The organism is bacterium SCSIO 12643, from assembly GCA_024398135.1.
In the GTDB taxonomy this organism is placed as follows: domain Bacteria; phylum Bacteroidota; class Bacteroidia; order Flavobacteriales_G; family Salibacteraceae; genus CAJXZP01.
The window spans coordinates 4,036,999-4,094,669 of sequence record CP073750.1; the positions used below are offsets into that span (position 1 = coordinate 4,036,999).

The 57,671-nt window shown below is 35.1% G+C and carries 57 protein-coding genes and 1 pseudogene (2 of these 58 only partly in view); 28 read left to right on the plus strand and 30 right to left on the minus strand.

What is annotated here, in order from left to right:
* Both KFE94_17655 and KFE94_17660 read left to right on the plus strand, forming a co-directional pair.
* Window positions 1-243, plus strand: the final stretch of a protein-coding gene (locus KFE94_17655; protein ID UTW66451.1) for a histidine kinase. It extends 759 nt beyond the left edge of the window; 243 of the gene's 1,002 nt are visible here — the last part of the coding sequence; the start codon falls outside the window, past its left edge; the stop codon is at window positions 241-243.
* Window positions 240-929 (plus strand): response regulator transcription factor, encoded by a 690-nt coding sequence (locus KFE94_17660; GenBank protein UTW66452.1) that lies wholly within the window; start codon window positions 240-242, stop codon window positions 927-929. Before KFE94_17655 ends, KFE94_17660 begins: the two co-directional genes overlap by 4 nt.
* A gap of 58 nt (window positions 930-987) precedes the next feature.
* Here KFE94_17660 and KFE94_17665 read toward each other — a convergent pair whose 3' ends face one another.
* The 9 genes from KFE94_17665 to KFE94_17705 all read right to left on the minus strand — a co-directional run bounded on the left by KFE94_17665 (window position 988) and on the right by KFE94_17705 (window position 9,919).
* Entirely contained in the window at window positions 988-2,280 is a 1,293-nt protein-coding gene (locus tag KFE94_17665) for a hypothetical protein (protein ID UTW66453.1), read from the minus strand.
* A 121-nt stretch (window positions 2,281-2,401) separates the two neighbouring features.
* Window positions 2,402-3,082 (minus strand): response regulator transcription factor, encoded by a 681-nt coding sequence (locus tag KFE94_17670; GenBank protein UTW66454.1) that lies wholly within the window; start codon window positions 3,080-3,082, stop codon window positions 2,402-2,404.
* A gap of 1 nt (window position 3,083) precedes the next feature.
* Complete coding sequence (locus tag KFE94_17675; protein UTW66455.1) at window positions 3,084-4,130, minus strand: histidine kinase; 1,047 nt, start codon at window positions 4,128-4,130, stop codon at window positions 3,084-3,086.
* Between the two features lie 4 nt (window positions 4,131-4,134).
* Window positions 4,135-4,923: a DUF4249 domain-containing protein gene (locus KFE94_17680; protein UTW66456.1), complete on the minus strand. Its 789-nt coding sequence runs from the start codon at window positions 4,921-4,923 to the stop codon at window positions 4,135-4,137.
* 4 nt (window positions 4,924-4,927) lie between these two features.
* The gene (locus KFE94_17685) at window positions 4,928-7,291 is read right to left on the minus strand and encodes a TonB-dependent receptor (GenBank protein UTW66457.1); all 2,364 of its coding nucleotides are present in this window, start codon (window positions 7,289-7,291) and stop codon (window positions 4,928-4,930) included.
* Window positions 7,292-7,459: 168 nt separating this feature from the next.
* Window positions 7,460-7,930, minus strand: a complete 471-nt coding sequence (locus KFE94_17690) for a hypothetical protein (GenBank protein ID UTW66458.1) — start codon at window positions 7,928-7,930, stop codon at window positions 7,460-7,462.
* Entirely contained in the window at window positions 7,930-8,811 is an 882-nt protein-coding gene (locus KFE94_17695; protein ID UTW66459.1) for a FecR family protein, read from the minus strand. Before KFE94_17695 ends, KFE94_17690 begins: the two co-directional genes overlap by 1 nt.
* Window positions 8,812-9,297, minus strand: a complete 486-nt coding sequence (locus tag KFE94_17700) for a sigma-70 family RNA polymerase sigma factor (GenBank protein UTW66460.1) — start codon at window positions 9,295-9,297, stop codon at window positions 8,812-8,814.
* 76 nt (window positions 9,298-9,373) lie between these two features.
* Window positions 9,374-9,919, minus strand: coding sequence for a hypothetical protein (locus tag KFE94_17705; GenBank protein ID UTW66461.1), 546 nt, complete (start codon window positions 9,917-9,919; stop codon window positions 9,374-9,376).
* 168 nt (window positions 9,920-10,087) lie between these two features.
* On the opposite strand from KFE94_17705, the gene KFE94_17710 reads away from it, so the two are divergent.
* Window positions 10,088-10,432 carry a hypothetical protein gene (locus KFE94_17710; GenBank protein ID UTW66462.1) on the plus strand — a complete coding sequence of 115 codons (345 nt, stop codon included), beginning with the start codon at window positions 10,088-10,090 and terminating at the stop codon, window positions 10,430-10,432.
* Between the two features lies 1 nt (window position 10,433).
* Here KFE94_17710 and KFE94_17715 read toward each other — a convergent pair whose 3' ends face one another.
* From KFE94_17715 to KFE94_17745, 7 genes are all read right to left on the minus strand, one after another.
* Window positions 10,434-10,913 carry a hypothetical protein gene (locus KFE94_17715; protein ID UTW66463.1) on the minus strand — a complete coding sequence of 160 codons (480 nt, stop codon included), beginning with the start codon at window positions 10,911-10,913 and terminating at the stop codon, window positions 10,434-10,436.
* A gap of 64 nt (window positions 10,914-10,977) precedes the next feature.
* Complete coding sequence (locus tag KFE94_17720) at window positions 10,978-11,373, minus strand: TerB family tellurite resistance protein (GenBank protein UTW66464.1); 396 nt, start codon at window positions 11,371-11,373, stop codon at window positions 10,978-10,980.
* Between the two features lie 24 nt (window positions 11,374-11,397).
* Window positions 11,398-16,284, minus strand: coding sequence for a DNA repair ATPase (locus tag KFE94_17725; GenBank protein UTW66465.1), 4,887 nt, complete (start codon window positions 16,282-16,284; stop codon window positions 11,398-11,400).
* Window positions 16,285-16,404: 120 nt separating this feature from the next.
* Entirely contained in the window at window positions 16,405-18,540 is a 2,136-nt protein-coding gene (locus KFE94_17730; protein ID UTW68311.1) for a flotillin family protein, read from the minus strand.
* Window positions 18,541-18,577: 37 nt separating this feature from the next.
* Window positions 18,578-19,240, minus strand: a complete 663-nt coding sequence (locus KFE94_17735) for a DUF1449 family protein (GenBank protein ID UTW66466.1) — start codon at window positions 19,238-19,240, stop codon at window positions 18,578-18,580.
* Between the two features lie 58 nt (window positions 19,241-19,298).
* Window positions 19,299-20,006 (minus strand): PspA/IM30 family protein, encoded by a 708-nt coding sequence (locus KFE94_17740; protein ID UTW66467.1) that lies wholly within the window; start codon window positions 20,004-20,006, stop codon window positions 19,299-19,301.
* Window positions 20,007-20,018: 12 nt separating this feature from the next.
* Window positions 20,019-20,414, minus strand: a complete 396-nt coding sequence (locus KFE94_17745) for a molecular chaperone Tir (protein ID UTW66468.1) — start codon at window positions 20,412-20,414, stop codon at window positions 20,019-20,021.
* 219 nt (window positions 20,415-20,633) lie between these two features.
* Between KFE94_17745 and KFE94_17750 the strand changes: the two genes are divergently transcribed.
* From KFE94_17750 to KFE94_17770, 5 genes are all read left to right on the plus strand, one after another.
* Complete coding sequence (locus KFE94_17750; protein ID UTW66469.1) at window positions 20,634-21,293, plus strand: helix-turn-helix transcriptional regulator; 660 nt, start codon at window positions 20,634-20,636, stop codon at window positions 21,291-21,293.
* Window positions 21,290-21,979 carry a DUF1669 domain-containing protein gene (locus tag KFE94_17755; protein ID UTW66470.1) on the plus strand — a complete coding sequence of 230 codons (690 nt, stop codon included), beginning with the start codon at window positions 21,290-21,292 and terminating at the stop codon, window positions 21,977-21,979. Before KFE94_17750 ends, KFE94_17755 begins: the two co-directional genes overlap by 4 nt.
* Window positions 21,980-22,027: 48 nt before the next feature.
* Complete coding sequence (locus tag KFE94_17760) at window positions 22,028-24,811, plus strand: histidine kinase (GenBank protein UTW66471.1); 2,784 nt, start codon at window positions 22,028-22,030, stop codon at window positions 24,809-24,811.
* Between the two features lie 2 nt (window positions 24,812-24,813).
* Window positions 24,814-25,521 (plus strand): response regulator transcription factor, encoded by a 708-nt coding sequence (locus tag KFE94_17765; GenBank protein ID UTW66472.1) that lies wholly within the window; start codon window positions 24,814-24,816, stop codon window positions 25,519-25,521.
* 210 nt (window positions 25,522-25,731) lie between these two features.
* Window positions 25,732-27,264 (plus strand): T9SS type A sorting domain-containing protein, encoded by a 1,533-nt coding sequence (locus KFE94_17770; GenBank protein ID UTW66473.1) that lies wholly within the window; start codon window positions 25,732-25,734, stop codon window positions 27,262-27,264.
* 146 nt (window positions 27,265-27,410) lie between these two features.
* Here the strand turns inward: KFE94_17770 and KFE94_17775 are convergent, their stop codons facing one another.
* Both KFE94_17775 and KFE94_17780 read right to left on the minus strand, forming a co-directional pair.
* Window positions 27,411-27,935: a hypothetical protein gene (locus KFE94_17775; protein UTW66474.1), complete on the minus strand. Its 525-nt coding sequence runs from the start codon at window positions 27,933-27,935 to the stop codon at window positions 27,411-27,413.
* Between the two features lie 28 nt (window positions 27,936-27,963).
* Window positions 27,964-28,296 carry a hypothetical protein gene (locus KFE94_17780; protein UTW66475.1) on the minus strand — a complete coding sequence of 111 codons (333 nt, stop codon included), beginning with the start codon at window positions 28,294-28,296 and terminating at the stop codon, window positions 27,964-27,966.
* A gap of 132 nt (window positions 28,297-28,428) precedes the next feature.
* On the opposite strand from KFE94_17780, the gene KFE94_17785 reads away from it, so the two are divergent.
* From KFE94_17785 to KFE94_17810, 6 genes are all read left to right on the plus strand, one after another.
* Window positions 28,429-28,755, plus strand: coding sequence for a helix-turn-helix transcriptional regulator (locus KFE94_17785; GenBank protein ID UTW66476.1), 327 nt, complete (start codon window positions 28,429-28,431; stop codon window positions 28,753-28,755).
* A 210-nt stretch (window positions 28,756-28,965) separates the two neighbouring features.
* Window positions 28,966-29,286: a helix-turn-helix transcriptional regulator gene (locus KFE94_17790; GenBank protein UTW66477.1), complete on the plus strand. Its 321-nt coding sequence runs from the start codon at window positions 28,966-28,968 to the stop codon at window positions 29,284-29,286.
* A 238-nt stretch (window positions 29,287-29,524) separates the two neighbouring features.
* Window positions 29,525-30,214, plus strand: a complete 690-nt coding sequence (locus KFE94_17795) for a hypothetical protein (GenBank protein ID UTW66478.1) — start codon at window positions 29,525-29,527, stop codon at window positions 30,212-30,214.
* 9 nt (window positions 30,215-30,223) lie between these two features.
* Window positions 30,224-30,913 (plus strand): hypothetical protein, encoded by a 690-nt coding sequence (locus tag KFE94_17800; protein UTW66479.1) that lies wholly within the window; start codon window positions 30,224-30,226, stop codon window positions 30,911-30,913.
* Window positions 30,871-31,656 carry a hypothetical protein gene (locus tag KFE94_17805; GenBank protein UTW66480.1) on the plus strand — a complete coding sequence of 262 codons (786 nt, stop codon included), beginning with the start codon at window positions 30,871-30,873 and terminating at the stop codon, window positions 31,654-31,656. Before KFE94_17800 ends, KFE94_17805 begins: the two co-directional genes overlap by 43 nt.
* Window positions 31,646-32,323, plus strand: a complete 678-nt coding sequence (locus KFE94_17810; GenBank protein ID UTW66481.1) for a response regulator transcription factor — start codon at window positions 31,646-31,648, stop codon at window positions 32,321-32,323. The genes KFE94_17805 and KFE94_17810 overlap by 11 nt, the downstream gene beginning before the upstream one ends.
* Here KFE94_17810 and KFE94_17815 read toward each other — a convergent pair.
* Both KFE94_17815 and KFE94_17820 read right to left on the minus strand, forming a co-directional pair.
* On the minus strand, window positions 32,320-33,579 hold the full coding sequence (locus tag KFE94_17815) for a DUF2130 domain-containing protein (GenBank protein ID UTW66482.1): 1,260 nt from the start codon (window positions 33,577-33,579) through the stop codon (window positions 32,320-32,322). The two genes, KFE94_17810 and KFE94_17815, sit on opposite strands and share 4 nt — an antisense overlap.
* Window positions 33,580-33,749: 170 nt before the next feature.
* Window positions 33,750-34,403, minus strand: a complete 654-nt coding sequence (locus tag KFE94_17820) for a thioredoxin family protein (protein UTW66483.1) — start codon at window positions 34,401-34,403, stop codon at window positions 33,750-33,752.
* 142 nt (window positions 34,404-34,545) lie between these two features.
* Here KFE94_17820 and KFE94_17825 point away from each other — a divergent pair, with 142 nt between their 5' ends.
* Complete coding sequence (locus tag KFE94_17825; protein UTW66484.1) at window positions 34,546-35,106, plus strand: Crp/Fnr family transcriptional regulator; 561 nt, start codon at window positions 34,546-34,548, stop codon at window positions 35,104-35,106.
* Between the two features lie 51 nt (window positions 35,107-35,157).
* Here KFE94_17825 and KFE94_17830 read toward each other — a convergent pair whose 3' ends face one another.
* The 5 genes from KFE94_17830 to KFE94_17850 are packed head-to-tail and all read right to left on the minus strand — an operon-like array spanning window position 35,158 to window position 38,515.
* A complete protein-coding gene (locus KFE94_17830; GenBank protein ID UTW66485.1) occupies window positions 35,158-36,012 on the minus strand; it encodes a hypothetical protein in 855 nt (284 codons plus the stop codon).
* A gap of 22 nt (window positions 36,013-36,034) precedes the next feature.
* Window positions 36,035-36,592, minus strand: a complete 558-nt coding sequence (locus KFE94_17835; protein ID UTW66486.1) for a YceI family protein — start codon at window positions 36,590-36,592, stop codon at window positions 36,035-36,037.
* Between the two features lie 4 nt (window positions 36,593-36,596).
* Window positions 36,597-36,953, minus strand: coding sequence for a hypothetical protein (locus KFE94_17840; GenBank protein UTW66487.1), 357 nt, complete (start codon window positions 36,951-36,953; stop codon window positions 36,597-36,599).
* A 4-nt stretch (window positions 36,954-36,957) separates the two neighbouring features.
* Window positions 36,958-38,112: a hypothetical protein gene (locus tag KFE94_17845; protein UTW66488.1), complete on the minus strand. Its 1,155-nt coding sequence runs from the start codon at window positions 38,110-38,112 to the stop codon at window positions 36,958-36,960.
* A complete protein-coding gene (locus KFE94_17850) occupies window positions 38,105-38,515 on the minus strand; it encodes a hypothetical protein (protein ID UTW66489.1) in 411 nt (136 codons plus the stop codon). Before KFE94_17850 ends, KFE94_17845 begins: the two co-directional genes overlap by 8 nt.
* Window positions 38,516-38,630: 115 nt before the next feature.
* Between KFE94_17850 and KFE94_17855 the strand changes: the two genes are divergently transcribed.
* The 3 genes from KFE94_17855 (at window position 38,631) to KFE94_17865 (ending at window position 41,148) form a co-directional block, all read left to right on the plus strand.
* Window positions 38,631-38,876, plus strand: coding sequence for a hypothetical protein (locus KFE94_17855; GenBank protein UTW66490.1), 246 nt, complete (start codon window positions 38,631-38,633; stop codon window positions 38,874-38,876).
* A gap of 126 nt (window positions 38,877-39,002) precedes the next feature.
* Window positions 39,003-39,980: a sterol desaturase family protein gene (locus KFE94_17860; GenBank protein ID UTW66491.1), complete on the plus strand. Its 978-nt coding sequence runs from the start codon at window positions 39,003-39,005 to the stop codon at window positions 39,978-39,980.
* A complete protein-coding gene (locus KFE94_17865; protein ID UTW66492.1) occupies window positions 39,970-41,148 on the plus strand; it encodes an aromatic ring-hydroxylating dioxygenase subunit alpha in 1,179 nt (392 codons plus the stop codon). The genes KFE94_17860 and KFE94_17865 overlap by 11 nt, the downstream gene beginning before the upstream one ends.
* 47 nt (window positions 41,149-41,195) lie before the next feature.
* Here the strand turns inward: KFE94_17865 and KFE94_17870 are convergent, their stop codons facing one another.
* Window positions 41,196-41,660 carry a DNA starvation/stationary phase protection protein gene (locus tag KFE94_17870; protein ID UTW66493.1) on the minus strand — a complete coding sequence of 155 codons (465 nt, stop codon included), beginning with the start codon at window positions 41,658-41,660 and terminating at the stop codon, window positions 41,196-41,198.
* Window positions 41,661-41,941: 281 nt separating this feature from the next.
* Between KFE94_17870 and KFE94_17875 the strand changes: the two genes are divergently transcribed.
* Entirely contained in the window at window positions 41,942-43,363 is a 1,422-nt protein-coding gene (locus KFE94_17875; GenBank protein UTW66494.1) for a glycosyltransferase family 39 protein, read from the plus strand.
* A 4-nt stretch (window positions 43,364-43,367) separates the two neighbouring features.
* Here KFE94_17875 and KFE94_17880 read toward each other — a convergent pair whose 3' ends face one another.
* Window positions 43,368-44,216, minus strand: a complete 849-nt coding sequence (locus KFE94_17880) for a YitT family protein (protein ID UTW66495.1) — start codon at window positions 44,214-44,216, stop codon at window positions 43,368-43,370.
* 72 nt (window positions 44,217-44,288) lie between these two features.
* Between KFE94_17880 and KFE94_17885 the strand changes: the two genes are divergently transcribed.
* The gene (locus tag KFE94_17885) at window positions 44,289-45,182 is read left to right on the plus strand and encodes a B12-binding domain-containing radical SAM protein (protein UTW66496.1); all 894 of its coding nucleotides are present in this window, start codon (window positions 44,289-44,291) and stop codon (window positions 45,180-45,182) included.
* Between the two features lie 3 nt (window positions 45,183-45,185).
* On the opposite strand, the pseudogene KFE94_17890 reads toward KFE94_17885, so the two are convergent.
* The 3 genes and pseudogenes from KFE94_17890 to KFE94_17900 all read right to left on the minus strand — a co-directional run bounded on the left by KFE94_17890 (window position 45,186) and on the right by KFE94_17900 (window position 50,568).
* A pseudogene (locus KFE94_17890) lies at window positions 45,186-47,291 on the minus strand (RNA-binding transcriptional accessory protein).
* 21 nt (window positions 47,292-47,312) lie between these two features.
* Window positions 47,313-47,720 (minus strand): hypothetical protein, encoded by a 408-nt coding sequence (locus tag KFE94_17895; protein UTW66497.1) that lies wholly within the window; start codon window positions 47,718-47,720, stop codon window positions 47,313-47,315.
* 10 nt (window positions 47,721-47,730) lie between these two features.
* Window positions 47,731-50,568, minus strand: a complete 2,838-nt coding sequence (locus tag KFE94_17900) for a T9SS type A sorting domain-containing protein (GenBank protein ID UTW66498.1) — start codon at window positions 50,566-50,568, stop codon at window positions 47,731-47,733.
* A 318-nt stretch (window positions 50,569-50,886) separates the two neighbouring features.
* Here KFE94_17900 and KFE94_17905 point away from each other — a divergent pair, with 318 nt between their 5' ends.
* The 8 genes from KFE94_17905 to KFE94_17940 form a co-directional block, all read left to right on the plus strand.
* Window positions 50,887-51,138: a hypothetical protein gene (locus KFE94_17905; protein UTW66499.1), complete on the plus strand. Its 252-nt coding sequence runs from the start codon at window positions 50,887-50,889 to the stop codon at window positions 51,136-51,138.
* Window positions 51,139-51,150: 12 nt separating this feature from the next.
* A complete protein-coding gene (gene mutL, locus KFE94_17910) occupies window positions 51,151-52,977 on the plus strand; it encodes a DNA mismatch repair endonuclease MutL (GenBank protein ID UTW66500.1) in 1,827 nt (608 codons plus the stop codon).
* Window positions 52,977-53,810 (plus strand): rhomboid family intramembrane serine protease, encoded by an 834-nt coding sequence (locus KFE94_17915; protein ID UTW68312.1) that lies wholly within the window; start codon window positions 52,977-52,979, stop codon window positions 53,808-53,810. Before mutL ends, KFE94_17915 begins: the two co-directional genes overlap by 1 nt.
* Before the next feature lie 3 nt (window positions 53,811-53,813).
* A complete protein-coding gene (locus KFE94_17920; protein ID UTW66501.1) occupies window positions 53,814-54,668 on the plus strand; it encodes a rhomboid family intramembrane serine protease in 855 nt (284 codons plus the stop codon).
* On the plus strand, window positions 54,665-55,771 hold the full coding sequence (locus KFE94_17925) for an endonuclease/exonuclease/phosphatase family protein (protein ID UTW66502.1): 1,107 nt from the start codon (window positions 54,665-54,667) through the stop codon (window positions 55,769-55,771). The genes KFE94_17920 and KFE94_17925 overlap by 4 nt, the downstream gene beginning before the upstream one ends.
* A gap of 131 nt (window positions 55,772-55,902) precedes the next feature.
* Window positions 55,903-56,964 carry a branched-chain amino acid aminotransferase gene (locus KFE94_17930; GenBank protein ID UTW66503.1) on the plus strand — a complete coding sequence of 354 codons (1,062 nt, stop codon included), beginning with the start codon at window positions 55,903-55,905 and terminating at the stop codon, window positions 56,962-56,964.
* 213 nt (window positions 56,965-57,177) lie between these two features.
* Window positions 57,178-57,543, plus strand: a complete 366-nt coding sequence (locus KFE94_17935) for a BlaI/MecI/CopY family transcriptional regulator (protein ID UTW66504.1) — start codon at window positions 57,178-57,180, stop codon at window positions 57,541-57,543.
* On the plus strand, window positions 57,536-57,671 hold the 5' portion of the coding sequence (locus KFE94_17940; GenBank protein ID UTW66505.1) for a TonB family protein. The gene runs 1,118 nt beyond the window's last position; the window shows 136 of its 1,254 coding nt (coding positions 1-136); its start codon is at window positions 57,536-57,538; the stop codon falls past the right edge of the window. Before KFE94_17935 ends, KFE94_17940 begins: the two co-directional genes overlap by 8 nt.

Sequence of the window (57,671 nt, forward strand, 5' to 3'; positions counted from 1 at the left end):
TTTTCGAGTCAAACGGATTCTATTCAAATCAACATTAATCTTCGAACTGAAAATGGTACATTATTCTTTGATTGTGAGAATACTTATGATGAAGTCTCCAACACAGATAATCTATCAAAAGGAATTGGATTGAAAAACGTAAGAAGTCGTTTAAATCTGGTGTATCCGGACCGTCACCAACTCCAAATCGATCAAGATGAAAACAGATATCATGTATCTTTACAAATTCAAATAACAGAATGATTCGCTGTATCATCATAGAAGATCAGGAACCTGCTCAAAGAATTCTGAAAAGATACATTCAGGAAACTTCTTTTCTGGAGCTGGATCACGTATTCAATAATGGTATTACGGCTTTGGATTATTTGAAATCAAGTTCTGTAGATCTCATCTTCCTGGATATTCATTTACCTAAATTATCCGGGATAGACTTTCTGACCATTTTACCTATCGAAACACATGTGATTTTAACGACAGCTTTTCCTGATTATGCATTAAAAAGCTACGACTTTGACGTTACAGACTATTTATTGAAACCTTTTTCGTTTGACCGCTTTTCTAAAGCTGTTCTCAAAGTTCAAAAACTTCATACCCAAAAACCAACAACCCCGGAAGAGTCCAAACCTAACTCTACGCTGGTTAAGACCGGTTATGAGTACATCACTGTTTTATTTGATGATATTTTATATATCCAGTCGGATGGAGATTATACCCATGTATATCTTAAAAATCAAAAATTGATGACCTCCTACTCTCTTAAATACTGGCAAAACTTGCTTTCTTCCGATTTCTACCAAATTCATCGCTCATTCATCATCAACACCAGATATATCACTAAAATTTCGAGTGGTAAGGTATTTATTCAGGATACAGCTTTAGCCATTGGACGGGTGTATAAAAAAGGGTTTATTGAAACATACTGTTCTTAAACAATAAACCCACCGACTCTCAGAATAAGAGCCAGTGGGTCTACATACTAACTAAAAATTAATCTATTTCTGAAACAGTTTGCGCGCTTCCGATCTCTTTAAATAATTTGTTCAATACCTGAATACCAAAAATCTGCATGGTACCACCTTTCAAATATTCTCTGAGTTTATTCACAAAAATCTCATCTCCGATGTAATTGAAATACGCCTGAACATGTTCTCCGCCAAGTACCATTAAGAACTTTGCCAGGTATTCCAAATACGGCATCAGCTCAACTATCTGAACTTGTTTATCTACCGCAGGAATGGCACAGATTCTACATAAGCTTTCTCTGGACTCTTTATCCGCTTCTAAATCCAGCATTAGTACATCAACAAAACCCTGTACTGCTTTATGTGGTATTTCCTGCACGGGTATACTTGCTTCAAATGTTTGTTCTACACTCCAACGTTGATATAAATGTCCATCTGTTAAAGCTTTTTTAGACTTTCCTTTTATCCAATCTATTACAGCATTCACAATAGCTCCATAGCGTGTTTTTGCATTGGGTAAATATGGTTCAAAAAGGCCATAAATTTGAGTGATCATTTCCGGGTTCCAGGCATGTGGAACTACATCATTTTTATTGTAAACGGAATGTATATCTACATCACCATTCTCCATAAATGTTACAAAATTCGTATCTCCAGGAGTTGGTCCTGCATAGATATAAGACTCAATTTGAATCTCAGGATTTGAACTCCATAGATTTTGATGATCAGACAGAGCTTGTGCCAATACTGGGGAAATTGCACCGCCCAGACTATGTCCGGTAACCGAAACAGTTTTGATTGTAGGGGTTTCAGACAAATATTCTTTTAACCAATGATCTAGTTTGACCCCAATCATTTTTTTATCTCTCAGATTCCAGGTATTTTTTAACGCAATAGACGTACCTGTTGCGATATACCCTTTATCATGATGGGTATCTAAATTAAGCCTGTGGATAATTCCGTTGTTCCAAGGCACCAATGTTTCCGTTTCAACATCCTCCGTAAACCAATCATATCTATTAATAAAATTGGTTCCCGCCACTCCGATAATCAACTCTGTTTTTGCTTCATTTTCAAAAATCATTGTGGTATTTCGCGCTTCTTCTTCCGAGCTACCTAGAATCCACACCTTTAAGCAGGTCCAATTTCCAATCTTTTCGGAAATGGCTTTTTCCTGAAACGCCATATTCATTAATTTACAGCATTCAGTCTCCGTTTTATATCGGTTAAGTTTTACATGCTTTCCGGATTCGGCATCGGCTAAAAAAGCCATCGCCAACATCATTTTTTCTCGGGTTAATTGATTTGAATCATTCATAATAAAATTGTTAGTGAGTTTGATATTAATTACCCTACAATTTTAAAATCTGATTTGCCATGTTTCTAGGGTATAAATACGTAATTTTTATGATAAGTAATTTTACGCACCCACAAAATTATCAACTCATAACTAATGACTTAACTATTTTCCTATGGCGTTCACTCACCGGAATTTCATATTGATCAATTTTCAACTTATTTGTCGATATTTCACCCACTTTCCTCTTATTCACAATGAATGATCTATGCACCTTAATAAAGTGATCCGGCAATGTCGTTTCTAATGATTTCAAACTCATCAACGACATGATCTTGTTTCCATTACTTAAATAAAAACGTACATAGTCTTTGATATTTTGAACATATAAAATCTCATTAAAATAGATCTTAACCTGCTTGTATTCTGATTTCACATAAATATAGTCAGATTCATCGGATTGATATTTCAAATTAAAGTAGACTCTGGCTTTTTGTATTGCCCCTTCTACTTGTTCAAAATTGATAGGCTTCATTAAATAATCTAACGCATTTACCGAATAGCTTTTAACCGCATACTCGGCATATGCGGTTGTAAATATAATTCTGGTATCTTCAGGAATAGACTCAGCCAATTCCATCCCACTAATTTCGGGCATATTGATATCCAAAAAGATAATTTGAATATCGTTGTTATGCACAAATTCTAAAGCTTTAATAGGATTGAAAAAAACACCCCTTACAAACACATCTGAGATCGCAGATACATGTTCTTGGATCAATGCCTGCGCATACGGCTCATCATCTACAATAACACAATTCATCCTATACTTTAATTCTTAGTTCAACCATATACTGCTCATCCGTATCATTAATGCTGATATGATAATCATCCGCATCATAAATCAATTGCAATCGCTTTCTAACATTCGCTAGCCCTACTCCTCCTTTTTCTTTGTTTACACCTTTAGTATTATCCACATTTAAATACAAATCTTGTCCAACTTGATAAATGGCAACCTGAATATTGGCAATTCCATCATTGTTAACCCCATGCTTGAATGCATTTTCTACAAATGCAATAAATATCAGTGGTGGCAAATAAATATATTGATCGATATCATCCTCAATATCCAGGACAATCTTACTTTTTTCATTTAGCCTAATTTTCATTAAGCCTATATATTCTCTCATAAAATCTAATTCGTGTTTTAAATACACTTTAGGATTATCAGAATCATACAACACATACCTCATGATTTGGGATAGTTGTAAAACGGTCTTTCGAGCTTTTTCCTGATCTATTTGAATTAAGGCATAAATGTTATTCAACGTATTGAAAAACAAATGCGGATTCACCTGGTTTTTAAGAAAAGCCAATTCTGCTTCAATTCTGTCCTGTTCTATTTTTTTTCTTTCTTCCTCGCGTTTATAGTGCTGTGAAGCAAAAGAGCTAATAACACCAAGTATTACTGCAAATACAGCAATCATGGTAGGAACATCTTCCTTATCGTCCTCCTCTTCATAATCTTCATGCTCTTCAAAATACTTATCAAGTTTTTTGAAGGTTTGATCAAAATCAATGGCATGTGATATGGATAAATTAACAACATAAACACTCCCAATAACAATAAATAAGGTCAATATATACGCTCCCACTTTTTTCCTAAATAACAATCTGGGAATCAGCAAGTACACATTGAGATAATAAATCCCACTTGCTACTAAAATTGATAAGAATAGTTTGATATGGAATTCATGCGGAATCTTTGTGAAAGGGACTGGTAGAGATAAATCTACCAATACAAAAACACCCATCCATACCATTACATGTAAGATGACCTTAAACACTTTCTGTTTTAATATTCCCATAAACTTATGGTACAGTTACCAATTGAAAACTTGAATTTCCACAGCCGAAATAGCCTAACGCATTATTGGACCAATTTGTTGTTGGATTAGCTGGGGCAGCTCCTCCTCCAAACCCACCATCTCCAATAGCGTTGTCCAAAGTATTAAAATATTCATAGTAACTTTTGTGGATAGATCTTAGCTCAACCACTATTGTGTCTCCCGATTCATTTAGATTAGTTAATGTTTCAGTAATCACTTGTCCATCAAATCCCAAATCACTTCGATATACGCTATTATCACCTGTCAAAGCATCAGAAAATGAATTCACTCTATAAAAATTCTCAATATTAGGTGGATCCTGAAAACTTACTTTGATCACGCTTTGCTCTGCACCTCCTTCAAACGGATCAGATTCTACCTCAAAAGTAACATTTTCTATAGCGGTTTGATCCGGAATAACACCTTGCGCCACAAACGTTTTACCCCCAACATCCACTCTTAATGTGTAAACCATATTCGAAAGCCCATTAAATTGACTCAGACGATACATACCCAGTTGCTCATATTGCAGTGTATAAGCGTTTTGATTTTCATCAGTAAGCGTGACGACCGCATTCTCAATGATTTTGGGAGGTGTGGTATCAAAGTAATTTGTAGTTTGTGTCACTCTAACCTCAAAATCATTCACCCCACCCAAGAGTATCGCCTCAATTACATATTGGGGATTGCTCTCATTTAAGTTTACATTGATCACCTTTTCGCATGAAACACTACCTAGTAGTATTAACATGAATATTATATTTCTTTTCATTTCTTTAAAACTTAAAATTATATGTCACCGAAGGAACAATCGAGAATAATGCGGTTTGCACTGCTTCAGACTGAAGCGGGTTATTTTCGTTTTGTCTAAATGTTATGGTATATGCATTTTGTCTTCCATAAACGTTGTAAATTGAAAAATTCCAACTGGATTGTACCTTCTTTGCTACTTTTATTGTTTCTCCGGTTTTAGGGTCTTTATGCGATTTGTATTTATCTCCGTCTATGGTTAGCCCAATATCCATCCTGTGGTAATCTGGCATTCGATACCCATTTCTCTCTGTATAATATGGTACGTATTGGTTGTTTACGATATACTTCCCGGAAGGAAATGTCACCGCATTTCCGGTGTAATACACCCAGTTTGCAGCCAATCGTAGTTTTTCATTAATTCGATACATCGCTACAATGGAAATATCATGAATACGGTCTTGTTTTGCCGGATAAGCCGAACCTCCATTAATCTCAGGAATCTTCTTGAAACTACGTGAATACGTATACCCTAACCATCCGGTAAATTTGCCTTTGGTTTTCTTTAGCAAAAACTCAAGTCCATAGGCGTATCCTTTTCCAAATACCAATTGATTTTCAACGGTTTCATTTAAAAATAAATTAGCTCCATCCATATAATCTAGCTGATTTTGGAAATTCTTGTAATATCCTTCTAATGAGAAAGTATACATATTGTGTTTAAAATTCCTGAAATATCCCAGCGCGAATTGATCTGCAATTAATGGCTTGATATTGTTACTACTTGGCACCCAGATATCATTAGGTTGTGCTGATGTAGAATTAGACAACAGATGCATATACTGATAGTTTCTATTATAAGATGACTTGATCGAGCTAACATCGTTTAATTGATATTTTAGATTAATTCGTGGTTCAATTCCACCGTATTGTTGAATGCTTTGACCCGCTGAATACTTATCAGCAGAAACAGTATTCCCCTGACTATCGAATACATATTTTGTCCCGGGCCCTACCAGATTGAAATGAGAATATCTGATTCCATAGTTGATAGAAAAAACGCCATTGATCTGACTATTATTTTGGACATAAATAGCACTTTCTAAAGCATTTTTATCATCAAGTTTAAGCGTACTCACCTCTCCTTCGGTTAGAGATCCAGGAAGAAATTTGTGATAAATCACATTAGCTCCAAATTCCAAAGTATTCTTATCATTAAGGTAATAACCAAAGTCTTGTTTAAAATTCCAATCTCGAATTAATGAGCTGATCACCAGAGATTGCGTACCTACGCTTTGATTGATCTTGTAGTTGTAATCACTAAAGATGATGGATGTGTTTGAAAATAATTTATCACTAAAAATATGGTTCCATCTTAGCGAACCTGTGATATTTCCCCAATCGAAACTAAAGGTATTCCCAAAACCTAAATTATCTCTACCAAAATATCCGGATACATACACCCGATCTTTTTCGCTGACCTGATAATTAGCCTTGGCCGTAAAATCGTAAAAATATAATTGGTTGTTTCTGAGCGCAGCGTTGTTTGAGAGTTTTAAAAATAAATCTGCATAAGTTCTACGTCCCGAAACTACAAATGACCCCTTGTTTTTTACAATGGGGGCTTCCACCGTTAACTTTGATGAAATCAGTCCAATCCCGCCTTTTACCGCAAGTTCCTTACTGTTTCCGTCAATCGTTTTTATATCCATTACGGAAGAAGCACGCCCACCATATTTGGCTGGCATCCCCCCTTTGTACAATGTAGCATCTTTAATCACGTCTGAATTAAACACTGAAAAGAAACCCAATAAATGTGAGGCATTGTATACAGGTGCTTCATCTAGTAATATCAAATTTTGATCAGCTGCTCCTCCCCTTACAAAAAAGCCACTATTCCCTTCTCCTGCTGATTTAACTCCTGGTGTAAGCTGCATTACCTTGATAATGTCTTTTTCTCCAAAAATTACAGGAATCGATTCTATTTCCTTTGTAGTAATCTTGGTGACACTCATTTCGTTTTTAGTCACATTTTGATCTTCCTTATCAGCTGTAATCACCAATTCATCCAATACTTCAGTATTAGAATTCAACTCCATATTAATCTTTAGATTTTGAGTTAAGGTAATTTCCTTTTTGATTGTTATATAACCCACAAAAGAGTATTCCAGTGTATAATTCCCTTCTGGAAGTGTAAGTGAGTAAAATCCATACACATTGGACGTTGCGCCAACTCCCGATAGTTCTACAACGCGGACAGTTGCTCCGATTAAATCTTCTCCATTAGCGGCATCTTTTATATTTCCGCTAATACTATATTTTGTTTGCGCAAAAGCAGAACCGGAACTCAAAAAGAGTATTAAAATATAGGCTCCAAAAATGTTTCTCATAGTTATGTTTTGGAGCTGTTAACGAGGGTTAATTCGATTTCGTTTAATCCATTTTTTAAGAATATACGTTTACCTGTTTTTCATCTACGTTTGCCATAATACGGCTAAAAAGACGGTTAAATATAGGGGGCTCAATTCAGATTTATCAGCGAATAAACCTAAAGAGGGTTAGATGATTCCTTCATTGGGTCTATAAATGTAATAGCCATTCGTTCCATTATAGACAGAAGTCCCATTAATTATAATACTAGTATAAGGTAAAGTCTCGCTTTTTCTATCTATCCCCTGGTCTCTATACAGGTATAAAATTTTCTGGTTGGTATTCCTCCTTCTTGTCTGCTCTAAATAAATCACAAAAACATCATTGGTAACTTTAAATTCGTAATCGCAATGTGCCAATAGACTTTCTAAGGCTGCATCCATAGATTCATAAGAAGAAGAATCACTTATAACGCAATTCGCTAATAAATTATCACTGAAAGAAAACTGAAAATCGTATGTTAGTCCAAGGCTATATAACACTTCATTTAAGGGTTCTTGATTTACTTTAATTTCGATGTTTTGAGCGCTTAGGCTCGTCCATGCAAAACCACATAAGATAACTGAGCTAAGTAACTTACGTAGAATACTATTTATCACTATCTCTCTGCTGTTACTTTATAATTCCTTGAATTCAACTTCGTAAAAGTAAGATTAAAACTTTGACAAATGATATCTAATGCAGTTTCTGGTGATTTAGTTTTATTAAACCTCCCTGTGTATGAATAATTTGAGATATCATTTATTTCTTTCGATATGGTAATATCATACTGTATTTCCAGGTTAGTCAATACTTTATCTAATGGTACTTTATTAAAATTAAACTTATTCGACTTCCATGATAAAACTTCATTTCCCATATTCTTTTCAATAACACCAACTCCGGTTACCTCATAAACCGCCATTTCTCCAGCCGAGATTCTTAAATCCTTTTGAGATATCACAGAAAAAACGCTTACCGCCCCTTCTTCACAATATACTTTATACCCATCATCTCTTGTATTAATATTAAATCGGGTTCCCAGGACTTTTGTTACCCCATTATCAGAAACTACTTTAAACGGGCTCCCTTCTTTTACATCAAAAAAAGCCTCTCCGGTTAGCGTCACATTCCTCTGGCTACTCCATGTATAGGGATTATATATAACTCTGGAGTCCGCATTCAAATCAACGGTTGATCCATCAGGAAAAACATGAGATTCTCGAGCTCCCCTATCCGCTTTAATTTCTATAGAATAAAACTGAATAAACAAAAATCCTCCTGTGATTATCACAACTATAAAAGCGGTTACTAATTTTAACCATAAAGCTGATAAAAACGATGTTTTGGGTTTATGAATCACAGCGTTCTCAATTTGCGTGGAAATTTTGTCCCAAATCTCCTCCTTACTCTCATCAAAAGGGATATCAGCGTTCTGAAAGAACTTAAGGTCTTCAGACCCTTTTGGGCTTTGTGTGGTATTTAAATCGTCAATATTCATCTACACTATTATTAATTTTCTTAATTCGGCCAATGCATTGCTCATTCTTTTCTCTACGGCTTTTACTCCAATACCAAGTCGTTCAGAAATTTCTTTATAGGTTAAATCTTCAAATCTACTCATCAGGAAAACAATTCTTTGTTTTTCTGTAAGCTGGGCAAGTGCTAACTCATAGTGCTTTTTTAATTCTTTGTATTCCACATAATTGTCATACGAACCTCCGGAAAAACTAAACTTAATTTCTTTTAAATATTCTCCTGCAACTTTTTCTTTTCTATAATGGCTAACACATAGATCAAAAGCAATTTTATACAAAAGGGCCTTAGTTTTTTTAGGGTGATAATCAAATTGTTTTTCCCATACTTTGATAAATGTTTCCTGGGCAATATCGGTAGCTAAATCAGCATCTCCTGTCCGATAAAACACATACCTCCGGATGGAATCAAAATATTGATTATATATTTTTTTAAACTCTTCTTTGTTCAAATTTCAAAAAATTTCCAACATAAAACCCTGACTTTTAAAGTTATAATAAAAATCAGTTATTTATATCAAGTTCAAACTATTTCTTTAATTTCTTTTTATTCAAACTGAATGTTTTACTTCCACCTTTCCACTTCTTGGTAGCCCATTCATCACAAGTACCGTCACCATAATCAATGGTCGCTACCCATTCTCCATTCTTTGAATAATATTTAATAGTTCCTTGAACAATGTAATTACAATCCTCTGTTTTTACCAACGGGTTAATAATTACTTTTTTGAAATCAGACTTATTTTGCTGTAAACTTAGTTTACTAGATTTACCATTCTTAATAATTGTAGCTTCACTAACATAGCCATTCCCAAAATCAACAATCGCTAAAACTTCGTTGGATTTTGAATATTCGATAACTCCATCAGAATAACAATCTGAATTGTTTAATGCTAAAGGTGAAACAATATTTGTTTGATAACCTGAAACAGGTAAAGTTAGGGAAGCTTCATCATATAAAATATCTGCCTCAACAGCAGCTTCGGGAGACAAGCTTTCTTTCTGACAAGACAACAGAGATACAGCACAACAGCCTAAAGCCAATATGCCCATCCGGTTTCCAGAATTTTTCATTATGTAATTTTAAGGTTTAATGTTTTCACTCACTTATACTACACCGTTTAAATCCTGCCATACCCTACTTTTATTTCAATATTTTTTTTCTCTTTTATGTTTTATTCATTAAAAATTATTTTTAGAAGCATTTAACTATTTATATTTGAGCCACATAAAACCTAACACATGAAAAATCTTATCTTCTTCACGTTAATTTCAATTGGTATTTTTTCTTCCTCATGCGATGAAAGCATTTCTTGTCCGAATATGGAAGAACATCATCCTGATGCCATTTTAAGATGGACAGGTGACTATGCATTAGATGGCTGCGGTTACATCATCGTTATGGATCAGGTAGAATACAAACCTTTAAATGAAAATGTAATTGACCCCGGGTTTAAATTGGATTATGATGTAAAGGTTGCGGTTACTTATGAAATTCCACATGATGAAAAAGAAATTGCTTGTGGAATGACCAAAGAACCTGTATACAGGGAAGGAATACAGATTATTTCACTCGAAAAGAAATAGTCTAGATATTCAAATTCATCCAATCTAGCAAACGCATCATTAAACTCTTTTTAGCTTTAAACTCAGGATTACTTTTAAAATCCGCGAGTTGCTTTTCAAAGGTTTCTAAGGAAATAAACTTTTTAAGGTTTAATGACATGTAATGAACCAAAGCCTCCACCTCATGCCTAGGGAGTCCCAATGCAATTCCCAGATCATGACATAACTGGATTTCCTTTTCATGAGCGTACATATCCATCTTCATCATGGTTAATATCCTCCAGAAAAACTCTGTTTTTTGCTCATAAGTTTCTGGTGGAACAATAGATACCTGATCCAGATCTTTTTTTAAAGTCGCTATCACTCCATGGTCTACTCCAAGAGTATTTGATAGCATGGTAATATTCATCTGCTCAAAATGACTCACAGATCCATCAGCCTGTGCCATTTTAATTAAAGCCAATATGAGAGATGTGTTCGGGTCTACGGAAATAGAATTCATATTAGTTAATTTATTTGTGTGTAATAAGTAAGATCAAGGAGAGTTTTACACTCTCCTTCTGGAATTAATTTAAGGCCTCTTCCATCTGTTCTTTGGAAAGCACCTTATCCAAATTATCAATACTTAATTGAATCACTTTGGATAATTGTTCGTCAGTAAAGCCCATCAAACCGCCAATATGTTTGCAGATTTCAACCTCCTCACTATCTGCGGTCATATCTAAGCTCATTAAAGTCAGAATATCATACAACACCTGAACTTTCCCGTCACTAGTAACAGGCGGTTCAGACTTAATAGACTCTACATTTAATGCAACCTCATTGAAATCAGCACTGGATAAACCTAACCTGATCGCAACGGTTTTAATGAATATAACTTCTTCTTGAGTTAATTTATTATCTGCCTTTGCAATCTTGATTAAGTTGGCAATGTGATTTTTCTTAATTTCTTTAGTCACCATAGTTTGTATTTTATATTATTAAATTCAATTCTTTGAAAGTTCATTTTTAATTCCAATCAACCCTTCTGATACACGTTCTATCTGGGATAGAATCATGGCCATTTGGTTTTGATCACCAAAGCCTCTTAACCTCTGATTTTTCTGAAATTTTGTCTTAATCTCACTCCATCGGGAGATATCTTCTTCCCGCATCCAGCCTACCATCTCCTTAAATTTCAACAGGTTTGCTTCTGAACTGGTGGTTAAAGTTTGCGATTCACTTTCGTACGCATTTAAAATCAGCAAATCCAATTCTTTATCGTTCATAATTGGAACAATCTTTTCCGCAATTTTGTTCATATTCCTATAAGATCCTTGTAGTTTAAATGGCGGCTCTTTTCTAAACTGATCTTCCATTGCTGCGGACTTAATATATTCCTTATTCACTCGAAGCACGATATCTCTTACCTTGATCAACTTTTTTAATACCGAAACATAATCATTCATGTCTTCAACACTGTGATTAGACTCAAATTCTAAATCTCCTCTTTCTCCGGTGCTGGCCCAATCCATCAATTGATACAAGTCTTTTTGACTCTTACCTGATAGTTTTCTAAGGGTTGTATTCGAAGTTAAACAGTTTTCAATGTAACTGGATTCAAATGCTTCATCGGTTTCTCCAATGATATCTCCCAGGTTATAGATATCAGCTCTATTGGCTAGCATATCAGGAATCTTAAACTTATCACCACTCTCGGTATATGGATTACCAGCCATCACCACACATACCTTCTTCCCTCTTAAATCGTAAGTTTTTGACTTTCCTTTATATACGCCTTCAATTTTTCTTTGCGCATCACTTAAGGAAATAAACTTTTGTAAAAACTCCGGATGACAATGTTGGATATCATCCAAATATATCATCACATTATCTCCCATTTCCAAACCTAAGTTCAGCTTCTTAATTTCCTCACGCGCAGCAGAATTTGGAGCCATTTCAGGATCAAGAGACGTTGTTTCATGTCCCAGTGAAGGACCATTTATTTTTAAGAATATAATGCCCAACCTACTGGCTATATACTCCATTAAGGTTGTCTTACCATACCCTGGAGGTGAAATCAGCAACAACATACCCATCAAGTCAGTTCTCTTATTATCATCAGATGTACCAATTTGTTTTGCAAGATTATCCCCAATTAATGGCAGATAAACCTGATTTATGAGTTTGTTTCTCACAAACGAACTCATCACCTTAGGTTTCAATTCATCAAGTCTTAATTCTTCTTTATAACCTTTAATATATTCACGCTTCAGATGGTTAAACTGTTGATAAAACGGGATATTATATGTTTCAAACTTTCTTAAACGTCTAACAAAGTCATGATAATTAATGGTTAAGTCTTGCTCTTTAATTCTTGCATGAATTCCTTGAAGTCCTTCTAGCTTAGAATTCAGGTCGACATTGATCAATTTTCGCTTTCCATGATCATCACCTATTAAAGCAACGGCTGCTTCGGATAAGACTTCATCAGCATACTCCAAATGGTTTTCAGCATATGCGCTTAACCAACTTTTAGCGATCGTATATTTTGAAGATGCTTCCCGAAGCTCGGTAATAGAATTCGAGAATAATTTTGTCTTCTTATTCTCTTTCAAATAGGTATGAAATGCTTCACTTAAAGCATAAGATTCTTTACTTATGGAAAACTTATTATCATGTGCCAATTCGGCAAATAAATACCCGGAGATATCATTGCCGTGCACATTATTAAAAATATTACTTTGCTCAATAAACGCTTCAATTTGTTGACCTAATTCCAATACCAAAGCATCATACACTTTTGTATCCGGAAAAGCGCTTTGGATATTACCCACGCTCTTGATCTGACTTAAAATCACATTTTTGTAATCCGAATCTATTACAAATTGCCAGTAATAGATTGCACAGGCTCTAACCTCCGGAGCATACTTCAGTACACCTCCGCTTTGAATCATCTTTACTAATTCTTTAAGAATTAACAAAGCATCATGATCATGTATACCTTTTACATATCCCTCATCATATCGCTTAGATATAACATCCGATATCAACGCTTCATATTTATCCTTAGGCCAGGCTAGTATTTGTGAAAAGTCAGAAAATTCAGATTCTAACTGCGACAAAATTTGCCAGGCCAAATACTCACTTCGATAGACCTCTTCATTCTCCGAAACTATGGATTGATTCCACACAGGTTTGGTCTCCAAAAAATCTTTATCCTGAATTCTTTCGAAAAAGTTTGTACCTGTAATGTGATAATACATATCCTCACCTCTTGGTACTATAGAAAGATCTAAACTTTGTTGATTCACAAAAAAACTATGGCGTCCAAATGAGATACTTCCCTCAGCAGAAATCAGTTCTGTTTTATCTTTTAACTGCCTAACAGCTTCTTCTCCCAATGACTTTAATTTACCCAGTATATCATCAGCCTTTACCGTATCTCCCAGTTCCAATAATTCTTCAACTACATTTCTGAGTTTATCTACCATTAAATCAGAGGCCAGATACCCATTAATTCCTTCAACGGTTTTTAATGACTTCAAACGATTTTCTACGCCTTTCAGCACCCTATCTGCTGAAGTTTGGAGTCTGGAAATTCTTTTATTTTTCTTATCAGTTAAGTAAACTTTTCTGGATTCGAAAGCATTATAAATTTCCTCTCGTTTATCGTTTAACTGACCTAAAAACTCATCAAAATCACTAAATCTACCTTCCAGTTCTTCTAATTGAATCAACAGTTTAGTCAGATATTCGTCACACTTTTGTACCGAGTCAGAGATATCCAGATAATTTACCATCCCCTGACTAATCAGTTTCAATTGCGATATAAATACAGCCTCTCCTTCAACTACCTGAAGTTCTTTTCTTTTCCGCTTTATGGTCGCATATATCTGATTAAATTGCGAATAGATATCAGAGATATTGTTAATGATCTTAGTCGTTTCAGTAGCATCTTCAATCTTTAGATTACTCACAATCTCTATGAGCATTTCTAAATCACGTGATGTTTTTAGAATTTGTTCTTCAAATTCATCCACTTCTACAACCTTGGAGAGCTTAGGTGCATTTTCCTGAAACTCTAAGATCCTGTTTTTATAAAAATCCAGTGACTCTGCGCTCAATAAAAACGAAACACACTTCTCAGAAATAAATTCATTCTTTTCTTCAATCTCAGTTTCGAAATCATCGACCATGTCAAGATCAATGTATCTTAAGTCCTTAAGAGATATAACCTCACCTCTTAAAACCCTTAATTGCGTTAAAATCTCAACAAAATCATCAATTCTTTCAAACTTTGAGACATTAATCCTGGACTGGAGTTCTTTGAACTTTACTTCAAAGTCAGACTGTTTCTGCTTTGTATCTTTCTTTATCCGGGTAACCTTATCAAATTCATCTATTGCCAATGAAGCTGAAGATTTGATTCCATCTAATGGCTCTTTCAGGTTAAATGTTTCCTGTTTATCCAACCAATAATACGAATCGGAAATATCAGTAGTTTTCTTCACCAGATCTACATATAAATTGTCATATGTATCTTCTTTTTTTAGCAAATGAAGAACTTCTCCACATTCTGCCATAACCGTTACAATCTCTTTATTTCCAATTTTAGAAATTAAAGAATCTTTGTTTTCCGGAATGGTAAAGGCTTCATTTTTAAATGGTGTCTCCCATATTTGAATTGCATGATGATTTTGTGCTTCTTCCTCTCCCTTGAAATAACACAACTCTCCATTTGGAAAAAGCGTATAACCGTGACATATCGTTGGCGAAAAAACTTCCTGAGTAATCACATTATACGTAAGCAAAACATAGTTTCCAGTAACATTATTATGAAAGACATACAGATAATCCTCCCCATTTGATGATGAAATGGTTTGTTGATACTGCATTTGATCTACATCCAGATCAAATATTTTATACGTACCATTTTGTAAATAATATCCTCTTGGAAAAATCACACCATGATCATTGGGTAGTAGCACACAAGCCTCTCTAATGGCATCAACGCGCAACGCTTCTGATATTTTTTTGTTAAACAGAATGTATCGATAATCATTCTCTTTATAAGGTTTGATCTTCAAAAAGATCAAATTACCCACTATAGCATAACTTATTTCGGCATCATCCAGAGTTTGATCCATAGCTTCCACCGGTTCTTCATATACGCCTCTACCTTCATCTGTATTATCTTCAACTTTAATGGTTAAATCACCACCAATAGTTTCAACAAACACCTGGTCCTCAATAGACACATGTGGATGCGCTCCATTTCGATACATATCTCTGGTCGTTCGAATCCAAGAAAACTCATGTTGATTCGGAATAACAACCTCATGATCACTTCGGTTATCTATATAAACCAACTTATTGGTTTCTATTCTCCATTTAAAGGTTTTAATATCATTTTTTCCTTTTCCGATTAGGAAAACCATATACAGAAATGGACCTATCTCTACGAATCTATTAAATTGGGTCTCTTTATAGTATTTATACAACTGGTTAAAATCATCTAAAAACGTTTCATCACCTATCCAGGATAAACCTTGTAAATGAAATTGGTGATTATCATATTGATATACGCTAAAAACATCATTTAACTTAGTCACGGTTCTTAAACCAATATGCACATTATATCCGAAAATGAATTTGTCACCCAGAGAAATCATATCTCTTGGAACACATTTGTTTTCAGTCGTAATTCGCTCAGTAGTCAATAATTTCATCTCTACTGAACCGAATAACTCTTTTCGCACAGAATTAAGCTGATCTATTCTTTGCCTTAATTCCACACCATGTTTACCAAGTCTGTTAAGAATGATCTCATACGTTCCCTCTTCTAATTCTGATACTTGAGATTTTTTATTTTCTTCTTGAGATTCTAACATTTAGGTGTCATTTATACATTATTGAAATGAACATAGAGTATTAAATTGATGGACATACCATGGTCTCCCTTGAAACGAAATTCATGGTTAATCCATCAAAATCAACGATATAAAATTGATCTATGAGATTCCCAATGAACTTGGTGTCACATTATCAATACCTGTTGTTTTAGCCATTTTTAATAGCTCTTCAAGCATTCCTTTTTCTTTGGAGTCATTAGTTTGTTGCATCATTTTAAAGATCAACATAGACACCGATAGGTTCTTTAAATCTTCAGAATCGATACCAAACTGTCGAATAAGGTTTTGTATCTTCTCCTTTAAGGAACTTCCTTCTATATCATCTAAAAAATGAGATTTTAGTCCCTTTAAAGTTTCACTGTTATCAATAGCCCTATCTACAGATTTCCCATTTGAAATCGCTCCAATAATCTTATCAAAGAATACCGTTTCACCACCCACAATATCAATCTTAGCAGTTTTCAATGCATTGGAAATCACCTCTGCCTGTGCATCAGCTATATCTTTTTGAATTTGAATTTGAGCCAACTCCACCTGTTTCGCTTTATCCAATTCCAGTTTAAACTCTTCGTGTTCTTTACCAACACCATCCAGTTTCTTCATTGCTTCAGCTTTTTCGTGAATTCCCATCGCTTCCACATGATATTTTTCTTTGCTTACTGACGCTTCAGCCATTCCTTTCTTCTCATCAGCAACAGCTTTCGCTTCAATCACCTGTGCTTCTGCTGAACCTAATTCAATATCAGATTTAGCTTGTGCAAATGATTTCGCCTCAATTCCTTTAGCCTCTGCAAACGCTTTAGCTTCAATAACTGAAGCCTCTGCTTCTCCTTGCTTTTCTCTAGCTTCAGCTTTGGCTTCTAACACTTTGGCTTCCGCAATTCCATGTGCTGCTTCTTTCGCTGCCTCTGCATCAGCTAGTGTTTTAATTGCTTCTGCTTTTTGAACAGAAGAATCTTGCTCGGCCTTAGCATCAATAAGAACTTTTTCAGCTCTAAATTCAGCGGCTTTTTTACCTGCCTCTGCGGCTTTAATCTGTTGCACTAAATCGGCTTCAGCTAACTCTTCAGCTTTTGTAATTGCAACCAGTTTTTCACGATCTGCCTGAGCCTTGGTTTTCGTATCCTTAATACTCTCCTCTTCAACAACTACGGTTTTCTCAATAGAAACTCTTTCTCGAATAACCTCCTGAACGTTTTTCTTTTCTTCCTCAATTGACTTTTCTTTCTCAATTTGAGCAAGAGTTACAATTCGTTCTCTTTCTGTTACTTCAAGCATTCTATCTTTTTCTACTTTCTCTGTCTCAACAGCCTTAGTACGTTCTTTGTTTTTGGCAGCAACGATTACTTCTCGATCTTTATTTTGCTCTGCAATTTGAATTTCTTCTTCGGTAATAATTCTAGCCTTTTCCGCCTTCAGCCTTTCTTCCTGCTCCACTTTAGCTATTTCAGCTTCCTCTCTGGACTTGATATTCGCAACTTCTCTTTTCTGCTTTTCCTCCGTTTCTGCAAGTTGTTTTTCTAACTGTAAGATGGTTTCTCTTGCTTCTACGTTTTGTTTTGTGATCGTTTTCTCCTTTTCTTTCTCAATCAAATTGGATTGAATTTTTTCTTTTGAAGTGATTTCAATAATCTTCTTGATACCTTCAGCATCCAGAATATTTTTCTCATCCATATGATCTAAAGGCGTTTGCTCCAAATAATCAATTGCCGCATCATCCAGGATATAACCATTTAAATCTGTTCCTAAACTATTCAGAATTTCTTCTCTGAAATCATCACGTTTATTATATAAGTCTGCAAAATCAAACTTCTTACCTACTGTTTTAAGGGCTTCTGAGAACTTCGAATCAAACAGATTGTTTAACATTTCCTGATCTGAAGCCCTCACACAACCAACTGACTGTGCTACCTGAATCACATCATCAGAGGTTTTATTTACACGTACAAAAAACGCAACTTTGATATCCGCACGCATGTTATCCTGACATACTAATCCATCCGAACCATGTCTTTCAATCAATATCGTTTTCAACGAAATATCCATCATTTCCAAACGATGCAATACAGGAATGACCATGATACCATTAAAAGATACTTTGGTTCCTCCAACTCCGGTTCTCACCAGTGCCTGGCCTTGCGAGGCTTTTCTATACCATTTGGCAATCATGGCAAATAAGCCTATTACCACCACAACTAGAATAACAATTCCAGTGAATACAGTATTCTGTAACATTTCCATCATAATTTTATTTTTTAGCGTTAATTAAATTTTAGTCAATTGTTTCATAGGGCTCCACGATGTAAAAACTTGCGTCTTTCTCGTGGTTAACAACCAACATTTTTTGCCCTCTTTTGATATGTCCTCTTTTTGTTTTTATGTTAATTCTGTAATTCGATCCGGATAATAAAACTTCACCTTGTCCTAGTTTTTGATCACTTGCACTAATGATCACTTTACCTACAGTTCCTAATAAATCTTGTGTATTCTCAGTTTCCTTATCTAATATGCTAAAGATCTTAACAAAGGGATAAGTAGACGGTTTAGCAATTAATAAGCTTACTATAAAGTTTGGAATTAAGAATACAAGTGATAAAATGAATGAAGTATTTCCCAGAATATAATTGGTCATAATAGAAATCACCCACATTGGTAAAATCAAAAAAGTTAAAAAGACCATTAAAGGGATTTTATCCAAATTAAAAAATGCCAATATGTTGTTTATCCAGGAAATAGAAGCTTCACTCCCTCCATCAACCTCTGCATCCGCATCCAGATCAATGTCCGAATCTAAATCAATATCTACATCGATATCAAATGAGCTAATATCCACCGCGCCTAATATAACCAGGAGCCAATAAAACACTACAAATACCAATAAAGCCGTAGGGATAAAATTCACTGCCGAAAAAGCAGCATGAAATAATTCAAGCATTTAAATTTTAAATTTCATTTTATTAAGAAAACAAGGGAGTTCAGGTCTGGAATATGTCTTACTTATCTAAACCCATTTTTGCTTTTAGAGCTGCCAGTTCATCACTTGCTTTAAGTTGATCTGCACCATCCAAAGCTTTTTCAATATCTTCATCAACAGACCTACTCTCATTTGCAATTACACCGTATGATTCTGCCAACGCTTCTTCCTGCGCCACTTTATCTTTCATTCTTTCTAATAAAGAAACAGTATCCGTAGAATCAATTTGAGCCAATTGCTTGTTCAAATTCTTGGTTGCTGTACTCACTTTCACACGTGCTTTAAGCGTTTTCAGCTCAGACTCCCATTTGCTGATATTAGACTTTATAGTCTTCACATTTGTTTCCAGCTGACTTACCGATTTTTCAAATCGATTTTTTTCTGTCAAAGCATGAGCTGCATGTTTAATATTTTCTTCTTTAAGCACTAATGCTTCCGTAGCCAATCTATCGGCTTCACTAGCATCTAACTCATTATTCTGAGCTCTTTTCAAAAGCAACATCGCTTTACCTTCATAATCTTTCGACTTTTCTATATAAGACTCATGATCATTTCTGGCTCTAATCGCCATGGCTTTTACTTCTGCCAAAGCTTTAAGACTCTTATCCAGGTCTTCTTTCATATCACGAATTCCCTGCTCAGTAAGTTTTATAGGATCTTCTAATTTATCAACCGCAGAATGTGCTTCCGCCTGCCCTATCTTGAATAATCTATTAAATAAATTCATAGCTAAGTTTTTTTAGTTTTTTGAAATCTGTATTAGTTCCTCTGAATACTCTGACAACAGTAGTGTCAACGAGTTTATTGAACCTTCTAACTCATTAATATCTAAGTTCGAAATTTGCAAAGTATCCCTGAATATCAATTTTTCACCTGATTCATCCAAGACAAATGCGCCATGAATAATATCTCTATTCTTTTGCAATAATTTTTTGAATATCACCGGATCAGTATCTTTGACATCCAATAAATGTTGTTCCATAATCAAAATAGGATCGGCACAACCAATTACAAGATTTTTAATCCCGATACTCTCATCCTCTACAACCAAGATATTATCATTCGAATTTTCTAGGGTAACAGAATGGCCAAGATCAATTAGGTAATTTTTAACTTTCTCGAAGCTGTCTTTCATTTCTGGTTATTTTTTAATAATTAAACTTTTCTAGAGCAGCATCAAATCTAAGATTTTTTTCTGCTCTTTGGGTATATACTTAAAGCTATTTATCAAGAACATAATGCTCTAATATTTACGCCCTTTTTTTCCGTTCCTTAAACATTAATGCTAAATTTGTTTTACAATTATACTATTTTTATTAGCATATGCAAAAATAATTAGCATAAATTTATCCACATGTCAAAAATTGGAAAAAACATCAAAAAGATACGCGCCACCAAAAACCTCAGTCAAGCTGCATTCGCTGAAATATTTGGCTTAACCAGAGCCAGTGTTGGTGCTTACGAAGAAGGAAGAGCTGAACCCAAAACAGACATAATTCTTCAAATTGCTAAACATTTTAGCATTCCTATTGAAACTCTGCTATCAAAAGAACTAACGGTTAATCAGTTATCAAATTTTAAAATACAAACTTCAAAAACCGATACTCCAACTAAACCCGTACTGTTTATTAATAACTGGAATTGGAGCTCGTTTATTGAAAAGCAAATTGTGACAGATCAATTTACCGTTTACTTCCCCAATCAATTTATTAATGGAGATATTGCATTTGAAATTAACACGCATATTCAATCAAATTTTAATGTTGGTGACATCATAATATGTGAACATAATAATTCTATAAACATTCCCGGACTTTATTTATTTATAGCAAAAGATCAGGCTTTTATTTCTGAGTCAAGTAGAATCAAAAAAGAAAACATTAGCTTTGATCAGGCTTTCCTGGTCAAACAGAAAATAGAAACCATTTCACCCCAAACCTCCTCAAACCTTGAAGATCGAATAGCTCAAATGGAGATTCAAATGGAAAAACTAATCCAAAAACTCAATAAATGAACACTGTAATCCAACTTATTAAAGATTCTATCGAGGATCATGCGCTGACGAGAAGTGAAAAACGAATTTTAAAAGAAACCATTATCGAGAAGCGCTTTGACAAGCGTGAACTTCATATTTTAAGAAGTGAAATTTTTAAAATTGCCAGAAGCCAAACCGACTTGATCCCCACCCCGAATCTAATCGACTGGATAGAATCGGTTACAAAGCTTACATTGGTTTTAGATGATGAAAAAATTGAAAAATCTCGGGTCTATTTTAGTCCGGGTAGTGAATGTAAAAATGCCATTATTCATCATATTCAACAAGCCAGATCCAATCTTAAAATTTGCCTTTTCACCATAAGTGACAATGACATTAGCTCCGAAATTGTTGATGCGCACCTAAGAGGCATTAATGTTCAAATTATAACCGATGACCAAAAAATGTACGATATGGGATCAGATATTCGTTTGTTTCGAAAGCGAAACATCCCCATCAAAGTAGATTGTCATTACGGACACATGCATCACAAATTTTGTATTATTGACAATGAGCATGTTATTACAGGCAGTTACAATTGGACAAAAAGTGCGGAGGACCGAAATTATGAAAACATTATTATCAACACAGAACTCAACATTATCAAAGCCTTTGAAAATGAATTCAATGAACTTTGGATGGAATTAGAATCAATTAATAAATAGTTGATATTTAAAATTCACACGAAATTAGGGCGAATCAAAACAAATAACTTGCGTATCAACCTTTTAACTAATATTCGATTATATGATAGCAAAAAATTTGCTTTAATCATCTTTATGCTATTGGGTTTTAATGGGTATTCGCAAGATATCCCCCCTTCCGTTTACTATTTCAATTATTCTGTAAGTGATGGTTTACCCAGTGCAGAAACATACGATGTATATCACGATTCAAAGGGATATATCTGGGTTGGTACAGATAAAGGTATTGCGCAATACGATGGTCATCGGTTTAATGTTTACACTACAAATGACGGTTTAACAGATAATACGGTTTTACAATTTCATCAGGATGTTAAAGACCGCCTATGGATGATTACCTATAATCGCAAACTTTGCTACCTGGAAGATGGAGATTTTTTACCGTACGAATACAATGACACAATTGTTAAATACCTGTCTGAATACTACTTAGGCAATACCATTACAAATTTCACTATTGACTCTAAAAACAATGTGCATCTCGATCTGACCAACTTCATTAGCCTGGATATTGACTCCAATGGAACTGCCCGCATTTTTGAGTCTAGTTACAAACCGGAAATACAGACTATTTTCGAGAACATTTCATCTATCCCCTCGATTTTAGAACAATCAAACTATATTCTAAACTTGAATTATTTCAAACGCAAATTCACAGTAAAGAATCATCGAGGAGAACTCATAAACATTTATAAAAGAACAAAACACACCATAGTTTCTGGAAGTGATGGCGTACACTTTTATGACCCCATATCCTTCCAAATCAAAAAGTCTATCTTAAGTCAATATTCAATTACCGGAATCTCTTCCGATTTTGAATCCGGATATTGGTTCTCCACGCTAAACTCCGGTATCATTTACGTGCCTAATCTTAATATCACCTTTTACTCCACTAAAAATGAAGGGATGAGTTCTAACATCCATTATGTCATTCCTCAAAACCAAAACATCATTTTCGGATTTACAGATATGAGTCAATATGAAATAGATCAAAAATCTCGAAATCTTAAACGCGTATCTAAAGAACTAAACGTTTCTAAAGTTCCAAATAAAATCCATAAAATTGGGATAAAATTTGAATATGCGACTAGACTCCCTCCTCTTAAACCTACCAGTAGAGCTATCTTAAAACTTCAACCCAATTTAATTTTATACGCACCACACAATTCTGGGTTAAGCTTCTGGAATATTGAAAAATCTCAGGAAGAAAAAGAAAAACATATAGACTCACCAAAAATCAATAAAATATTCAAGGACTATAAGAATAACATTTGGACAGGAACCAAGTCTGGCTTGTACAAACTTGATACCATTAAAAATGTTTTAGAACTACAAACCAACCACTCTTTACTGCAAAATATAGCTGTACAGGATATCACGGAGACATCCGATTCTGTTATTATTATTGCAACTCGCGTAAATGGACTATTACTCAAATACCAAAGCTCAATAATCTCATATAGAACTAATAATGGATTATTAAGCAATACGATTAATCAGATAATTTTTGACTCAACGCATCAAATTCTTTGGGTTGCCACAAACAAAGGTGTCAACGGTTTAAAATGGAAAAACAAATCGTTTACCAAAAGCTACAAACTTTCCACAAATAGCGGGATCAACTCTCCAGATATTCGCCATATTTGGATACAATCTGACACATTGTTTTTAGCTTCAAATTCTGGGGTTTCTTTTATAAAATATGATGATTTAGACAAAAACAATTCTCCTCCCAAAATCTATATCAAGAATATTTTAATCAACAATATTCCAACAGATCAATTTGTTAACCCAATTCTCTCACCCCATCAAAACAATTTAAACTTCCAATTTCAAGGAATCTCCTATCATTCGTTTAATAGTATCCAATACAAATACAAACTAGCCGGTTTGGATTCAAACTGGCAAACTTCAAAAAATCCTGATCTTCATTATTTAGCCATCCCTCCAGGAAAATACACATTAAGAATAAAAGCCATTAACGTAGATGGCATAGAAAGCGAATCTATTCAAATCCCATTTACCATTCTAACTCCTTTTTGGAAAACCTGGTGGTTTACTTTTCTTACTATATGTTTTGTTGTCACGGTTACAGTAATCATAGTAAGGCGTCAATTTGTTAAACACAAAGCAAAAGCCAAACTTCAAATTGACCTACAAAAGTTTAAAGCCATGAATTTACAATCCAAAATGAACCCTCATTTCATTTTTAATTCTTTAAATTCCATTCAGCATTTTATTATGGCTAACAATACTGAAAAAGCTAATGACTATCTTTTAGATTTTTCTGCACTAATCCGGCAAGTACTTAAAAACTCCGATTCTCCTGAAATTACTCTGATTAATGAAATAGACACGATTCAACTCTACATAGATTTAGAGCTTAAAAGACTAAATGGGTCCTTTGATTTTAAAATTGAAATTGGCCCGGATATTGATGAAAATAAATGCCTCATTCCTGCTCTATTGATTCAACCATATGTGGAAAATGCTATATGGCATGGAAAATTACATCAAACTACAAATGGGATGGTGATTATAAGAATAAAAAAACAAGAAGAGACATTGTATTTTGAAATTGAAGATAACGGTGTAGGCTACTATAAAACAACACTAAAAAAGACATCCAAATCTTATGGAACCGGGGTAACTAAAGAAAGAATTAAATTAATTACTTCTTTAAATACTAAATTATCTGAAGTTACGATATTAAAAGCACAGAACCTAGAATGTACTAAGCCATATGAAGGCACTTTAATAAAATTTAATTTACCGTATAAACTAGCTACTTAATAATGGGTCACACACATACTGCTGTTATAATTGATGACGAATTACATGCCGCGAATAACCTGGAGCTTATTCTAAACAAATATTGCCCGCAAGTTTCCGTAATAGGAAAGGCGCATACGCTTAGCGATGGTTATCGACTTATTTCCAGAAATGAGCCACAAATTGTTTTTTTAGACATCTCGTTATCAGCAGATGAAACCGGGTTTGATCTCATTGATTTACTTCCTCAAAAAAATTTCCATGTCATATTTGTTACTGCACATGATAACTTTGGAATGGAAGCATTAAAAAGGCATGCTTTTGATTACATTCTCAAACCTATTGATTATCGTGAATTGGTTAAATGCATCCATGACTTAACGAAAGTGACGCAAAAAGCCAAATCCAACAAACCTAAACTCATCCCTATTCCCTCTTTAGACGGAACTCACCTTATTCATCCTTCAGATATTTTATTTTGCCAGGCCGATGGTAGTTATACTAAGTTTTATTTAGAGGGTAATAAATCGTTAATTCTATCTAAGTCTATAAAACACGCGGAACAACTTCTGGTTTCCAATGAATTTCTACGTATTCATAGATCATATATCATCAATACGTCAAAGGTTAATAAACTGCATACCCATGATGGGAAATATGTTGAAATTCAATCTCATATTATTCCTATTTCCAAATCCAACCTGGAAAAACTCTCTCAATTGTACTTATAAGATTCATTTATGAATTGAAACTAAACCTTCATGAAGTCACCCTATCAATTCATGAAGTAGTGCCCACATTTAGTTTTCATAGCCCATACATTGCAGTAGCTAATTTTAACATTAGGTTACTAAATCGGGTTAACCTCCCATTATGACTACAATTGGAGCATGCGGAAAATCCCAAAAAGAGTACGCTACCTATATTTTTAAATTAACATTATGAAAACTAAAAACTTAATCTCGGCTTTTATTGGAGCCTTTATTTTACTATCTCAAGTTTCTTTTGGACAAATATCCAATGGAACCTTTTCAAATGGAAACACCGACTTTACAAGTGAATACTTGCAGCAATCATCTCCTTTTCAAGGTGAATATGATATTGTTACAACCAGCTATGGAATCAGTGGATGGAATGTATTTTCAGGTAATGGGAAATTCATGATAATTGATGGATATAATGATGAAGATGCGCCCAAAATAGTTTGGGAAATGTCCAACACATTTACGGCAACGACAAGTAATTATACGTTTAATTATGATATAATTACAAGAATATTCAGTGGACAACCAATGGATATAGATTTAACCATAGAACTTGTCAACAATTCTACAAACGCTGTTGAATATAGTGTCAATAAGGATGAAGGTCAACTTAATATCTGGACATCAAGAAACACTAACCTCCCATGTACCATAGGAAACATTTACAGAATAAGAATTGTCCAACGAAACACTAATGAACAATTCAATGATTTTGCCTTAGACAATATTTCAATGTGTGAAGGCTTAAATAACCCTTCATTTACTATAAACGATGAAAATGACAATCCATTAAACATCTGTAATTCACATGATATCAGACTTAATATCACTAAAGACCCTAATGCAACTAATTACTTCGTATCAATTTTAGACCTAACAACGCAAACAGAACATATGAGATGGTTAACCAGCAATGAAATGACCCAATCTGGATTAGCCAACTTCAATCTGACACAAATGGCAGCCAATTCTGCCTATTCATCAATAAATCCTCTCACTTCTTCTCCAAACATGCCATTAATCATTGGACGATGTTATTCGGTAAAAGTTGTTGCTCAGAATGAATGTTCTTCATGGGTCTCTACGATTCGTGAATTTTGCCTTGGTGAAGAGTGTAATGTCCATTCCAGAATAAGTATGGAAGACTTATGTAATCCGATTCGTTTATATGCGGCTGGAGCATCATCAGGAACTAGTTATTTCTGGAGTTTTGGAGATGGGACATCATCTACATTACAAAACCCAGTACATCAATATGCGCAATCAGGAACCTATACTATTACTCTTCTGGTACATAAAAACACCCTATGCGGTACATGTTGTGACGCAACATCCATGGAAGTTAATATCAATTGTGGCGAATTTAACGGAGAAACATTAACCTGGGCAGCTGGCGGCAAGGAATTCAAAACTGTTCCTACTGGTGCAATTAATACCGAAGAAGGAGAAACTGATGACTTCAAAGTTTACCCTAACCCAGCGAACGAACAAACACAAATTTCTTTTCTTTTAGATCAAAAAGAAACAGTTAGCTTGATGATTTATAATAGTACCGGCAAACTTATTTCAACGATTGTAAATCAATCTGTACTTGCAGAAGGTCCTGCAAAATTCGATATCAACACAAGTACTCTACCGGCAGGAATGTATCACGTAATTCTTACTACGGAAACACAGCGCCAAACCAGATCTTTTACGATAACCAAATAATGACTTAATCAAAAAAGCGAATCCAAATTGGATTCGCTTTTTATACCCTAAGCAAAGAAAGCACCAACCTGGCACTCTCTTCACTGCTTAAGTGTATCGTAGGTGGTTACAATCAACCATTCTTCACTCACATTATCATAGAATGATCAATTGAATATTTGTTTAATCGCGTTTCTCGATAATTGTAAATCCATAAACTCCAGATGTTCTACAATGGTTTGATGGGAACCAAACTTTATATAAACAGGCTCAATATCTGTGTTTATAGATATGAAGAATCCCTCTTCAGCTATTGAAATTGATTTGATGGGTTGCACTGTAATATCATCCACTACCCTAAAACCTGCGTAAATTATCTTTTTATCTGCATAAAAATATTCTAAACAATCTCCGGATATTCTCCTATTTCCAGGTCTGTGTTTGGCCAACCATTTCTCATATCCTTGTGGCTTGCTGATAAGTTTATTCTTCCCGTTGGTATGCACAAACATTCCCAAATGAATTTTTAAATTCAACAATTTTGAGTAATAATATGTAGCCAAAATGTACTCATCCTTGTTTAATTCTCTTTTGGCTAATCTCAGAAACATCCTTTGGGTAAACTCTCTCATGGATATTTGCACTTTCAAATCTGTTTTATCGGATTTTTTATTTAGGTTGACTCCATTCATAACTCTAAATTTTGATAGGATTAAACAATTATTTCTTCATCTGCTTCTTTACCTGTATAACCTCATATTCATTATCAGGTGATCTTTTTACCGAGTAGTTTTTTAAGCCATCCGGAGTACTATCCAGTAACATAGCAATAACATCTAACTTTCCACAGGGTATATCCTGCTTACTCTCCATGGTGATATGACAATAGGAATGAAAAGCTGTTCTGCTAATGTTGTTTACTTGTAGAGCTATATTAAATGAACGTTTCTTTTTGGCGGATAAATTATCATACAGTTTACGAATGCTAAACTTATACCGTGTGGTTCCTCTAAAAGCTAATGTGCGCGGTTTTACTATGGTTTTTTTAGGCATAATTTTATATTTGTTCTGTATTCGGATTCAGAATACCGACACAAATGTAATATTTATTTCATAATGAAACTAATATTGCATTTATGTTTCTGCCTATTTTTTGAATTTTATTTTTTAAATACCTGTATCATAATGGATTACAACAGCATTAAACTCCGCATCAAACAACTTCTAAAAGCACGATCCATTACATCTAAACAAATGGCTGAAGATATAGGTTATACACCTCAAGGCTATCGCGGTTGGTTCTTAAATAAAACACTTCGCGTTCAAACTATTTTTGACATTGCAGAGTATCTAAGTGTAGATCCGCGCCTGATCCTTTTTGGAGAGAATTCACCATCCGTTCATTCCGCAAGTGAAGACAGAGATCGTTATGCGCCACAATACATTGAGGATCGTATCTCTGAGCTTGAGGAAAAAGTGCAACAATTAGAATCGCGCATTGCACCAGAATAAAACTTCAACAACTACATCATTTAAATTGCTTTCACCCTTCAATAATACAACATTTATTTCATATTAACCTTAAAAACCAACGTTCGTTACCAAACTTAATCTATATTTGTTCTGAATATAGTTTCTGTTTTTAGACCAAAAACTTATCAATTCATTGTAATATCTAAAATACAGGCTCAATTTATTGAGCATATTTATAATCATTTTTTTATGGATTATCTCAAGATAAAAGATCGAATCACACAAATTCTTAAAATAAAAGGACTTACAACAAAACAGATGGCCTCTGATTTAGGGTTTACTCCTCAGGGTTATCGGTTATGGTTTGTAGAAGGCACTCTTAGAGTTAGAACAGTGATAGATATCTCTCAGTATTTAGACATTGATCCTGCTGACTTATTATTTCCTCCTTTTGAAGATTCTATCCCAGTATTTTATGAGGCGAGACCGTCTTATAAAAACTCTTATGTAGAAGATAGAATTTCAACTCTGGAACGAAGAGTTCAATTACTAGAAAAATCAATTGAATAGTAAATGAATTTTTAATACTTTGAAGCTCTAACAAAATCAACACTATACTACTAATTATGAGACACAATTACTGACTTAATCTGGATTATAAAACGGAATAGGTAATTTTACACATTTACCAAAATACGTATAAACACGTATTTTAATTCCAATATTTTTTATTTCTATTTGTCACAGATCGCACCAAAAACTGGTGCCACACTATACTAATATTATTAACTTATTCAAATCACACACTATGAGTAATGAAAACAATTTGAATCAAATCAGGGAAGGTCTTGCCCGATGGAAAAGTGACCGTTGTAATGTAGCCACAGCTACTTCCCTACTAAACCAGGGGAACAATCTTATCATCCCACGTGCAGTTTACGAAAACTGGAGTGATGATGCAACCAATGTTCACATCTATCTTGCCGTAAGCACCTCCGGTGAATTGGAATTCTATGTAATCGATGCTTTTCACGATTATCAGGGTAATGTTCCTGTAGACAGATTAGCCGATTATGCAACAAAATGCACCTACAATAATGGGCTTAATCCTATGGCTACGATTCCACATTTTGAAAATCAAGAAAATCCAAATCCGGATGCTTTAACCCCTCAAGAAGGTTTAGAGTATTTTTTCAGATGGGAAATGAACAAAAACAGCTGGTTACAACAAAACGTTGTTACCAACCCGACACCGGAGAATCCAGGGATTTTCCAGCTTTTCATCGTACCAATGCAAGATTTCAAGTATATTTTCGATGATTTGGTTAATGAAAATGCAATTATGACCATTTCATTAAAAGAAGATAATACACCAGACATGGTATGTTGGGGTGATGCGTTTAAGAAATTTGAAACTTTAGCGGATGTATCTCTTGTGGCTCCTCCATTCCATAATGGAAGTCTGGTAGAGTATCAGTTAATTGTAGGCGTGAATTAATATTTTTCAATGCTTAATACAGTAATGACATATCTAACCTTAATTGCTCCAGCTGTGCTTACAGTTGGAGTAATTTTGGGTTTAATCAAATATTCCAAAGCGGGTAATAAAGAGAAACTTATTCTGGTATATCTGACTTTAGCGCTTGTATTGGAAATCACCTCTCGTTACTGGTTTATTACATCAAATCACAATCTGTTTATTCTTTCTATATCCACGTTTGTCGAATTTGTATTTTTCTCCATTTTATATCAAAAGTTCTTTTTCTTAGAGCCAAAAAAATGGATCAATTACGGACTTCTTGCGTTCTCGTTCTATCTCATTTACACGTTAATTTCTTTATCTTTTCATATTCCAATGATCAATGGGGAGCCATCGGATTTTAACGAATTCAATTTATACCACAGACTTTTAGCTGATAGTGTAATCTTACTACTATCTTTCTTATACATTAAGGAAACACTAACCTCAGAATCTATAATTCCGCTACGCGAATACACCACAAATACCATCATAATTTTATATCTCATTGTAGATATGTTTATGTCATTAACCATAAAATTTATGGTAAACGAAAACGTATCGTTAGTATTCTTCTTTTGGGCCTTGCGTTTAGTCTTTCTTTTATTACTATACGTTAACCTAATTTTGACGGTATGGCAGAATGGCAGACAGCAGAAACTCAAGCAATTTGGCTAGCAGTAGGCTTAGGATTTATATTGGTTCTTATTGGCTTCTTCATTATGTTCACCCGAATCTACCTCAGAAAGCGGATGAGCGATACCAGGAGAATTGCAAATATGCAGGTGGAACATCAAAAGAAACTCCTAAGCGATAGTATCAAAGTCCAAGAAATTGAACGCGAAAGAATTGCAGCAGATCTACATGATGAGCTGATCTCAAAACTCAACATTGTTATGCTTCTTACGTATTCAAATAAAAGTACTACCAACAATAAAGATGCTGCTGATTTGCTCAAATATTGTATTGATGCTGCCAGACGAATTTCTCATGATTTAAGTCCTCCACTGATTAATGAAAACAAATTTCTGGAGTTTGTAGAAGATATGATTTCGCATTACAGAAAGGCTTTTAAAATCAATTATTACGTTTCGGAACATGAAGAAATAGAAGTTGAAAGCAATATGAAGCTTCAATTGATCCGAATTATGCAGGAAGTTTTAAACAATATTTTAAAACACGCAGAGGCAAATACCATAAATTTTATGGTACGCATTACTTCAAATGCAATGGGCATTATCATCAAAGATGATGGAATTGGTTTTGATACAGACACTCATAAATCGGGACTTGGATTAAGTAATATTGAAATGCGAACACAAATGCTTAACGGAAAATATAAACTCCGCTCCAGGCTCAATAAAGGAACGTCTTATTTCTTTCTTTTTTTACCACAAACAATCAATCAAAATGAAAAGTAAAATCAATATTGCCATTGTAGATGACGAAATCCTCATCGTTCAGCTACTGGCCGAATATTTCAGTCGACAAATGGACATTAATGTTTGCCTGACTGCATATGGAGGAAATGAATTCATGAAGAAACTCAATGAGGTAGACATTATACCTGATGTTGTTCTTCTGGATTTGAGAATGAAGGATGAAGAAGGCGTTAAAATAGGCGGAGAGCTCAAAGAAAAATATCCGGATATTAAAGTCATCATTATTTCATCCTACTACCAAAAATCTTTTATTGGTTATATGGTTCGAAATGGCATTGATGCTTTTCTACCAAAGGGTTTAAACCCAGATGATTTAAAAGAAATCATTAAAACGGTAATGACTAAAGGCCACTATTTTACAAAAGAACATGTTGAGGTGATGCGTCATCAAATTGCTGGAAACGCACCAAAACCCAAGTTTGACAGCAACGTACTCTCTGAACGTGAAAAAGAAGTTTTACTTGCCATTTGTAGACAGTCTACTGCTCAGGAAATTGCTGATCAGTTATTTATCACACGTAGAACTGTTGAAGGACACAAAAACAGTTTAATGGCCAAGACGGGTGCGCGTAACAGTGCAGGATTAGTTATTTACGCCATTCAATACGAAATATTCAACCCAAATGAGTTGATGTTTTTCTGTTAAAACTCCTCCTCTTCTGCTCCCGGTAACTCTAATGATTTAACAGTTTGAATAGCATTACCCGCAATTCCTTTGATTGAACCATACATATCAATGGTGTTGGTAATTACCTTTTCAATCTGCTTATCTCTTTGTTTCCAAATTCTTTGCATAGATCTTTTTTCGCTTTCAAGATCTGATTTCATTTGAGTAAAACCTTCTACTATGGCCTCAATTTGCATTTTGAAGGTATTACTGGTCAGGAAATCATAAAGCATCACCATTTTATCACCTTTATTCTCCTGTGAACTTATGGCTGCATTGATCTGAATAATAGACTCTCTTAAAACCGCACACAACCCTTTAAACTCTTCATAATTACAAATCCAAATGCCATCTTTCATTCCCATTCGCTCCATATCAGAAGGCATCACTTTAGTCACCAAAACCCCAATGTTAGCTCCCTTTTCTCTAATATCCGCTTTAAACTTTTCTATCCAGGAAGGTTGAAAATCTTTCGTTCGTTTACTTTCATAATAGATGGTTCCACAATTTTGAACCGATCTGGTATTGATGGTTTGCAAACAATCTCCCCCTCTAGCTCCTTTCTTAATTTCAACAACAGTATCCAACGGGAATTTACTCATCAACCATTCTTCGATTGCCAATTCCTGAACCTCTCCTTGCAGTTGCATAGAACCCTGTTCCTGTTTACGCTTCATTTCTTCAGTAAGTCGCTTCTGATCTTCTAACTGTTTTTGCATTTCCTTGAACCGTAGTTCATTTCGCTCTTCTTCCGACTTCCTGATTTTCTCCTTCTCGGCAATCAGTGCTTCACTTAGTTTCTTCTGTGCTTCCGCTTCAAGAGATTCCTTGAGTTCCCCCTTTTCACGCTTAAGCTTCTCAATTTCCGCTTTTGATCTGTTTAAATCTTTAATCTTTTCAGATTTTTCATTCAGTTCTTTTTGCAACGCCTGAAACTGTTCAGATTGTTCATCCTGAAGTTTTGTCTTTAGCTTGTTCTCAATAGATTTACGTTCTTCTTTCAGTTGTTTTTCCAAACGCTCCTGAAACATATCATTGGCTTGCTTCTTTGCTTTTTGAAAATCTTCTTTGGCCTTATTAAGCTCTTTAAATTGGGTTTCGTACTTCTTTCTTTCTGCGGCCAACTGAGATTGAAATTTCTGTTTAATCTCCTCCTCTAACTGATGTGCCAGAATATCCTGTACATCTATTGAAGTTCCACAATTAGGACATTTGACTTGGTTTTCATTTTTCATTTGAAGCGCTATTAATCACAATCAACTCCAAAATTAAACTTAGTTTGAATTATGATGGTTACATGCTGCACTATTCTTATATAAAAAAGAAAATGCCTTAAAGTTCTAATAAGAACCTTAAGGCATCTCTATTCACATCACCTCAAAACGTACATCCCTAATAAAACATCTTAAGCACTCTCTTTCATAGTTTCAAATTCCTCTTTACTCTTCACCATGCCTGAGTTTAACACATCTATTATATCTTCTTCAACAGCCATCCCTTTATCTTTGGTATACCATACATGCAGTTTTTTAGCAAAATCATGTTTGTCAAAATCCGGATGAGTGGCTTTGTAATCATCCACCATTTTTTGAATCATTTTAGGACGAGGGCCCCAATGCTTTAACTCCTCACCTGTCTCCTCATTTATAGCCACCAAAATAGGTATCGCTTTTCCGCCATTGGTTAAATACTTATCCATGATTTCCGGATTATCATCTCTCAACAACACTTTTAAATCAATTCGATCTGAAACTTCAGCCATTTTTGCAATTACAGGTACAGTTTGAGATGCATCTCCACACCACCCTTCAGTAATTAAGTACCAGGTCCAATTTCCCTTTATTTGATTTAATACAGCTTTAAAATCTTCACTTACCTGATACTTATTTTCTAATCTGTTAAATCTGTGAAGATTCATTTTTGTGGTATCCAATAATACTTCTGACTGTATTGGTCCTGTTACTTTTCCCTCCTCATAAAGAGACTTCACAAGGTTCCTATACGCATCGTAGGTATAAAGTTTACTGGCCTGACTAAATATATTGTTTATGTATTTCATTTCGGTTTACATTGATAATGCAAACTTACCACCACTTACTATTTACAATTTGTAACCCAGCTTACATTCTATGCACTTCATATATGATTTTTCTAATATAACAGACTTATTATTTCTTAAGGCATAATATTACATTTGCCGCATGGATGAATTCATAGAAGTAATCAAGACCTACATTCAATTATCATCGGAAGCTGAGACCGAAATACGTAAAGTTGCTGTAACAGAATCTCTTCCCAAAGGGCACCTTATTGTTGATGAAGGTGTTACATGTAGAAAGCTTTATTTTCTCACAAAAGGAACTGTAAGAAGTTATTTCTATCAGAAAGGAAAAGATGTGACTTATTGGATTTATCCGGAAAACAATATGTTCACTTCCTGGTCCAGCTATTTGATGAAAAAGGCTTCATCTGAATTTATTGAGACCACCGATGATTGTGAAACCGTTTATATATCATACGATAATTGGCAAAACCTATATAATAACTTCCCAGAATTAGATCGATTTGGAAGACTGGTTATGGAAGAACAAATTGCACTGATAAACGATTTTTATATGGGTTATTACTTTCTATCAGCGAAAGAAAAATACGATTTGGTCATTTCCGTGTTCCCGGATATTACGCAAAGAGCCAATTTGGGACACATTGCTTCTATGTTGGGAATCTCTCAAGAAACATTGAGTAGAATTAGAGGGAAATAAAAAAGGCCTTAATGAAATTAAGACCTTTTAAAACCAGAGTGCTATGGTCGATTAAAACACTCTTACGATATTAAATCCAAAAAAGATATCACCTGTAGACCAATCCCCTTCCGCATTGCTAATAAAACCTGGTTCATTAGTAGATTGTGCATTGGAAAACAATAGCTGAAACACATGACCTCCGGTTTCTAGATCCAAACCAATCGTCAACGGATCTTTATATACAGATTCGCTTGCTCTACTGAAGTTGTATACATAATCAACGTTTAAAGAAAGTCTGGTATTTAATTTAAATCTCCCTCCAAAACCCAGTGCATATTGATTATGATCTTGAAATTTCTCTAAAACCAAATTCTGTCTCACATAAGTAGGTGCCAACTCTAAGGATAATTTATTGCTAAATCGCTTTGAAATCAAAACCTGAGACGCATAGCTCAATCGATCTTCAAATAACATGTGTGGATATCTCTCTGTGGTCAGTTCAGTATTCACATTGATTGTAGTATACCCTACTACATTCACAGGGAATTTATCCGATTGTGACATCAATCTAAACTTCAATGCACCCGCATAAGTCTTTCTCAAAGATTCTCTACTGACACTTAATTGTACTCCTTCAAACAACCCGTAAGCCATCTGAATTTTGGTATTGGCATTATCTAATCCAAAGAAGGTAGAAATACCATCTTTTAACGAACCAAATCGGTGTGAGACATACATGTACCAATCTCCTTTTGCGGCCACCTTTGTTGATTGTAAATTACCAATCTTCATTGCCTTAAATGCCGGATATTCAAAAACCTCTTCTTCAGAACTGTTTTCTAACTCATCCAACAAATCGTCCTGCGCATATATTGAACTCCAACTCAATACGCTTAATAATATCACAAATAATGTTCTTGTCATTTTAAACAAATTTTGGTTGGTTTTACTTTTTTGGACGTAGATTATAGTCCAGATTTATTTCAATGGTATCCGCGATCTTTTCTTTCACAATCCCGGGAATATCAATTTTAAAATCATCCGGATCAACCTTGAATTGAGATGCCAAAACAATCTTATCTTCCACTTTAGATAACATAATCCACACTTCAATATCTTTGGTCACCCCATGCATACTCAGTTTTCCCCTCACTTTGAATTTACTGATTCCATCCGTGACTTTATTGATATCAAAGTTTTCTATTTTACCTTTAAATGTAGCCTTCGGAAATTGATCAGACTCCATATAATTTTCATTGAAGTGCTCTTCCATTAGTGCTACTTCAAAATGAAACGATTTAATAAAAACCAAAGCCGCTACTTCTCCGGTTCCAACATCCAAAATGGCTGTGGTATTATGATTGACTGCTTCTACCGGTTCAAATGCTTCAACAGACCCTTTAAATTCTGTAATCCCGGATTTGGTATAATATTTCTGCGCCTGGGCACTCCAATTCAGTCCCAAACAAACTGTTAACGCTATCACTATTTTATTAATTTTCATCATCTTATTTTTCTAAAAACCCATCGGCTACCCATTTATCCATAATCTGTCTCTGATTTGCAGGTAATATTCCTGCAGGAGGCATTGGACTGGTTACACTATTCATTCTTTCAATCAGATTACCTTTTTCGGTTGCAAATCTGGTATCCTGATAATTATCTAAACTTAATCCTGCACTTGGTGCTGCTCCCGCATGACATGTTACACAATTGTTATACATCAGCGCCTGTACATCAGGATCGTATTTAATAGTATCAGTAATCGGAGGAGTTACTCCGGGTGATTCATCAATAATGGCTTTAGTACAACTACTTAATCCTATAACCAACATGACAAATGGTACAATTAACTTTCTAAGCATATTTCTAATTTTGAACAGTAATGTTATCTATGGTAATCTGTTGTTGATCTAATGGATTTATGGTTATCGATTGACTTATATGCGTGACATCTCCCGCTGAGGGTGCACCATCTTCATTCACATCAGCTACAATCGTTACGTAGTATGTTCCAGGATGTAAATAGGTTACAATAAACTGATCTTCATTCGCATCCAGTTGAGGAAACATTAATACCGAATTGAAATTGTTAAAATCCAAATACCCCATAGAATCAGTAAGCGGATCTTCCGATAGGTAAACGAAAAGCGTTTTATTCTCAATCAAAGCAGTTTTTACCATATCAATTTGTAAATAAGACAAATATGGCTGCTCATCGATTCGATACGGATCAAGTGCTTCGTATGCCAGAGATATAACATCACTATTATCCGTTCCCTGAGCCAAAAATGAGGCTGAAGATGCTTCAGAAGCGCCTGGATTTACATATAAATCCTCTGTTTTAAACTCTGCAGAAAAGTCCTTGGATACTTCATTTTTAGGGAATCCAAATTGTGCCGCTGCATTTTGCGCCAACGATGTTGATCTTCTTTCTGCTTTAAATGTCATGTGACGAGAAGCCGGAGCATTTAATCCTAATCTGCTGGTATATGCGTTCCAGTAAATACTATCCTGCTTAAAACGTAATTCCATCTTCATAACATTAGCGCCACCAACTGCATCCACAAAGCGATAGTATTTACCATCAAAATCGGTATGTGTACTATCCAAAACGAAATAACTGGTACGATATATTCCATTTAAAACGCCACCATTTCTAGCCATTATGGTACGCGTATTTTTAAAATCTGTGACAAAAAATGTAGTGAACAGGTTTCCGAAAGTTCCTCCTTCAAAAATCCCATGTACATGGTTCGATGAAATTGCTCTATAATCAAATGCAAACCATGGATAATCGTCTGCAATTACCCGATTAATTCCAACCCAGTGGCCTTGCATATTTTCCATAAAATCAAACCCTTTGGTATTAATATCCAAGGGTACTACTTCAGATTTAGCTGGGGGTTTACCTGGGTCTACAGGTTGTTTTACATCAGCAATATTTCTGATTTCCTGCTTGTTGCAACTCATTATTCCTATACAAGTCACGACAATGCACATCAACATTTTTGTTTTATTCATAATCTTCAGATTGGTTTTGATTTATTCTCACCCACGTCTCGGTAATGGGCTTTCTCATTTGGTATGTAGTTACATTTAAAGTGTCTTCGTGTACAAGTTTTAGTTTCGGTAGCTTATTGGAATTAGCTGATGTAGTCGCTCCACTCACCATATCCACAAAGTCTTCATCTTTTTGCTGGATATTTTGAAACAGATATTTCTCTTTTTTCCCATTAAATCGATAACGATATATGTCATCATCATAGAACAAAATCTGAGTTTTCAACTCCCCATCTTTTTTTATTATTTGATAAACTGCTTTATAGAATGGACTTTCTACCTGCCACTTCCCAATCAATTTATTTGTTGAGGAATTACAAGAAATAAGTCCCGTAAGAAATAATATGTAATACCAATATTTCATTTGTTAGGTTTTGTTGAGGCAAACGTATATCGGCATTTAAGTTTAATTTTTGACCTATGTCAAAATCGAAATCAAGCGGAAACAAAACTTACTTTTGTAGTCTAACAAACTATACATGAATCAGTATCTATCGAAATGGCGTACGATTGGTATGCTTATATTTCTCTATATAGCTATTTTAAAGGATTGGCAGTGGATTTGGGGAATTCTGTTTTCAATCTGGGTAATCGAAAATTTAAAATCGCAATCTACCTATCTTATCGAACCTATTGAGCGAAAAGACACTCCGGTACTTTATTGGAGTATGGTAGTTACCTGGACCTTACTTGCTATATATTCTTTTTCATCCATCTTTATTTAAATACTTTTTCAGCCGCTTAAATCGTTTTTGATTTAGGTCAAAAATATCTTCAACCCCATTGGTCAACTTTGCATCGATGATGAATGACTCCTCATTTTTCATCTGATTTACAACAAAGTACACATTATGACCAATTCTAAATTATTTATTCGTGCCGCATCAATGCTCCTATTTTTGGGTGCATTACCACACATACTTCCAAAATTCATTTCCTTACCGGAACTCAATTTTTATGATGTTGAATTTTTCTTTTACGTTTTTAATGATCTAAGCCTCATCTATATCATCGTTCCTTTCTTTATTCTAGAGCTTGGCAGGTATTTATACTTAAAAAGATTAGATAAAGATGTCATGCTAGATTCTATGTCTAATGTCATCACATTTGGCGCATATTTAATCATAGAATATGTGCTTGGAATTTTAGCCATCACTAAAATCTACTACTGGGTACACATGCACTTTAGTTTACCCTACCTACCTCTAAATATATTCAACATTATATTCGTCATTTTACTGGCTGATTTCGCGTATTACTGGGATCATAGAATGATGCACCGTATCGGAATTGGATGGGCCACTCATACGGTACACCATAGTTCTGAGCATTTTAACATGTCCGTGGCTTATCGCTTTGGTCCCATGGACGCCATATTTCCAATTATATTTTCTCTTCCTATTGTTATGTTAGGATTTGACCCTATTCTCGTCTTAAGCGCAGAAGTCTTTGTACAGGTATTTCAAACTTTATTACATACCGAAATCATTAAAAAACTTCCACGTCCGTTTGAATTCATTTTTAACACTCCGTCTCACCATAGAGTACATCACGGTTCAAATAGAGAATACTGGGACAAGAACTATGCTGGTATTTTGATAATCTGGGATCGAATGTTTGGCACTTTCGAACCTGAAGTAGCCCCTGTAAAATATGGCATCTCTGAACCTTTAAATAGCGTTAATCCCGTAAAGGTATTCTTTCATGGAATCACCCGATTTTATCAAAAATTCAATAACACATCAGGATTTACCAACAAACTACTTCTCTTCATTAAACCACCTGATTGGAGTCCTAAAGAACGTAACACATTAACAAATGAAAAATAGAACTGATATCCTACCTGTAGAGGCCTATACTTCAAATGAATGGTTCAAACTTGAGCTTAAACATATATTTAGTACTACATGGCAATTTGCAGGATTGGTTGAAGACGTATCAAAACCCGGTGACTATATTACCGTGCAGGCAGGTCTAAACAATATCTTCGTGATGATGGGACACGATCATAACGTTCGTGCATTTCATAACATTTGCAGACATAGAGGCACCCAACTACTACAATCGGTAGGCAAAAGTCAAAAAGCGATTACCTGTCCATATCACGATTGGGTTTATGACATTGATGGAAATTTGATCAGTATTCCGGAACAACAAACCGAGTTTCCAGATCTCAAAACACCACTACGAGATTGTGGTTTAAATTTACATCATGCTTCGGTTGGAATTTTTAAAGGGATGTTATTTGTTCATCCGGATGCACAACCAGAAACAAGTTTAGAAGAATATTTTGCTGAGGTACAACCGTTTTTAGGCCCACATAAAGTAGAAAGTTTAGTTGAATATACAGAGGAGGATGGGCAACCACTCTATTCTAAAGTCATTCATGCCAATTGGAAAATAATCGTTGATAATTATATCGATCACTATCATTTATCACATCTCCATAAAAATACTTTGGATATGTACGATCATAAAAATGCGCGTTTTGGCTGGGCCGGTCCACATTACTGGTTCTATGAAAGTCTTATTCCTGCTTATGAAAAAGATGTAGAAAATTTATCTCCATACGTATTAATTGACTCTGTTCCGGAGAATCAAATGGGTGCATATGTGCCCTGGTTTTTCCCCAATATAGGAATTAGTGAAAGTGAAAGTACATGGAGTACTTTTCATGTTTTGCCTTTGGCTCCTAATAAGACACTTGTAACAATAAGAACAAAGGTTATGGATGTTTCAGAAGCCAAAGCTGCCAAACAATATTTAAAATCAGGGTTGCACAGTTTTTGGAAAAAATATGAGAATAAATTCTCAGAGGATGATCCTGAACCAATGAAATCAGGAGATTTTATGCAAGAAGATATCTATGCTTGCGAACAACTACAGAAATCTCTTCAATCACCATATTATAGTGTAGGTGCAATCGCTCAAAAAGGTGAATATGCAATTGTGAAATTCCAACACCTTATTCGGGAATGGCTGGATAAATATTCCTAAGAGCAAAAAAAGGGATTCTGCTTACAGAATCCCTTTTTTATTATTCTTTAGCTTAAATAAGCCGTATACATCCAAACGAGCTTTTCTTGCTCTCTAATATAATCACTCATTAAAGCTTGTGTTCCTTCATCATCGGCTTCTCCACTACTCTCAAGAATTACTCTCTGTTTCATGATCACCGTTTTAAACGCTTCTAAAACTGATGAAACTGTTTCTTCACTTCCTGTAGCATTTGTAACAGTTTTAATATCAGAAGCTTCTAAATAGTCTGCAAAGCTATGCATCGGTGTATGTCCTAACGTTAAAACACGTTCTGCGATTTCATCAATTTTTACTTGAAGATCATTATATAACTCTTCGAACTTTACATGAAGCTCAAAAAACTTATTTCCCTTAATATTCCAGTGAAATCCACGAACATTCATATAAAACAATTGGTAATTTGCCAATAGATCGTTTAACTGATTTGACAAGTTTTCTGACTTTTCTTTGCTTAATCCTATGCTATTCATAATTCTATATTTTTCAGTTTGGTGACACAAAGTTGCACATCATTTATGTATAATTTTAATTTATCAAATTACTTTTACTATATATATTATTTATTTTAATAATACTTATTTCGATTCTATAAAAATATCAAATAATCCATTCCTTAATTCATCTATTTTCATGACTTTCAACCATAAATAAATATCTTTGACAAGGTCGTTCAACATGTCTGTGACATAGGCAAAATCAGCTATACCAGTTCATTAGTATGAATCCTTTAATGCGTAATCTTATTCTAATCATGTCCATACTTGTTAGTATTTTCATGCATTACGAGCATCTCAATAAAGACCTGGTTAGTATTCATGTTTGGCGACAAACACAAACGCAATCAACAATCAACAACTTCTTCGAGGAAGACATGAACATCTTTCGACCGACCAGAAACGATCGTGGCAATACGGATGGTTTATTTAGAATGGAGTTTCCGCTGATGCAATGGTCGGTTGCAGCTCTATACAAAGTATTTGGACAGAAAATCATTATCACCAGAGTCTTTATGCTGATTATCGGTTTTCTATCCATTATCGGAATGTACCATTTACTATATGCTCTGTTTTACAACATGACTTTAGCTACAATTGGAGCCTGGGGCTTTAGCTTTTCGCCAAGCTTTTATTATTACACTATAAACCCTCTTCCAGATAATATGGCTCTATGTTTTGCTATTTGGGGAACAGCACTTTTCTTTTATTGGTATCAAAACCAAAAGAGTTCATATCTCATTTTTAGTGGTCTACTATTTAGTCTTGCTGCATTATGCAAACTACCATTCATTATCTATTTCTCTATTCCTGCTGGTTATATTATGATCAAATGGAATATAAAAGACTTAAAAAAATTGACCTCGATAGCGCTCCGAGCTTTCTTATTTGTTCCACTTCCAGTTCTTTGGTACCTAACTGTAATTCCTCAATGGCATGGAAACGTAATCGTCAGCGGATTCTTTGGACATTCTACTTCTCTGACCCAATTATTAGACTATTACCAGCATAATTTGATATCAACTATGCCGGAGTTACTCCTCAATTATGGTTCGCTTCTATTTTTCCTTGCAGGATTTTACTTTTTATGGAAAAGACGTGCTTATAAAAATCCAAAGTTTATTTTGGTTCTAACACTTAGTCTCGCTGCACTGACCTATTACTTTTACGAAGCTGTAGCCATTGAAAAAGTGCACGATTACTACCTGTTCCCATTTTATCCACTATTGTTTATTCTGGTAGGCTATGGTGCATTTCATTTGTTTCATTCCACTGCAAAAAACTACCGATACTTTTATATATTTCTATTGCTCATCCTCCCTGTTACATGCTATTTACGCATGCATGAACGATGGGATACCGAATCACCAGGATTCAATCCAGATTTGTTCGCTTATAAGCAAGAATTGAGAGATTCTGTTCCCAAAGACGCATTAGTGGTTGCTGGGAACGACCATTCCCGTTTCATTTTCTTTTATTACATCGATAAAAAAGGTTGGGGATATCAGGATGATCAACTTACCGGAAAACAACTCCAAAAAATGATTCAAGAGGGAGCTACTTATCTGTATTCTGATTCCAGATTGATAGATGAAAACGTAGAAATCAAACCTCTTATTGAAGAACTTATTTTAGAAAGAGGTTCAATCCGTATTTTTAAACTTAAAACTTCCTTATAATATCTTAGTGCTCCCCACCCAATAACTCACTGGCTTCCATTACAATTAATCTTGCTTGCGCATCATACTCGTGCACTAAATCTGTCAAGGCACTAATTTGATTTCGGTTAATTACGATAAACATAATGTCTTTATAATCTTCGAGATTAAAGTCTCTTCCTTTCACAATTGTCCCTCCTACACCAAACGACTGTTTAATGACCTGACTTAAGCTATCCAGACTTTTTATTGATGAAATATGTACGATTTTCTGAGTTTGCTTACCTGTCAAAACCAGATCAATTACTTTGGAAGCAGCATAAATACTGATCATACTCCACAAAGCTAACTCCACACTGTTAAATACAATTCCAGCGGAAATCACTACAATCGAATCTAATAGTAGGATAACATTTCCTGTTTTAATATCAATCTTAGAAGTGACAATCTTTGCAATAATGGTTCCTCCACCCGCAGATCCACCGCCCTTAAAAATAAATCCAAGCCCAATCCCAACAGCCACACCACCATACAATGTCGCTAGTAAAGGCTCCGTACTTAATGTAGGAATTTGAACGATCTCTCCCAAAACATCAATAAACAAAGCAATAAAAGCGATTGCAGCAATGGTTTTAAACGCAAAATGTTTCCCCAGATATTTAATACTCACCAAAAGCAACGGTACATTAATCAACGCCATTAGACCACCAATCGGCAAATCAATAATGTAATGCAAAACTATCGCCAATCCGGCAGTACCACCGGTAGCAATTTGATTAGGCGCTAAAAACCCCACCATTCCCAGTGCCAGCATAAAGCTTCCTATCAATATAAAAGAGTAACTTTTAACGGTCTGTACTCCATCCACTTTCATTAGCTTGCAAAATTTGACGCGAAACTACGGCATCCGGTAAGTTGAAATTATGACTTGTGTTATGTTTGCGTCATGTATCATTTTCCTATTGAATACCACGAACCATTATTCAGGCCGCCCAGCGAAGGACGTTCTTTGATTATTCAAATCACATTAGGTTGCTCCTGGAACAAGTGTTCTTTTTGTGAAATGTATACATCTAAAAAATTCAAGCCCAGAAAGGAATTAGATATATTTCAGGATATCGAAGCTTTTATTCCGTATGCTTCTCAAATCACCAAAGTATTTTTAGCCGATGGTGATCCATTGGTTTTGTCCACAGTAAGATTATTACGCATCCTGGACAAACTACAAGCTACATTCCCAAATTTGAGACGGATTTCCACTTATGCATCTCCTAGCAATTTGGCTCGGAAATCTCATCAGGAACTTCGCGAGTTGAAAGATGCAGGACTTACATTACTTTATGTCGGTATCGAATCGGGTGATAGCGAGGTCCTTCATGCCATTCAGAAGGGAGAAACTTTCCAAACTACCATAGAGGGGCTAAACAAATCTAAAAACGCTGGAATGGATAGCTCTGTGATGATCATTAATGGTGTTGGAGGTCAGTTACTCACTAAACAACATGCAATTCACTCTGCACAAGTGCTAAATGAAACCCAACCAAAATTCGCTTCCACTCTGGTGCTTACTGCACATAAAGGGCTGGCACATTATCAGAACAAATATTTAGGTGAATTCATCCCGTTGACTACTCTGGAATTGTTTGAAGAGCTTGAACTTTTTATGCAACATTTGGAACTGGATCAAACGATTTTCCGTAGTGATCATGCTTCCAATCAATTGGTTCTTAAAGGTGTTTTAGGTCGAGACAAAGAATTATTTCTAAAACAAATTCACGATGCGATTCAAAACCCAAATACATCCGCGCATATTCGCCCTAAAATTCCAAATGCCTATTAAGGTTTACAGCGTCATTGTCAATTGTACTCTTTTACGCTCCAAATCTACTCCTATAACCTTAACTCTTACCTGCTGATTTAACTGAACGTGATCATAAATATTTGAAACATATGAATCTGATATCTGTGACACATGTACCAGGCCAGATTCTTTGATTCCTATGTTTACAAATGCACCAAAATTGGTAATGTTATTTACAGTACCTGTTAGCTGCATGCCTTCTTTTAAATCTTCAATTTTTTCGATCTGATTTGACACCATTTCTTTTAAAGGTGTTCTCGGATCACGCGTTGGCTTTTTTAATTCTTTCAGAATAAATTCAATGGTCAATTTCCCATATTTTTCTTCGAGAAATTGAATACTTTGCACATTACATTTTTGGATCTCCAAATTTTGCAATGACATTTTGTTTAGCTTAGATAACTCTTCTACAATCACATATGTTTCAGGGTGTATAATCGTATTATCCAAAGTATTTTTACCGTTTTCAATTCTTAAAAAACCAGCAGCTTGTTGATAGGTTTTCTTACCCATTTTGGGTACTTTCAATAGCTGTTTTCGCTCCTGATAATCTCCATGTTCTTCTCTAAAAGCAACAATATTTTTGGCTATGGTTCCTCCCAATCCTGAAACATGTGCCAAAATAGCATATGATGCAGTATTTAATTCTACTCCCACGTGATTCACACAGTGCGCTACCACATCATCTAATTTTTGACGCAACAAAGGTTGATTCACATCATGTTGATATTGCCCCACTCCTATAGATTTCGCATCGATTTTGACCAATTCCGCCAAAGGATCCATAAGTCTACGTCCAATAGAAATGGCGCCTCGCACAGTTAAATCCAGCTCTCCGAATTCTTCTCGGGCAATCTCCGATGCCGAATAAATACTCGCCCCAGCTTCATTCACCGAAAAAACCTAAATATCAGAGTTTTTAAACAATTTCCTACACAAACGTTCTGTTTCAATTCCAGCCGTTCCATTTCCGACAGCGATAGCTTGAACCTTATGCTTTTTTGTCAAATTCAATAACGTTTGTTCCGCCTCATGTATTTTGTTTTGCGGAGGATGTGGAAATATCGTAGAATGGGTAATAAAATCTCCATTTTTATTTAATGCTGCGACCTTACAACCCGTTCTAAATCCTGGATCAATCGCTAAAGTATTCTTCGCTCCCAACGGGGACTGCAACAATAATTGTTTCAAGTTTTCTGCAAATACTTCAATAGAATCCAGATCTGCTTTCTCTTTAAGTTCTTTTTTAATCTCCGATTCAAAATTCGGCTGTAGAATTCGCTTATATGCTTCGATAATAGCCTTATCTACATATGAATTGGTTGCGTAATTACGATATACACCACGCTCTATAGAACCATATGCTCTATCTTCATCTACTTCAATTTTAAAGTTCAGAAGCCCCTCTTTTTCCCCTCTAAAAACAGCCAAAACCCGATGCGAAGCCATACGTTGAATTCGTTCGGAAAAATCAAAATAGTCTTTAAACTTCTCTGCTTCTTTAGCTTTTCCTCGCTTCACCTGTGCAACCGCCACACTATATTTCTGAAACTGTTGTCTCAATCGGTCTCTAATCCATAGATTCTCAGAAATCCATTCGGCCAGAATACTTACCGCACCATCTAAAGCGTCTTTTTGATCCTCGACCTTTCCACGAACAAACCCAAAGGCCTTATCTTCAATATCCGAATCACGATGCGATTTTTGAATATATATAGCCAATGGTTTTAGTCCATTTTCAATGGCTTTCTGTCCCTTTGATTGCCTTTTTTTCTTAAATGGCAAATACAAATCTTCCAACTCATTTAACAGCTGAGCCGATTCTATTTTTCGCTTTAAAGCATCAGTCAGCTTTCCTTGCTCCTCAATACTTTTAAGAATAGAATCCTTTCGCGTATTAAAGGTTTCCCAGTAATGACTTCTTTCTTTAATTTGAATGAGTTGAACTTCGTCCAACCCTTTGGTTAACTCTTTTCTATATCTCGCTATAAAAGGAATAGTTGCGCCATCGTCTAGTAATTCAAATACTTTGGCAATAACTCCTTCGGTAAGATTTAATTCTTTACCGACTTTTGACTGAACGTCCATGAAAATTACGTCTATAACGAATTAAGGCATATAAATCTGATCCAACACACGCACACTATCCACCTCAATAACCAAAGGTTTGTCTGTTCCTTTAAAGGAAATAAACACACTGTTGGATACATTTTTTAAATCCATTTTTTCCGCAGATTCTGTATACTGTGCCTTGTATATATTTCTTGCAGAGTCTTTTAAATGAATTTTAGCCTTATGTAGATGATGTGTTAAACTATCCGGTTGAATTTTATCTGAATGAATTTCAATCTTCATCAAGAATTCAAAAACGCTTTTGCCGCCTTCAATTCCTGAAACCATCTCTTGCACTGTGACATCTTTTACTTTCACTTTTGCTTGTTCTCCCACAATTCCATTCTGTGAGGTACAGCCCATCACAACAAGCCATACCATCATTAAAAATCCAATTTTCTTCATGGATGCAATATTACTCTAAAATGAACTGAATTCTCGCTTTTTTATCACCTGAAGAAACGGAAAGAATATAATTCCCACTAACTCCTTCAAAGTTTACTTTAAAGTCGTTTCCGCTATCAAAAGTATGATACACTCTTCTGCCTTGAGTATCATAAATTTCAATATTCACATCATTAAACTGACTTCCTAAATCAATGTAAAATTGTCCATCATTAGGATTAGGATATAAGTTCACCTCTGTTTCAAATGAATTCTCAATTACACTGTTGATGTTTTGTGCAGTACGTACTTGATATTGATATCTATAACTTTCAGTCGTATCGTTGTTTTGGCCTACAGCATATACTTTAAAATAAATATCTGTTCCCTTTCCATAATTGGTAAATGCACTATCTGTCACCCAGGTACTATCCATCGTATTACTCATAGTCAATATTTTATTTAAGTCTGTGGTCCCATTAGACCATTTTACAAAAGCAGATTTTACATTTTGATCGTAAGAAATTATAGATGTCACATATTGATCATCTCCCGCTTTAGGAGCAATATCTGTTGGTGTATCTGTAATACTGGTATAAAGAATTGCTGGGTAATCTGCTCTCCCTTTTAGGTGGTATTCCCATAAACCACGTCCCCAGGTGGCTGCTTTTAAAGTATTTGATCCATATTGTATCTCTAAATCCCTTACCGTAACATTGGGTAAATTGGTATTGTATAATTCCCATTGCGTAGCATTCATTGATTTCACATACACACCGATCTCTGCTCCTAAATAGATAAACGAACTATCTGAATGATCTATCACCACCGATCTAATTGGCATATCATTTAAATTATAAGTGATATTACTCCAGGTCTGTCCCAAATCATGTGAGATATACACCTTTTTTGAATCTGCCTGATATCTGTTATATGTCACAATCATGGTAGAATCATTGTGTGGATCAAATGCAATATCGGTAATGGCATAATTCGGCAATCCAATAAAAGAGCTTCTGGAAGTGACCCAATGATCTTCAGTAATCATCAAATTATTTCCGCTGGAAACAGCCATTATATCAGAATTATTCTCTGCTATTGCAGCTACTTCAAGCAATCCAATACCCGGATTACCTATTTCATACCATGTATCACCAAATTCATCTGATTGATAGATTTTTTCAGCAAAATGATATACACGCATTTGATGGTTTGGACTGTACAGTAATGGTGCCTGCCAGTCAGCTTCTCCAGAACCATTATCCGGATTATTCGCTCCAAAGCGCGTTTGCCCTCCATCCTTGGTAATTTGGCGGGTTCCAAACTGCCAACTACCTATCATCCATTCTGGGTTTAAAGTTTGCACAATCGCTTCCATTCCATCTCCTCCATTCCACTCAATCCAACCGTTCTCATTCAATACACTGGTTCCATTATCTTGCGAACCTGCCATATACACATCATAATGGCTTTGACTTACACCACTAGCATAAAACTCGCGAATTCCGGTTCCATCATTTAACCTGCTCCAGGTCGCACCATTATCATCTGTTTTTGCCAGATATCCATCCGTGCCCACATAGAACACACCATTTACACTCTCTGCAGTTCGTAAATCTGCATGGGTATAATCATTTGTGGGGTTGCTATTGGCCCAGGCTGCAATTTCCGTAAATGTGACTCCACCATCAGTACTTCCCATGAGGTTTAAATAACCATATACCATATTGCTCGTATCCAAATCTGAAACCGCAAAACCATCACAACTCTCGGTTGGAGTGGATATAAAAGTAAAGTTCTGTCCTTCATCATCTGATTTCCATACACCATTATCAGAAGCGAAATACACATAATCAGGAGCTACAGGGCTCACAGCAATAAATCCTTCGCTATTTGAATTTCCGACTATCGTAGCTGAACTTGAATAACTCAATCCCATATCTGTAGAACGCATAATCACATTCTTGTTCGAACTCCAATAGTAGTTGTCATAAACATACATTACACTATCATTTGTTGGGTGAAACTCAATATCCGTAACGTCCGCTGTGCTTAGCATTTGCGTCCAGGTTTGTAAATCATCATCTGATCTATAGATTCCTTGGTTTGTACCAACAAACACCAACCCTTCTACTCTTGGATGATAAACGATTTTAAAAATTCTTCCATTTGATCCTAGACCACCCCATCCCAGATTCGCTGGATTGAAGTCACTTACTATCCAATTTTCACCACCATCCACAGAACGGTAAATTCCATGTGAAGCATTGTTTGCTGCATTTTTAACATTGATCAATATAGAATCCGAGTTTGTTGGATTTACAGCAATGGTATTTACTCCGGAAGCCACCAGGTAATCCGTTGTGTTTTTCCAGGTTGTTCCACCATTAGATGTTTTCCAAAAGCCCCCACTTCTGGATCCCAGATACAGATGCTGATCGTTTGTCGGATTCACCCAAAAACTTTCTACACGACCAATTCCAGGATTGTAACCCTCGGTAATATTATTTGCGCTATACGGCCCTAAATCGTTCCAACCTCCCGGGAATAAACTTCTTGAACTTATTTGTGGATTTTGCGCCACAAAATTGGCAAAGTGTACAGCAGCAAAGTTTGGAATAGTGTTCATTCTATTCCCTGTAGGATAATATTTACTTTCATTTTCGGCTTTCCATCTTTGATATGGTTTCCAACCTGAACCTTTCCCTTTTGAATGTGTGGAGAAATATAACTCTGCCGCTCGACATACATCGTAAAAATTGTATTGCGGATCATGCATCATTTGCTTGTAATGTACTTGTGCAAAGCCCTCAATACCAAACAAGAATATTAATGTAAGTGAAATAATATTTATCCCTTTTTTTCTCATAGCTCTTAAATTCGAAAGGCTAATATAAAAGTTTGAAAACGAGTTTTGAAAAAAACTTTTGAATATGGGGCGTTCAAAAGTTTATTCTGAGGTATTACAATCCTCCACATATCTTAAAATATTTTAACAAAACACTTTAGACTGCTGCATGTACCTGAAAGTGTCCTTTTTAGTTCGTAATATGATCTGGTCTGGTTTTTGGAGTCTCACAAACAGGAATAGTTGCTTTTATTCTAACTATTCAAATCGTAAATTTGCCATTATAATCGAAGAAATATGCGCGTTACGCTTTTTAAATTAAAAAAACCAAAGAGATTTATGTATAAGCCTCGTCATTACGATCCGGTAATGGAGGACTTACATAGTCGGGTGAAAATAATTGAAGCGGAGATTCGTGATGATGAAAGCAGTGACGCATCAGAAACAGCTCGGGCCAGAATCAGAAAAGCCTGGCATACTCCTGAAGCCAGAAAGTCGGCAGATATGACCTCCTCTATTCGAATTGCAATTATCTTTATTTTACTTTCAGGTTTCTTTTACGCATATTTCTTCACCAATTTATTTTCATAATACCATTTTTAAATGGCAGATATAATTAAACTTTTGCCGGACACCATCGCTAACCAAATTGCGGCTGGTGAGGTAATTCAACGACCGGCTTCAGTTATCAAGGAACTTGTAGAAAATGCTGTAGATGCGAAGGCTACGGAGATTTCTGTAGTTGTTAAAGATTCTGGTAAAACCTTAATTCTCGTTACCGATAATGGGATTGGTATGAATGAAACAGACGCCAGAATGAGTTTGGAACGCCATGCGACATCCAAGATTTCCACTGCAGATGATTTATTTTCAATTGAAACAAAAGGTTTTCGCGGGGAGGCAATGGCTTCTATTGCTGCAATTTCTCACATGGAAATTAAAACATTTTCTGAAGAAAGTGAATTAGGTACGCTTATCAAAATTAATGGTGGTGAAATAGAATCTCAAGAACCTCACGCTTGTCCAAAAGGTACACAAATAGCGGTTAAAAATTTGTTTTACAACGTTCCCGCCAGAAGGAAGTTCTTGAAATCAGATAACGTAGAAATGCGTCATATCATCGACCAGTTTGAACGGGTAGCATTAGCACATCCAAATATCAAATTCTCGTTATCTCATAACAACAGTGATATCTTTCTACTCTCCGCTGGAAATATGCGTCAACGCTTAATTGGGATTTTTGGCCGCAAATACAACGAAAAACTAGTTCCGATTCAACAGGAAACTCCGCTGGTGAATATCTCAGGTTTTGTTTTAAAGCCCGAGGCTGCAAAAAAAACGCGTGGAGAACAGTTCTTTTTTGTGAATGACAGATATATCAAATCTGGTTTCCTTCACCAAATGGTGTTACAAGCTTATGATGAACTTATTCCGAAAGGACATCACCCGGGATATTTTATTTTCCTGGAAGTAGCACCGGATTTCATTGATATCAATATTCATCCTACCAAAACAGAAATTAAGTTTGAAGATGAACGTTCTGTAGGAATGCTTATGCGCTCAGCTGTAAAGCAATCTATTGGAATGTTTAATGTTTCACCTACGATTGACTTCAATCCGGAAACCAGCTTTACTTCTACTCCAATTCCTAAAGATAAAATACTCTCTGAACCAAAAATCTCAATTAATGAAGGGTTCAATCCTTTCAATACCACAAACAATTTCGATAAAAAACCGGAAAAACAACAGATTCAGAGTTTACAATCGATGTATGCCGATATTGAGACTGCCGCACAGAGTTCAAGTATTCCTGTAGAAGAAACCACTCAACTGGATGTTCCTTTACCTAAACAGGAAAACAACTTTACAGGAATTAAAGCATTTCAAGTGAAGAACAAATATATCTTCACTTCTATTAAATCTGGCGCAATTATCATCAATCAAACTCGAGCGCATCAGAGGGTTTTGTATGATCAGATTACTGATCAATTGGAAAATGGTCAAGGAAGTTCCCAACAATTACTCTTTCCGGAAAATGTAACTTTTAATAGCTCGCAAACAACACTTTTAAATGAGATCATGCCTAATATGAAAAAAATTGGGTTTGATATAGAACCGTTTGGGAATAATAGCTTTATTGTAAGAGGTTTGCCCTCTATTTCTGCTAATGAAGATCCGAAACAGCTCATTGAAGGAACTTTATATGGTTATGAGAGTCATATTGAAAAAGCAGGCACACATCAAAATGAAGCTCTGGCGGGTGCATTGGCTTTTAAAGCAGCCATTAAAACAGGCCAATCATTGAGCCAGGAAGAAATTAGTGGACTAATCGATGAACTCTTTGCATCAAGCAATCCGCAAACGCTTCCTGATGGACGTCAAATCTTTCATCAACTCACCATTGATGAAATAGAAAAACTATTTAATTAATTATGAATCAACTTAGATCAGGAGGCTTTTCCATGTTACCACCGGTGGTAAAGAACCTTCTTATTATCAATATATTGATGTTCCTGGCAACAGAAACTCTTATTCGTGTGGCCGGAATCGATCTTCGTGACATCTTAGGGTTACATTGGTTTGGTGCTGAAAAATTCACTTTCTATCAACCTATTACTTACATGTTTATGCATGCCAATTTTGAGCACATTTTGTTTAATATGTTTGCCGTATGGATGTTTGGTAATGCCATCGAAAACTTTTGGGGATCAAAACGTTTTTTGATTTATTACTTAATTACCGGGTTGGGCGCAGCAGTACTACATTATGGTATTGTGTATTTCGATAGTATCCAGGAACTCACTCAAGTTACCAATGCTTTCTTAGCCAACCCAAATTCAGGGAATCTGGAAGTTTTTCTTGGACAATATCCAATGATTGATGCTTCGCAAATCCCTTCATTTAACAACATTTTAAATGGAACTGCTTCTCAAATGGATATTGAGAATGCATATGGGCTTATTGAACGTTTTAAAATTGATACATTGAATCTTCCTGTGGTTATAGGTGCTTCCGGATCATTATTTGGAATCTTGCTTGCTTTTGGAATGATGTTCCCAAATGCTGAACTATTTTTAATCTTTATTCCGATTCCAATTAAAGCCAAATACTTTGTAGCCGGTTATGGTATTTTTGAATTGTTTTCCGGAATTATGGGTACAAGTGATGGTATCGCCCATTTTGCACATCTTGGAGGACTCATCACTGGTTTTATTCTAATCAAGTTTTGGCAAAAATTTGATTCAACTTTTAGATTATTGTAAACAATGAACAACTCCATTTTTGCAGATTTAAAAAGGGTATTCAAATCTGATAATTATTTATATCAGATCATTATTATCAATGCGGTAATATTCGTTTTACTTAACGTGATATTAGCCATGATCCCTATTGAGTCCAGAGAATCAACATTACGGTTCTTTGGGTTGTCTGCAGATTTAAATCAGTACTTCTGGAGAATCTGGACTTATATCTCATATATGTTTACCCATGTAGAGTTTAATCACTTATTCTTTAATATGCTACTCCTCTATATGATTGGTCGCATATTTGCGGATTTATATGGCAATATCAGATTTCTGGAAACCTATATTTATGGTGGATTATTAGGTGGGGTTCTATTCGTAGCTTCGGCTTATTTACTCCCTTCAATGTCCGTAAGTCATTATCTTATTGGTGCTTCTGCTGCAGTTATGTCTGTGGTCTTTGCGATCGGCTTTCTACAACCAGAATACATGTTACAGATATTCACTTTTAGAGTTCCTTTAAAATACGTGGTTCTGTTTGCGTTTATTACTTCTACAATTTTATATCTGGATAAAAACACAGGAGGAAAGGTCGCTCATTTTGGAGGGGCTGCCTATGGATTCCTATTCGCATATTATTTACAACGTGGAACTAATATTAATAAGCCTATCACTAAATTCTTCAAAAGTTTCACTACGATTTTAGGGCCACGTAAAATGAAAGTGGTTCATAAAAACTCAAAGTATAGTAAAGAAAAGCAAGATCAGGTCAAACAGGAAGAAATAGACAAAATTCTGGATAAAATTTCCAAATCGGGTTATGACAGTTTAACCAAAGTTGAAAAAGACTTTCTATTCAAATTTGGAAAAAAATGAAAAAACTAAGTTGGTTTCAAAAGCTTATTTTTATTGTTAACCTGGGCGCATCACTTGGGTTAATTGTAGCTTCATTTTCATCTTCTTTTGAACCCCAACAAAGTGCGTTATTTTATCTGGCAGGATTAACCTACCCATTTTTCTTACTAATTAATATTCTCTTTATCCTATACTGGGTTTACCAAAGAAAGCTAGTTTTCATTTTACCTCTGATCGCATGTATCATTGGTTCATCTAATTTTAAAAGTTTAATTGCTTTCAACTCTAAACCTAAACAGGAAACTTCCACGTTTAAAATTATGTCTTTTAATGTACGTTTATTCAATAAGTATAAATGGATTGAAAAAGACCATTTGGATGACAAAATCATTGAATACATCAAATCAGAATCCCCTGACATTATTGCTTTTCAGGAGTTTATCAATATTACCAAAGAGGATCTGAATTACATTAAAGAGATTAAAAATCTAGGATATAAATATTACATTTTTGAACCTAGAAATCGTGGTTATACCAAACATAATTTCTTTGGGCTCATCACATTCTCCAAGCATAAAATTACCGACAATGGTGTGGCTTATCAAAACCCGGAAAGCTCGCGTAAAACAATTTCGTTGTACACGGATATTAATATCCAAGGGAAAACCATTCGCATTTATAACACCCATTTTAACTCACTTCGGTTCATTTCTGAAGATTACGAATTCGTTGAAAATATTGCTGACAATGACGAAGAAGAAGCCATTAAGAAATCTAAAAACATCCTGAATAAAGTGATGAATTCTGCGCGTAAGAGACAAAATGAAGTGACATTTGTTCGTAATCATATGATGGAGTCTCCCCACCCTATTATTATGTTGGGAGACTTTAACGAACCACCGTACAGTTATGCGTACCCTCAATTTACAGACTTTTTAGAAGATCCTTTTCTTCAATATGGATTTGGACTTGGAACTACATATGATGGTATTTCTACTATTCCAGGGCTTCGTCTGGATTATATTCTTCACTCTAAAGAATTAAAATCTACTGGATTTTACACAGGCCCTTCCGGATTATCAGATCACAGGCCAATTATTTCAAATTTCTTAATTGAAGAATAATATTTTTCTTAACCATGATTAAATTTAAATAAATTTTACATTTAAATTATTTTAGCAAATAATTAGCAACTCAACATATTCAAATTACGCATAAAATTCTGTATATTTGCAACACACCAAATTTGAATATTATGAGTATAGATATTTCGATTACACGTAACCAAAATTCAAATCTTTCTTCTTACGATCAAGACAATATCGTTTTCGGTAAAAACTTCACAGATCACATGTTTATTGCTGATTTTGATGGCGAAAAATGGGGAGATTTTAGAATTGTTCCTACAGGAGAATTAAACGTTCACCCTGCTAATTCAATGTGGCACTATGGTCAGTCTATTTTTGAAGGGATGAAAGCATATAAAAATGAAAATGGAGATGCGTTTTTATTCAGACCATTAGAAAACGCTAAACGTTTGAATCATTCTGCTGTTAGAATGTGTATGCCGGAGATACCTACGGACATATTCATGGAAGGATTGCAAACTTTAATGTCATTAGATAAAGAATGGATTCCTAATCGTCCGGGATCATCCTTATACATTCGTCCATTTATGATGGCCTGGGATACTTTCTTAGGTGTTCGCCCATCAAGCACATATCGTTTTATGATTTTATGTTCTCCTGCTGGAAAGTATTATGCAGAACCAGTAAGAGTTAAAATTGAAACGGAATTTTCTCGTGCTGCAGGTGGAGGTACTGGGCATGCAAAAGCAGCTGGAAACTACGCTGGAGCAATGTATCCTACTAAATTAGCTATGGAAAATGGATACCAACAAATTATCTGGACAGACTCTAAAGAGCATAAATATGTAGAGGAAGCTGGTACAATGAACTTAATGTTCATGTACAACGGTAAATTAACTACTTCACCTGTTTCTGATACGATTTTAAATGGAATTACCAGAAAGTCTGTTTTGGGAATTGCAAAAGATTGGGGAATTGAAGTTGAAGAACGTCAGGTAGATGTACATGAATTGGTTAAAGCCATTAAAGATGGTGAGGTAACCGAAGCTTTTGGTGTGGGTACCGCAGCAACTATTGCTCAAATTAAAACTATCGGTTTAGATGGTGTTGATTATGATTTGCCTGCAATTACAGAAGACATGTTCCAGGTAAAAATCAACACATATCTGGAAGATTTCAGAAAAGGAAATATTGAAGATAAATTTGGATGGAGAGAGGTTATTAAATAAGTATTACTCCAAGTTTTTTTATAAAAGTGGCTTTATCGGCCACTTTTTTTATGCCTTATTATTTTGACTTCCCATTCCCCCTCCTCTACACCAAACATTTAAAACACTATAAAACAACATATTGAGTCAGAAAAAGTGTTGCCAAAGAATTTAAAAATCACTATAACTACAAATATAGTTGTATAACTAAATTTATAGTTATAGTTTTGGTCTATGAATACGAAAAGGGAACTTACAAAAGCCGAAGAGCAAATCATGCAAGCTATTTGGCAAGTAGGCAAAGGATTTGCGAAAGATATTCTAGAAGTTATTCCAGAACCCAAGCCTGCATACAACACAGTACTCACTGTAATACGCGTATTGGTTAATAAAGGTTTTGTGGAATTTAAAACTTTTGGAAAATCCAATGAGTACTTTGCTACTATCTCGAAAGAGGAATACTCTTTGAGACAATTACAAAGCTTAAAAAAGAAATACTTCAATAATTCCAGTAAGCAAATGCTTTCTTTCTTTTTAAAAGAAGATCAACTGGATATTAATGATGTGGACGAAATTCTTAAAATGATTCAAGATGATTGATACATATTGGTTCAGCAGTTTATTAGAAATCAATCTTTATTTGATCTCCTTGACCATTTTATGGTTGTTAATTCGAAACAAGATTTCATTTTGGAATCAACGGGTGATGCTTTTAGCCATTCCTCCCC

What these genes read in the sequence shown, in the direction of transcription:
- KFE94_17660 (UTW66452.1), top strand. Translation starts at nt 240, where the DNA reads ATGATTCGCTGTATCATCATAGAAGATCAGGAACCTGCTCAAAGAATT.
- KFE94_17665 (UTW66453.1), bottom strand. Translation starts at nt 2,280, where the DNA reads ATGAATGATTCAAATCAATTAACCCGAGAAAAAATGATGTTGGCGATG.
- KFE94_17670 (UTW66454.1), bottom strand. Translation starts at nt 3,082, where the DNA reads ATGAATTGTGTTATTGTAGATGATGAGCCGTATGCGCAGGCATTGATC.
- KFE94_17675 (UTW66455.1), bottom strand. Translation starts at nt 4,130, where the DNA reads ATGGGAATATTAAAACAGAAAGTGTTTAAGGTCATCTTACATGTAATG.
- KFE94_17680 (UTW66456.1), bottom strand. Translation starts at nt 4,923, where the DNA reads ATGAAAAGAAATATAATATTCATGTTAATACTACTAGGTAGTGTTTCA.
- KFE94_17685 (UTW66457.1), bottom strand. Translation starts at nt 7,291, where the DNA reads ATGAGAAACATTTTTGGAGCCTATATTTTAATACTCTTTTTGAGTTCC.
- KFE94_17695 (UTW66459.1), bottom strand. Translation starts at nt 8,811, where the DNA reads ATGAATATTGACGATTTAAATACCACACAAAGCCCAAAAGGGTCTGAA.
- KFE94_17705 (UTW66461.1), bottom strand. Translation starts at nt 9,919, where the DNA reads ATGAAAAATTCTGGAAACCGGATGGGCATATTGGCTTTAGGCTGTTGT.
- KFE94_17710 (UTW66462.1), top strand. Translation starts at nt 10,088, where the DNA reads ATGAAAAATCTTATCTTCTTCACGTTAATTTCAATTGGTATTTTTTCT.
- KFE94_17715 (UTW66463.1), bottom strand. Translation starts at nt 10,913, where the DNA reads ATGAATTCTATTTCCGTAGACCCGAACACATCTCTCATATTGGCTTTA.
- KFE94_17720 (UTW66464.1), bottom strand. Translation starts at nt 11,373, where the DNA reads ATGGTGACTAAAGAAATTAAGAAAAATCACATTGCCAACTTAATCAAG.
- KFE94_17725 (UTW66465.1), bottom strand. Translation starts at nt 16,284, where the DNA reads ATGTTAGAATCTCAAGAAGAAAATAAAAAATCTCAAGTATCAGAATTA.
- KFE94_17730 (UTW68311.1), bottom strand. Translation starts at nt 18,540, where the DNA reads ATGTTACAGAATACTGTATTCACTGGAATTGTTATTCTAGTTGTGGTG.
- KFE94_17735 (UTW66466.1), bottom strand. Translation starts at nt 19,240, where the DNA reads ATGCTTGAATTATTTCATGCTGCTTTTTCGGCAGTGAATTTTATCCCT.
- KFE94_17740 (UTW66467.1), bottom strand. Translation starts at nt 20,006, where the DNA reads ATGAATTTATTTAATAGATTATTCAAGATAGGGCAGGCGGAAGCACAT.
- KFE94_17745 (UTW66468.1), bottom strand. Translation starts at nt 20,414, where the DNA reads ATGAAAGACAGCTTCGAGAAAGTTAAAAATTACCTAATTGATCTTGGC.
- KFE94_17750 (UTW66469.1), top strand. Translation starts at nt 20,634, where the DNA reads ATGTCAAAAATTGGAAAAAACATCAAAAAGATACGCGCCACCAAAAAC.
- KFE94_17755 (UTW66470.1), top strand. Translation starts at nt 21,290, where the DNA reads ATGAACACTGTAATCCAACTTATTAAAGATTCTATCGAGGATCATGCG.
- KFE94_17765 (UTW66472.1), top strand. Translation starts at nt 24,814, where the DNA reads ATGGGTCACACACATACTGCTGTTATAATTGATGACGAATTACATGCC.
- KFE94_17770 (UTW66473.1), top strand. Translation starts at nt 25,732, where the DNA reads ATGAAAACTAAAAACTTAATCTCGGCTTTTATTGGAGCCTTTATTTTA.
- KFE94_17775 (UTW66474.1), bottom strand. Translation starts at nt 27,935, where the DNA reads ATGAATGGAGTCAACCTAAATAAAAAATCCGATAAAACAGATTTGAAA.
- KFE94_17780 (UTW66475.1), bottom strand. Translation starts at nt 28,296, where the DNA reads ATGCCTAAAAAAACCATAGTAAAACCGCGCACATTAGCTTTTAGAGGA.
- KFE94_17785 (UTW66476.1), top strand. Translation starts at nt 28,429, where the DNA reads ATGGATTACAACAGCATTAAACTCCGCATCAAACAACTTCTAAAAGCA.
- KFE94_17790 (UTW66477.1), top strand. Translation starts at nt 28,966, where the DNA reads ATGGATTATCTCAAGATAAAAGATCGAATCACACAAATTCTTAAAATA.
- KFE94_17795 (UTW66478.1), top strand. Translation starts at nt 29,525, where the DNA reads ATGAGTAATGAAAACAATTTGAATCAAATCAGGGAAGGTCTTGCCCGA.
- KFE94_17800 (UTW66479.1), top strand. Translation starts at nt 30,224, where the DNA reads ATGCTTAATACAGTAATGACATATCTAACCTTAATTGCTCCAGCTGTG.
- KFE94_17805 (UTW66480.1), top strand. Translation starts at nt 30,871, where the DNA reads ATGGCAGAATGGCAGACAGCAGAAACTCAAGCAATTTGGCTAGCAGTA.
- KFE94_17810 (UTW66481.1), top strand. Translation starts at nt 31,646, where the DNA reads ATGAAAAGTAAAATCAATATTGCCATTGTAGATGACGAAATCCTCATC.
- KFE94_17815 (UTW66482.1), bottom strand. Translation starts at nt 33,579, where the DNA reads ATGAAAAATGAAAACCAAGTCAAATGTCCTAATTGTGGAACTTCAATA.
- KFE94_17820 (UTW66483.1), bottom strand. Translation starts at nt 34,403, where the DNA reads ATGAAATACATAAACAATATATTTAGTCAGGCCAGTAAACTTTATACC.
- KFE94_17825 (UTW66484.1), top strand. Translation starts at nt 34,546, where the DNA reads ATGGATGAATTCATAGAAGTAATCAAGACCTACATTCAATTATCATCG.
- KFE94_17830 (UTW66485.1), bottom strand. Translation starts at nt 36,012, where the DNA reads ATGACAAGAACATTATTTGTGATATTATTAAGCGTATTGAGTTGGAGT.
- KFE94_17835 (UTW66486.1), bottom strand. Translation starts at nt 36,592, where the DNA reads ATGAAAATTAATAAAATAGTGATAGCGTTAACAGTTTGTTTGGGACTG.
- KFE94_17840 (UTW66487.1), bottom strand. Translation starts at nt 36,953, where the DNA reads ATGCTTAGAAAGTTAATTGTACCATTTGTCATGTTGGTTATAGGATTA.
- KFE94_17845 (UTW66488.1), bottom strand. Translation starts at nt 38,112, where the DNA reads ATGAATAAAACAAAAATGTTGATGTGCATTGTCGTGACTTGTATAGGA.
- KFE94_17850 (UTW66489.1), bottom strand. Translation starts at nt 38,515, where the DNA reads ATGAAATATTGGTATTACATATTATTTCTTACGGGACTTATTTCTTGT.
- KFE94_17855 (UTW66490.1), top strand. Translation starts at nt 38,631, where the DNA reads ATGAATCAGTATCTATCGAAATGGCGTACGATTGGTATGCTTATATTT.
- KFE94_17860 (UTW66491.1), top strand. Translation starts at nt 39,003, where the DNA reads ATGACCAATTCTAAATTATTTATTCGTGCCGCATCAATGCTCCTATTT.
- KFE94_17865 (UTW66492.1), top strand. Translation starts at nt 39,970, where the DNA reads ATGAAAAATAGAACTGATATCCTACCTGTAGAGGCCTATACTTCAAAT.
- KFE94_17870 (UTW66493.1), bottom strand. Translation starts at nt 41,660, where the DNA reads ATGAATAGCATAGGATTAAGCAAAGAAAAGTCAGAAAACTTGTCAAAT.
- KFE94_17875 (UTW66494.1), top strand. Translation starts at nt 41,942, where the DNA reads ATGTCCATACTTGTTAGTATTTTCATGCATTACGAGCATCTCAATAAA.
- KFE94_17880 (UTW66495.1), bottom strand. Translation starts at nt 44,216, where the DNA reads ATGAAAGTGGATGGAGTACAGACCGTTAAAAGTTACTCTTTTATATTG.
- KFE94_17885 (UTW66496.1), top strand. Translation starts at nt 44,289, where the DNA reads ATGTATCATTTTCCTATTGAATACCACGAACCATTATTCAGGCCGCCC.
- KFE94_17895 (UTW66497.1), bottom strand. Translation starts at nt 47,720, where the DNA reads ATGAAGAAAATTGGATTTTTAATGATGGTATGGCTTGTTGTGATGGGC.
- KFE94_17900 (UTW66498.1), bottom strand. Translation starts at nt 50,568, where the DNA reads ATGAGAAAAAAAGGGATAAATATTATTTCACTTACATTAATATTCTTG.
- KFE94_17905 (UTW66499.1), top strand. Translation starts at nt 50,887, where the DNA reads ATGTATAAGCCTCGTCATTACGATCCGGTAATGGAGGACTTACATAGT.
- mutL (UTW66500.1), top strand. Translation starts at nt 51,151, where the DNA reads ATGGCAGATATAATTAAACTTTTGCCGGACACCATCGCTAACCAAATT.
- KFE94_17920 (UTW66501.1), top strand. Translation starts at nt 53,814, where the DNA reads ATGAACAACTCCATTTTTGCAGATTTAAAAAGGGTATTCAAATCTGAT.
- KFE94_17925 (UTW66502.1), top strand. Translation starts at nt 54,665, where the DNA reads ATGAAAAAACTAAGTTGGTTTCAAAAGCTTATTTTTATTGTTAACCTG.
- KFE94_17930 (UTW66503.1), top strand. Translation starts at nt 55,903, where the DNA reads ATGAGTATAGATATTTCGATTACACGTAACCAAAATTCAAATCTTTCT.
- KFE94_17935 (UTW66504.1), top strand. Translation starts at nt 57,178, where the DNA reads ATGAATACGAAAAGGGAACTTACAAAAGCCGAAGAGCAAATCATGCAA.